Source organism: Candidatus Margulisiibacteriota bacterium (assembly GCA_041658645.1).
Lineage (GTDB): Bacteria > Margulisbacteria > WOR-1 > O2-12-FULL-45-9 > XYB2-FULL-48-7 > JBAZZV01.
In genome coordinates, this window is record JBAZZV010000005.1 from 115,344 (window position 1) to 170,605 (window position 55,262).

Here is a 55,262-nt window from a genome sequence, read left to right on the forward strand (position 1 = left end):
TCCTCACGACTTTCGATTACAATGGGTTCCATCAAGTCCCATTCAAGCGCTGCGCGGTATATGGAGTAATCGTTGGGGTTGGTGGCGCGCCTCAATGTTTTACTATGAAATTGTAAATTTGAAGTTGTCATAATAATTGATTTCAGCTATTTAATTATACGCCCTTTTTGGAAATAAGTAAGATATTTATCTAAATGTTTACTTTTTTTAGATTTAATAGCTAATAAATTGTGTTTATAAGCAGCGGGCGCGCATATATCTGAATGGGGCTGCAGGTGCGCGCCCGCAGTGAGAGGGAGGGAGGGAGGCAAACAGCATCCATGAATGCGTTGGGTATAATCAGTAAGATGGCCCGGCCCTGAATGGTTTGAGAACCAGAGGGTTGGGGTAGGGATAGGGAGAGGAATTAAGAATGAGGGATAAATTTTGCTGCGCCGCCTCATTCCTATCCCTCTTCCTCATTCCTTAAATTTTGCGCAGCAAAATTTATGCCCAGGAGAGGATTTGAACCTCCACGGTATTACCCGCTAGCTCCTGAAGCTAGTGCGTCTGCCAGTTCCGCCACCTGGGCACAGGTGCGATCAGAATCATTTTCTCACGAAATCAGTTTTGATTCAACCAGGTGAATCTGGATAAATTCTAATGCTCAAATTCCAATGACGAACTAAACATCAATGCTTGAATGGCCAAACGGCTAAAGATCGTTAAATCGGTTTGCGGATTGTTGGTTGAGATTTAATTCGTCATTGGGATTTGGTTGTTCGTCATTGCCGCTGGTCGTTCGTCAACCCTCGTTATAAATCCCCAGTTTCCGGTACTTATTGTACCGGTCGGCTATCAACTCGCGATGGGAGAGGGAGAGCAACGGGTCGAGATGCCTTATTATAGCCGATTTAATATTTCTGGCGGTCAATTCGGGGTCGTTGTGCGCTCCGCCGAGCGGTTCCCGGACGATATCGTCGATCACCCCGAGCTCGAGCAGGTCTTTAGCGGTGATCTTCATGGCGACCGCCGCCTCGTTTGACCGGGTGGCATCGCGGAAGAGGATCGAGGCGCACCCTTCGGGCGAAATAACCGAATAGACCGAGAACTCCATCATTAACACTCGGTTCCCCATAGCGATGCCCAGCGCGCCGCCGGAGCCCCCTTCGCCGGTAATGACGGTAATGAAGGGGACGGTCAATTCAGCCATCTCGCGCAGGTTCTTGGCGATCGCTTCCGCCTGGCCCCGTTCCTCCGCGCCCAAACCGCAGAAAGCCCCCGGCGTATCAACTAATGAAATGATTGGTTTGCCGTACCGTTCGGCCAGGCGCATGACGCGAAGCGCCTTGCGGTAACCTTCGGGGCTGGCCATGCCGAAATTACGGGCGATATTTTCTTTGGTCGAGTGTCCCTTTTGGTGGCCCAGAATGACCACCGAGCGGCCATCGAACTGGGCGACGCCGGTGACCAGGGCCGGGTCGTCTGCGAAATTGCGGTCGCCGTGCAGCTCGACAAAATCCTCGCAAAGCATACCAATATATTCCAGGGTAGTCGGCCGCTGGATATGCCGGGCGACCTGGACGATCTGGATCGGGTTGAGGTTAGCGAATATCTGCTGGCGGGAATTTTCGATCCGCTTGTGCATCAGCCGGATCTCTTCCGACAGGTCCATCTTGCCGGACTCCTGGATAGCGGCCAGCTTCTCCAGCTTTTCCAGCAGTTCGCCGAGCGGTTTTTCGAAAGCTAATAGTGTTTTTTTGCCGTTCTTGGCCATGTCAGTTCTTAAAGAAGCGCAAGAGCTTCTCGAGGGTCGCTTTCAGCTCTTTGCGGGGGCAAACGACATCGACCATGCCGTGCTCTAAAAGATATTCCGAGCGCTGGAAACCGGGCGGCAGTTTCTGGCGGATAGTCTGCTCAATGACCCGCGGGCCGGCGAAACCGATCAGGGCGTTCGGTTCGGCGATATTGACGTCGCCGAGCATGGCGTAACTGGCCGAGACGCCGCCGGTCGTCGGGTCGGTCAGGATCGAGAGATAGGGGAGGCCGTTCTCCCGCAGGCGGCCGAGCGCCGCCGAGGTTTTGGCCATTTGCATCAGTGACATAATGCTTTCCTGCATCCGGGCGCCCCCGGAGGTGGAGAAGATGAGGACCGGTATTTTTTTCTCGACCGCCGCTTCGATCAGGCGGGCGATCTTTTCACCGACGACCGAGCCCATGCTCCCCCCCATGAAGGAAAAATCCATGATGCCGAGGGCGACGCTGTGCGGGCCGATCTTGGCCAGGCCGGTGACGATGGCGTCTTTTAGGTCGCTTTTCAGGATCGATTCTTCGATCCGCCGGGCGTACAGCTTGACGTCCTTGAACTGGAGGAAATCGCGGGAAGTGAGGTTAGGGTTCAGTTCCTGGAAACTGCCCGGTTCGGCCAGCTGGCCGATCCGCTCGGCCGAGCGGAGCTTAAAATGATAGCCGCATTTGGAGCAGACCTTCAGGTTCTCTGCCAATTCCTTGGAATAGATCGCCTGTCCGCATTTGTAACACTTGACCCAAAGGTGCCCCGGGATATCAAGTCGTTCGCGGGTGTAGGCTGTCTCTTTTTGCAGCTTTTTGCGCTTGAACCAATCGTGGATACTCAAATCGCTTGATATCTTATTATATTTCATGTTATCATGTCAACCTGTCGGAGCAAGTTGGAGGTAGAAATGGCAGAGAAGAAAAAAGTTACCAAGCGTAAACACGTTAAAAATGTCCGGCAAACCAAACGGCGCCACGAACGCAATGTGGCCGAAAAGACCAAACTGAAGACCGTGCTGAAAGCGGCCCGCCAGGCGATCGCCGCCAAGGCGGCCGACATGATCGAACGGGTCCGGTTGGCTGTTTCGGTGCTGGACAAGGCCGCCGAACGCCAGATCATCCACAAGAACAAGGCGTCGCGGCTGAAATCGCGCCTGGCCCTGACCAGCAATCAAGCCAAGTAAGTGCTCCGGCTCAAAGCCTACGCCAAGATCAACCTCTCCCTCAAGATCTTCGGTCTCCGCCCTGATGGTTATCACTCGCTAGAATCGATCATGCAATCGGTCTCCTTACATGACGTTATTACGCTGGAGCCGATCTCGTCCGGCATCCAATTAGCCACCAATAACCTCAAACTGCCGGTGAATAACCGGAATCTAGCCTATCAGGCGGCGGAGCTTTTTATGAACACGGAACACAGAGCACGGAGCACGGAACTCAGGGGCGTGAAAATTTACATTGAAAAGAATATTCCTCTGGCCTCCGGGTTAGCTGGCGGGTCGGCGGACGCAGCGGCTGTACTTTACGGTTTAAATCAGCTCACGAACCCCGAATCACGATCCACGATCCACGACTTACAGGAACTTGGCTCCCAGATCGGCTCCGACGTCCCGTTCTGCCTGCTGGGAGGGAATTGCACGGTTCGGGGGCGGGGGGAAGTGGTCACCCGCAACCCGATCCATGTTTCCCGGTCATACGTGCTGGTCATTCCTGACGTTGAGGTTTCGACAAAATGGGCCTACGAAGCGTTCGATCTTTCGGCCAAGATGCCGACCAACAACGATCTGGAGCCGGTGGTCATTGCCAAGTACCCGGTGATCGGAGAAGTCAAACAGAAACTACTGGAACTTGGTTGCAGCTCGGCCCAGATGTCGGGGAGCGGCTCGAGCGTTTTTGGCGTCGTCGGGACCACGGCGCTGGGTGAAAAGATCGTGGCAGAGCTGAAAAAAGAATTCCCCCGCACCTATTTAGCCCGTTCGGTCGATCACGGCGTGGAAGCGAGCTAGAACTTCAATATGGGCGAAGGTTCACTGGCGGTCCTATATAAAAGACAACCCTTTCGTCTCCCACTGAAATTCCCGTCGGATCTTTTCGATATATACTTGTGAACCGCTGATGATTAGGATTAATCAGAGATCCTATCTTGAGCATTAAACGGGAGAAGTTAGGAAAAAATGAGAACAAATAACTATGGCCATACGATAGTAAACGACTCATATCACGGTTTGCGTATCAGACGCTATAAATCAAACGAAGGTGAAGGCTGGTGTTTCCGAGGACGGATCGAAAAAAAAGAAAATGGACAGACAGAATATGTCATCCGCGGCTCTTTCTCGGCGTTACTTCCTAGAGGGCTTAATGATATAGCTTGGAAAGTTGCCCACCAGTTAACAAAAGAGATTTCGCTGTATTTCGGAGCTAGATTTGAAAGGGCAGGATTTTTACTGCCTTTAGGGGCACAATGGTTTTCAGACGCGATAATGCATCTGCACTCTCTTCTTGCTCAGGACCAAGAAGTTATCTTATATTCTCAGTCTTTGCCTGTTAGATTTGTTTTAAGGAAGCAAAAGTTTGGGGTTCCTTGTGGAGACCTTAGAATGCGGCGGGTAGATTCGCCGGTTGAAAAAGGCTCGGATAGGGGGTATCCCTATATGGAATTGGCCGCGCAACTTACGGGAAAGCCCATAGAAGCAGCAGTTGAAGTATATGTGGAAGCATTAACTCAAATACTTTCGAATATGAAAAATCCTGAGGGCGAATATATTTTACGTTTTAATCAAAGCACCCATTATTTAGAAATCGAAACAACAAACACGCCCCTTGCTCCTGTTTTGAGTTTGCCTCAAATAAACAGACGCTGAATTAGTCCCGCATTATAAAAGATCCACTGGCGGTTCTTCCTTAAAAACAATCAGTTCGTTTCAAAATAGCAGTGATGTTATTTGTAATCAAAATAATAGGACCGTTTTTTTCTTAAGAAAGCATCGATGCCTTTAAGGCTCTTTGGCTTTTTGGTTTTCAAGACAGAAAAAAAATAGTTTGCTTCTTTGATCATAAATCGTTTGAGCTGACAATTTAACCTGTCCGGTTTCGCGCCCTGGCGAATATAAGTGTCGTAGGGGCATTCGCCGCCGCAATATTTTTTTGCCCAACATTTTTCGCATTCCTTGAACAAGCCGCTCGTATTTTCGGTTGATAGAAGAAAAGAAGGGTTAATCCCTTTGTTGACATTGCCAAGAGAGGTTCCCGGATGGCAACTGAAAGAAGGGCAGAGAAAAATGTCCCCCCGGTGATTGATATAAAACTGGGTGTCGCCTGCCGGACAGCGGCGCTCCTGTTTGGCGCCGAGATAGACCCGGAGCAGGAAACGGCCAAAAAAGTCTCCGGGATTAAAGATCGCAAAAAAGCAGGAATAATCCTTCTCCTTAATGATTTTTGACAAGAGGAAACCGGTCAGTTCCCGATACTGATGTTTGACGGTCTTGAGCCGAGCGGCGGTCAAGCGGTATTTTGGATCGAGGCCGCGGTACGGTTTCATGATGACTTCTTTAAAGCCCAAAAGAGCCAGCCCCATCAGACGATAAACCAGCAAGGGGCGGTCAAAGGTATAGGTGCAAACGGCGCTGTCCACCAGGTGGAATAGCCCGGCTTTTTTTAAGTCAATTATCGTTTTAAGCAGTCTATCGCCGGTCCCGTTGCCCAGCTTATCTTTTCTGGTAAGATCGTTGATCAAGAACGGGCCGTCGCAACTCAAGGAAAAACGGAAAAGCAATTTATTTTTTTTGTTATAAGCTCTCATTCTATTCATGATGCTCCGATTGAAAAGCAGCCCATTGGTGGTAAAGCGGAGGAGGATGAGGCTTTTGTCTTTTCTGGACAAGATGTAGCGAGCGGTTTTTTCCAATAGCCGAAAATTAAGCAAGGGTTCTCCGGTGCCGGTAAAATCAAGTTGGAATTCCATCAGCTGATTGGACCTGGAAAAATAATTATAAAAAAAATCTAACGACTTTTTGATCGTCTTAAATGATGATCTTTGGGCTTTTAAATGTTTTTTTGCGGCGTAACAATAGCTGCAGGCCAGATTACAACCGGTAGTGTTCTCGAGGCAGATTCCCCCTCTGATCTTTCTTTTCATTTTTGGTTAAAGCTAACAACGGGAAACCAAATAACGGGCATCCGGGTCTATAGGCAGACGAGAATTATCGCCGGTCTTATTCAGGGGAAGATAGGTGTCTGTTACGGCGTAACGGGGAGCTTTCGGGTCATTTGAATTATAAGGGGCAAGCGCTTTTTTATGCTTTATAGCTTCTTTGGCTTTTTCAATGATCCGGGGAGGCAGATTGTCCGGGCCATGGCCGACGGCGATCAGAGCAAGTATTAAAGACAATTGAGCAACGCTTTTTTCGCTTAACCTTTTTACGATCTCTTGCTGAATGTCAGTCGATTTGTTTAAATAAGCTATTATAAAATCATGATCAATTTCTTCCGGCTGGATACCGGCGATCTTATTTATATCATAATTTCTGATAAAATTGTTGGCCTCATTGGCGGGATTGATGTTTATTGGCATTTTAATCCACCTTATTTAAGCGACACTTTATTCTACATCTTGGGCTTAACATTTGCAATAATTTGCAATAACAAATGAAAATTTATGGATAAAACTACGCCGGGCCATGCTGGGCAAAGATCCACTGGCGGTTCTGGCTTAAAGATAATCCGTTCGTTTCAAAATAAGGGTTTATCGTCCGTTGCGACCCAGATTCCTGATCAGATAAAACTGAAGCAGAAAATCCGGCACGTACCTGAAGGTCTGTACCTCCAAGGCTGACAGCCAGATAGCCTTTTTCCTTTCCAATGTTGAGTCATGAAAAAGATCAACCCCGAAGTCACGGCAGGCTTCTTTCAGCTCCTCAAAGACATGAGCCGCCACGTTGTCTTGGCTAACGATTAGGTCGACGTCGGAAAAACCGCCGAAGTTGCCGGTCGCCAGGCTGCCCGCCAATCCGAGCCCGTTCGGCTGGGTGCGGATAAAGGAGAGGAACTGCGGCGAGCTCAACACCCGGGCCAGGTCGTCCCCGCATTTTTTCAGGCGGGCTTCGATCTCATCATTGTTGCAAGGCCGCGCCATGGTCTTGAACAGAGACGCCAGAACATCATTTCTGACGTTGTTAACTCTGCTCCACTCATCACGGGCCGTAATATATTGATCGGCGTAATTCCCGTTGTATTCGCCATGAACTTTGGCCCGGCTAATGCCGGTGGCTTTTTGGAACAGGGCCAATAGTTTGGCGATCTCCTCGGAAGAAGTTGAACTGAAGCGGGTGGCCGGGCTGCTCATCGCGCCGAGCCCGTTAGCCAGGCTCGAACGGAAATATGAATGATCGGGACCGGCACAACCCAGCCTCGAGGCGAGCGCCTTCGCGATCTCACGCGGAGTTCCCATTCTAACCGCCGGAACGGCGGTTAGATAGCCCGATCGATGGATCAATGGATAAGTTACGACCATAGCGGATATTTATCAGTCCGAATCGAGCGAGATTTCATATTAATCAGAACATAATTGATCGGAGGTTGGCCCGCTAGCCCTCTTAAAAACGCTCAAGCTGGCAGTCAATCTGGCGAGGGCGGTTGTAGCCTGGCCGGATTTCGGTTATAATTGCCAGGGTCAGCGATAATGACAAAAGCAATCCTCGCACTTGAAGACGGAACGATTTTCCAAGGATACTCTTTTGGCGCTGTCGGCGAAAAGAGCGGCGAAGTAGTTTTTAATACCTCAATGACCGGTTACCAGGAGATCTTGACCGACCCCTCGTATAAAGGCCAGATCGTCACCATGACCAATCCTCTTATCGGCAATTACGGGGTCAACGAAGAGGATGTCGAATCAAGCAAGCCGCAATGTGAAGCGTTCGTCGTCCGCGAAAATTCACAAATAGCCTCCAACTTCCGCTCCACAATGAAACTCGATGATTATCTGGCCGAACACAAAATCGTCGGGATCGAAGGGATCGATACCCGGATGCTGACCCGTCGGCTCCGGACCAAGGGTTCGCTGAAAGGGGTTATTTCGACCGTTGATCTGGATGAGCAGAGTCTGATCGAGAAAGCCAAGAAGTGCCAGGGGGTAGAGGGGGTAGACCTGGTTAAGGTGGTGACGTGCAAGACACCTTATGTTTGGAATGAAACCTCCTTTGCCAGAACTTCAAACATCCAACCTCAAACCTCAAAACAAATGGCAAATCCAAATTACCAATATAAAGTTGCTGCTTATGATTATGGGATCAAGTTCAATATTCTGCGCAATTTGCAGTTGATCGGAGCCGAAATAACGGTCTATCCGGCGGATTATCCGGCCGAGAAAATATTAAAGACCGACCCGGATGGGATATTCCTTTCCAACGGTCCGGCCGACCCGGCCGCGGTTACTTACGCCATCGAGAATATCAAGAAGTTGATCGGGAAGAAGCCGATTTTCGGCATCTGTCTTGGTCACCAATTGCTTGGTTTAGCTCTGGGGGGCAAGACTTACAAGCTCAAGTTCGGCCACCACGGCGGCAACCAACCGGTCATGGACCTCAAGACCCGCAAAGTTGATATCACTGCCCAAAACCATGGCTTTGCCGTTGACGTCGACTCTATTCCGAAGGGGACGGTCGAACTAACCCATATTAATTTAAATGACCAGACGGTCGAGGGGATGCGGCATTTAACCTTGCCGATTTTTTCCATCCAGCACCATCCGGAAGCGGGCCCTGGACCGCACGATGCCCACGACCTCTTCAAACGATTCGCGGAGATGATGGATAATGCCTAAACGAACTGACATTAAGAAGATAATGATCATCGGGGCCGGGCCAATTATTATTGGCCAGGCGTGCGAGTTTGATTACTCGGGTTCGCAGGCGTGTAAGGCGCTGCGCGAGGAAGGGTACGAAGTTGTCCTGATCAATTCCAACCCGGCGACGATCATGACCGACCCGGAGATGGCCAACCGGACCTACATTGAGCCGATCACGGTCGAGGTCTGCTGTCAGATCATTGAAAAAGAGCGGCCCGACGCGATCCTGCCGACGATCGGCGGGCAGACGGCGTTGAACATGGCGGTCGGCATTGCCGAGACCGGGATACTCGAAAAATACGGGATCGAGATGATCGGGGCCGATATTAAAGCGATCAAAACGGCGGAAGACCGCGAACTGTTCAAGAAAGCGATGGCCAAGGCGGGCCTTGACCTGCCGAATAGCTTTTTTGCCCACACTTTGGAAGAAGCGCAAAAAGGGTTAAAGAAGATCGGCCTGCCGGTTATTATCCGCCCGAGCTTTACGCTCGGCGGGACCGGCTCCGGCGTTGCCCATACCGATGAAGATTACGCGGAGATAGTTAGTAAAGGATTGGAATTGTCGCCAATCTCCGAGATCCTGATCGAAGAGGACCTGACCGGCTGGAAAGAGTTCGAGCTGGAAGTGATGCGCGACAAGAAAGACAATGTCGTCATTATCTGCTCGATCGAGAATTTTGACGCCATGGGGGTCCACACCGGTGATTCGATCACGGTTGCCCCGGCCCAGACGCTGACCGACCGCGAGTACCAAAAGATGCGCGACCAGTCGATCGCCGCCATCCGCGCCATCGGGGTCGAAACCGGCGGTTCGAACATCCAGTTCGCTGTCCATCCAGAAACCGGACGGATGGTCATCATTGAGATGAACCCGCGGGTTTCCCGCTCCTCCGCTTTGGCTTCCAAAGCGACCGGTTTCCCGATCGCCAAGATCGCCGCCAAGTTAGCGGTCGGTTACACGCTGGACGAGATCCGAAACGATATCACTAAAGAGACGCCGGCTTCATTCGAGCCGTCGATCGACTACTGCGTCGTTAAGATCCCGCGCTTCACTTTTGAAAAGTTCCCCGATACGCCGCCGGTGATCGGCACTTCGATGAAATCGGTCGGGGAGACAATGGCGATCGGCCGGACATTTAAAGAGGCCTTGCAGAAAGGTTTGCGCTCTCTCGAGGTTGGCCGGGCAGGGTTAGGGGCGGACGGCAAGGAGATGGTCAACGAAAAAGAGCTCTTGACCAAACTTAAAGTTCCCAACGACCGGCGGATCTTCTACATCAAATACGCTTTAGCGCACGGGCTCTCGGTCCAGGAGGTCAGCCATCTGACCGGGGTCGACCCTTGGTTCCTGGAGAATATCTTAGAGATCATTAAAGAGGAAGAGCGGATCAATGAGGCCGGGGCGAGGATCTTGGACGACAAAGCTTCACTCTACCAGGCCAAGCAATTTGGTTTTTCCGATAAGCAGATCGCTTACCTGACCGGGGCGACCGAAAAAGAGGTTTGGGCGAAGCGTCGCGAGCACGGCGTAACCGCGGTCTATAAGTCGGTCGATACCTGCGCCGCCGAGTTTGAAGCGTACACGCCGTACTATTACTCGACTTATGAAGTCGAAGACGAAGCGCAGCGAACGAAGAAGAAAAAAGTGATGATCTTAGGGGGTGGGCCGAACCGGATCGGGCAGGGGATCGAATTCGATTATTGCTGCTGCCATGCTTCCTACGCTTTGCGTGAAGCCGGGTATGAATCGATCATGGTCAACTCCAATCCTGAAACTGTCTCGACCGATTACGACACTTCCGACCGGCTTTATTTTGAGCCGCTGACCCGGGAAGATGTCTTGAATATCATTGATAAAGAAAAGCCGGACGGGATCATCGTCCAATTTGGCGGGCAGACGCCGCTTAACCTCGCTTTGCCGTTGGCCGAGGCCGGCGCGAAGATCATTGGGACATCGCCGGAAGAGATCGACCGGGCGGAAGACCGCAAACTTTTCTCTGAACTTTTAACCAAGCTCAAGCTTGACCAGGCCCCCAACGGGACCGCCTTCTCGCCGGAAGAAGCGCTGAAGATCGCCAAAAAGATCGGTTTCCCCTGCCTGGTCCGGCCGTCCTACGTCCTGGGCGGGCGGGCGATGCGTTTGGTCTATGACGAAGGGGACTTGGTCGACTTCATGAACACAGCAGTGATGGTCTCGCCCGAACATCCGGTCCTGGTCGACAAGTTTCTGGAAGACGCGATCGAAGTTGATGTTGACGCTGTTTCCGACGGCCAGCAGACGGTAGTTTGCGGCATCATGGAGCATATTGAAGAGGCGGGGATCCATTCCGGTGATTCCGCCTGTTCCCTGCCACCGTTCTCCCTCTCCGACAAGATCATCGCCGAGATCAAGACCAGCACCTACGCGCTGGCCAGGGAATTGAAAGTGATCGGTTTGATGAACATCCAGTTCGCGGTCAAGAATGATAAAGTCTTTGTCCTCGAAGTCAATCCGCGCGCCTCACGCACCGTTCCTTTTGTTTCCAAAGCGACCGGCGTCCCCTGGGCGAAGATCGCGACCAAGTGCATGATCGGCCAGAGCTTAAAAGAGCAGGGGGTCAAAGAAGTTGAAATTGAGCACATTGCGGTGAAAGAAGCTGTCTTTCCTTTTAACCGGTTCCCGGGGTCGGACGCCGTTCTCGGCCCCGAGATGCGCTCGACCGGCGAAGTGATGGGGATCGATGCTGATTTTGGCGTCGCGTTCATGAAGTCGCAGATCGCCGCCGGGCAGAACCTCCCTTTAAAAGGAAAAGTCTTTGTTTCGGTCAACAACCGGGACAAGCGGTCGATCGTTTACGTGGTCAAGAAACTGGCCGATCTCGGTTTTTCGATCGTGGCGACGGCGGGAACGGGAAAAGTACTGAAGAAGAACGGGGTTGATTGCCAGCTGGTCGGCAAGCTAAGCGAGGACGGCAAGAATATTCTCGAGCCGATCAATAAAGGGGCGATCGCCCTGGTGATCAACACGCCGGGCGATAAATCGACCAAAGCGGACGAATCAAAGATCCGTTCCGCGGCGGTGGCCCATAATATCCCTCTGGTCACCACCATTTCCGGCGCCCAGGCGACCGTTAACGGGATCGAAGCCTTCAAGAAGAAGGGCTTTGATGTCAAAGCGCTGCAGGATTACTTCCAGGCCTGAACTACTTCTTTTTCTTGGTCTTTTTGACCCGTTCCACCGAAATGTTACATTCCGTGACCAGCGCCGCTACCGCGCCGACCGCGGCCAGGACAGGAGCGAGGACCGCGCCGATCACCCCGAGCGTTAGCGGAAAACTGATCAGCTCTTTCCCCTTCTTGTCTTGGATCGAGATCTTGCGGACGTTCCCTTCCTTGATCAACCCTTTTACTTTCTTGATCAACTGTTCCCCGGTCACCTTGAACTCCTCGATGATCTTTTCGTTGTCTGCCATTTGATCGCCTCCTTGTTCTGGAGGATATTCTATCATATAATACCTGCCTGGAGGTAAACATCATGTCATTACTGCTGATCATCCTGGCTGTCGTTCTGGTCGCCGCCGTTTTTCTCTGGTCGCTCTACAACGCTCTGGTCATGCTCCGCTTGCGGGTCAGGGAAGCTTTTAGCGGGATAGATGTGCAGTTAAAACGCCGGGCTGATCTCATCCCGAACATCGTCGAAGCGGTCAAGGGTTACGCCACGCACGAAAAGACGGTTTTTGAGAACGTGACCAACGCCCGCTCGGCCCTGATGGGGGCCAAGACCCCGGGAGAGAAAGCCGCGGCTGATAATATGCTGACCGGAACGCTGAAGACCCTTTTTGCCGTAGCCGAGAATTATCCGGTCTTAAAGGCGTCCGATAATTTCCAGCAATTACAAAAAGACTTGACCGATACCGAGGATAAAGTTGCCTACTCGCGGCAGTATTACAACGCGGAAGTGAAGGAATATAATACTAAGCTTGCTCTTTTTCCCAACAACCTGATCGCCGGCTCGTTTGGCTTTGCCCCGGAGGAGTTCTTCGCGGCCGCTGCCGGAGACCGGGAAAAAGTCCAGGTTAAGTTCTAACTACCAGCTCCCGCCGCCGCCCCCGCCGCCACCGCCGCCGGAGCCGCCCCCTCCGCCGAAGCCGCTGGAGGAGCTTGGCGCGCTGGTGTGGACACTACTTTGCATGTTGCTCATCATGGAGTTGACTGAAGCGTAGAAGATGATATCCCCTGAATACCAGCCCGGCTGATAAGCCGGCATTCCCGCCTTGACCGCTGCCATGAACTTTTCAATATAACCGAGCGCGATGGCATAGGGGATCATCTTTTCAACCAAGGCGAGTTGGTCCGCCTGCCAGGCGTAATTGCGCGACATTCTACTCAAGAAAACTTTCAAGCAATCGATCCGGAAGTCGGCCTCGTCGCCGGACGGGGTCCGGCCGGTGGTCCGCCAGGAGAGGATAAGCAATGGGAGGCCGACCAAGAAGAACAGTCCGGTCGACATCAAAAAGAGGCCGGAAAAGAGTAAGATCGCTTTCTGGTTCCGCGGATTCTGCTTGAAGAGCTTTTTGGCGACCAAGCCCTGGAAGATCTTTTCCTCCATGGTGTTGAAGGTGGTATAAAAATCGGTACCCAGGTCTTTAAGTTTGAGCCGCTCCCCCGTCTGGAACAAGCGCTCCATCAGGATAGACTCGTGGCCGGCCAAGAGTTCGTCTTTGGCTGGTTGGATGCGCTGCAGATAGAATTCCTTCTCTTTCTGTCCCCCGATCCCGAAGAAACCGGGGGTCTTTTCCAGCACCTGCTCGATCTTGAGAAAGCCACGGATTGCCAGGTCGAAGATCGTAGCGATAATATCGTTCTGGTCGAGCGCGGTCAGGTCGATCGTGCCGGCTTCCGCCGGGCTTAAGCGGTTCCCCGCGGTATCCTTGGGGAGATCGAAGATGGGGAACGGTTTGCCGAGGCGGCTCTTATGGTTATCTAGATACCAGCGATAGGCGAGGAGCGGGGCGAGGAGATTGCTAAGCAGTATTAACAGGACGATGAATTGGCCGAATAACGTCTCCAGGAACGGCCGGTGGCCTGAGGCGTCGCTCTCGGAAAAAACCGTCTTGGAAAAAGTATTGGGCGGGAAGGCGAGAACGACCGTCAGGCCTTCATTAGGGTTGAGTTCCTGCGTGGTCTGGAAAGAACCTTGGCGGCTGGCGCGGTAATTTTGCTCCCGGCTGCCGGCGAGGCCGGTGTAAGCGGTTCTTTTGGTTATAGGGACACCGGCAGGAGGGATGGCCGCGAACGACGCCGCATAGATCGGCAGTTCCCATTCATTGCCGGTGACATTCCAGTAGAGCTCATCGTGATCGGCGTAGTCGGTCAGAGCGTTATCGACCAGGTAAGTGATGGTAAAGTTGTGGCTGCCGCTCATAGTCGTTTCCGCCCGGCCGATCTTCAGATTTATCCGGGCGTCACTCGTCTCGGAGACGAAGCGCTCCGGCTGGCCGTCGCGCAAAACCGAGAGCGGCTTGATGGCCAGGTTCTGGTAACGTTTGCCGACCCGGCGCGAGAGTGGGATGAAACGGAAAATACCATGCCGTTCCAGTTCGCCAAAATCATAACGGATCTTCTCGCTGACCACGAGGCGTCCGTCGCGCCTGATCTCCGCCTGGACGTCAAACGAGCGGATCACCTCGGCCAGGCCGGCGCCGGCCAGGATGAGGCAGGCTAGGACCAATAATAATACTTTTTTCATGACGACTCCTTGCCTAAGCTGAACCAGGCGATGATAAAACCGGCCAGATAGACCAGGTCGAAACCGGCAAAGGCGATCCAGAGCGGGGACATTCGGCCATAGTAATAATTGTAGAGGACGACCCCGATGAAGGCGGCCTTGAAAAGAGACGGGTATATGATCAAGTCGCGATTCCTGGCCGGGTCGCGGGCGACCCGGAACATGATCAGGCCAAAGACCATGATCAGGTAAGCCGGGAGCTGGATGTACTCGGGGCTAACCGGGGCGATCCCGGAGAGCCGGAAAACCAGGTCTGGCCAGAAGATAAAGGCCAAGCCGACGGCCAGCTCGACGCAACCGACCAAGGCGAAAAGATATTTTATCCACCAATGGGCCTTCATTTACCGTCCATTATACTACTTGCTTATCAGCTTGGCTAATAATACAATGACCACCGTGATCATAAAGACCGGACGAACTTGGTTCCTGCTCGCGCTGCTGGTCGGCGGGCTGTTGCAACCGCTCGGGGCGGAGACATACGAAAGCCTCTCGATCATTAACTCCAAGAACTGGGCTGACTATATTGGCAACCATCTTGGGTTCCTCTACGATAGCCATGGCTGTCTCCACTTTACCCCGTCCGATATCTATCTTTTGACCAAAACTGTCCCCAAAGGGTCTAAGCTGGCGATCAAAGAGTACCGCGACCGGCAGCTGCCGGACAACTATCGTTCGGTGCCGTTCTTCCGGGCTCAAGTCAATACGGCAGACGATGTCAGGAAATATGCCGGAACCTTCCAGGCGGGAGACACCAGGCTGGTCGTCTATCCGGGGCTCGGGCAACTCTTTATCCTGGTGGACGATAAACCGCTGGTCAAGGTCAAGACGATGCCGGGTCCGGCCGAGAATTACCGCCTGGTCTTTGCCGCGAACAACAAAAACGGGATCAGCTGGGACTCGTCGCTGTCCACCCCGACCGACGCGGGTAATTATTCGATCCTCGGTTCGACCGCCCACTATCTCAGCTATACTTACCGCGACATCACCATTGTCCCCTGGGGCGGGTGGCTGCTTAAACAGAAGGGCCACTGGGTTTTCCAGGACGATAATAATAAGTGGTATCAGGCGCCGGCCTTTATTGGCAGTGACCTGGAACAACCTTACGGCCGGCAGGATAATAATTATTTTGATATCAATGTGGATAAGAGCGGGCGGATCACGGCTGCCCGTTGGGGCTCGAATGATTTCGGCAAGTATGCCCTCATGTGGACGACTGACGGCCGGAATAGATATCCGGAACTTGGTTATGCCGAAGGCCAGCTTCTTTTTGAACAGACCATCCTGGTCAAGGACCTGGCTGACCTCCTGACCATGCCCGGCGCCGATTCCTTAAAGGACTGCATTGATCGTAATGAGAATTTTGGGGTCTACCGGGATGTCTATAATTTTCTTCTTTCGAGAGGAGAGAGGGCCTTTGATCAGCTTGATCCGGTCTCCTGCAGTTATGTCCGCTTATTCAATGGTTTCCGGTTGAGCGAGGCCGATCAGGCCAATATTGACAAACAAGCCTGGCAGGCCTTTAATGATTACCGGGCGGGTAAGTTGCCGGCCAGGCCGGCTGATCGGCAAAGGACCATCGGTCTCTACGCTTTTATCCGCGATTACGACCTGGTCTTTGACAAAAATGCCGGCTGGTACGCCATGGTCAAGGACGATTGGGACTTCTTTAGCGATCTCCGGGCAAAATTACGGCGCGATTATAATAAGTACGGGCTTTATTCGCCGGCTAACCGGATGTTGGCCGTGGAAAAGTTCCTGAGTGACCGTCTCGAGTTCCGGCAGGTCAGCCCGCCGGCGCCGCCAAAAGAGCGGTTGTCAGTCGCGGACTTTTACCGGACGGAAGACGAGCCTTCGCTTTATACCCTGCGGGAAAAAAACGCGCTGCGCGCGCTTATCCGCTCGGCGGCCGCGGGAGAAAAGACCGGGGTCGCGCTCGCCTCGGTCAAGGCGCTGAACAATTATAACTTCGGGCTCCTCCTCAACGAGATGTTGGGGGACCTGTACAAGAGCCATGGTTGTTTCCACGTTTCGCCGCTCAACGTCTATATCCTGAACAAGACCTTGCCGGTCGGGACCCGGATCACGGTCCGGCCCTTCGCCGACCAGGCCGACCCGGCGCTTTCTAAACTGCCGCTCTTGGCGAGCCTGGTCAATTTTACCGACGACTTTTCCCGCCTGGCTGAACAGTTCGCCGATCCCGCGGCGACCAAAGTGGTCATCTTCCCCGGTTCCCGTCTCTGGGTCATATACCTGAAAGAGGTGCCGTTCGCCCGGATGAAGATCGAATCGGGCTTCCGGGCCAAGGTCAATATTTTGCAAGGCCGGGATAAGCAGGGGCGGCCGCTCTTCGAAAAAGAGATCGCTTATCCCAGCCCGCCCGGGACCTTTTATGTTTTAAAGAAATTGACCAACTATGTTTCCAATCTTTATTATGACACGACCATAGTGCCGCAAGGGGCGCAGCTAAAAAGAGCGGGAGATAAGTGGGTTTTCCAGGATGAGAACGGCCGCTGGCGGAACGCGCCCGACGTGATCCAAGACGATCTTAACGCGTCCCTGGAAAAGCGGGCCTACGAATATTATGACCTGGCCCGGGACGGCAGTGGCCGGCTCCTCCGGGCTAAATGGGGGAGTAACACTTTTGGTAAATATCAGCTCCTCCTTTCCGCCGATCAGCGGACCCCGTCGCCTGAACTTGTCCATACGACCGGAGATCTAATGATGGAACAGCGCCGGCTGATCGGTAACCTGATCAAGGTCATGACCGCGACCCGGGAGAGTTTTGACGACTGCGTCAAGGCGAGCGGGAGTTTTGACCTTTATACTACTTGTTACCAGTTCATCCAAAACCCTAACCGGACCGACCTGATCGAACCGCTGGAGAGCGGCTGTTATAAGCTCTACTTGGAATTGCCGCTGAACGACGACGAAAAGGCGGCTCTGCCGCCTGAAATCTTTGCTTGCTACAAAGTCGATAAAGGGCAAGCCGCGTTGACGGCGGAAGAGACCGACCTGCTGACTAAAGAAGGGTTAGCCAAATGGCAGGGGGGCAAACTGCAGATCGACGAGGCCAAGGTTTACGGCGTTCTCTACGATCTCTACCAATACGTTGTTGCCATCAGGAAGAATGCCAATATTTACTCCACTTTCAAAGATCACTGGGGGGAATTGTCCGAACTACGGCAAGCGCTGCTGCAGGACTTCAACAAGTTCATGATCAAAGATCCGGTCGTCCTGCGTGAGTTCATCCGGGAGTTGATCCTGGAGCGGGCGGAGCTAAAAAAACTTACCCGGAGCGAAGCCTACCAGACCCTGGACCAACTGCTCGAAGATGACAAGTAAAAACAGTTTATTCGTGGTTGATCTCTTGGGCGGTGAGGCGGCGGGCTGATTTTTTAGCGGAGACGATCTTCTTGGCTTCGAGCATCTTGTTCTTGGCCCGCCGGGACCTTTTACGTTTCTGCCTTCTTATTTTCTCGGCCGCTTGCCGTTTCCGGCTTTTTTCTCCCAGGACCCGGCCGGCGATTTTATCTAACAGCAGCCGCCAGGCCAGGAACCGGTTCAGGGCCTGGGAGCGCTCTTGCTGCATTTTAACTTCTAGGCCGGTCGGGAGATGTTTCAGATAGACCGTGGTTGCGACCTTGTTGACGTTTTGCCCGCCGGCGCCCGACGAGCGGAGGAACTTTTCCACGACATCTTCCTTTTTGATGCCGTAAGCCTTTAGCCTGTTTTCAAGGTCAGCCAATTTATTCGGACTGATAAAAGTCATATCTTCCTGATAATTGTCCCACCGGCGCCGGGCCAAGTCAAACCCGCTTGCTTTTTCCCGGGCGGACGAATAGAATTACCGCAGAGCGCAGTTAACCAAGTATCTCGTTGATCAAATCGCTGATGCCGACTTTCTCTTCCGAGGAGTAGGGAATGACCGGGTGGGGGCTGACCAGGTCACGGATCTTTTGCAGTTGTCCGGCTAGCGCTGACCGCTTGATCTTATCCACTTTGTTGGCGACAATGATGACATTCTTTTTGTGTTCGGTCAGGGCGCGGAGCATCAAAAGGTCGCTCTCCGTCACCCCGACCTTCGCGTCAATGATCAGGACGACCTTTTTTTGTTCGTAAGCGGAGCCGAATAAATACCAGTCGATCAGCTCGCGCAGCTGCGCCCGCACCGACCACGGCGCCTGGGCAAAGCCGTAACCCGGCAGATCGAGCAGGTACAAGGACCTATTTATCAAGAATAGATTTATTTCCTGGGTCCGGCCCGGCGTTGAGCTGGTCCGGGCCAGTGATCTCTGGTTGGTCAGGGAGTTGATGACGCTCGATTTGCCAACATTGGAGCGGCCGATCAGGACGACCTGCGGAGTACCGTCCGCTAAGGCCGCGTCCGGGCCCACCAGCCCCTTAACAAATTCGGCGGAGGTTATATCCATGCGTACATAAACCGCTAGATCGTCAGGTCGAGGTCGGGGACGTTGATATAGTTAAGCGCCGGGTTGGTGGCGCTGGACGGGGCAATGTTGGCGTTTGGGACCTGGCTTGTCCCGGTAGTTGAGTTCGAGCTGGTAGTAGCCGCTCCGGTGGCCTGGTTATACGACTCAAGAGCCGAGAAAGGATCGTATTTATCCTCGCTCTTTTTCTTGTCGTCCGCCGAGTACATCAGATTGTCGAGGAGCGCGCTGAAACCTTTCTCAATATCAAGAAGAGAGGCGTTGATATCGGCTTGAGTGGTCCCCGCGGCCGCGCCAGAGGCGCGGCCGGTAGTTTGGCCGCTCTCTTTGAGCTGGTTGATCTGCGTGGTCAGCGCGGAAACGTTGGCTATGCCATCACTAAAGTCCGACATGCGTGTATTTTCCCACCGGACCTGGCGGCTGTCAAGGCATTATTGGTTGCGCTGAACGCGGTCGAAGGGTATAATGTCTGAACTAAAAGGAAAGGGGTAAAACAATGTTATTTGAAAGATCAGAGTTCAAGGGTAAGCCGATGTTGGTCATTAAACGGAGCGAGGACGAGAAATTCCCGTTTTCCTTCGGGCTGACCAAGGCGAAGATGATCCTCGAGTCGATCGAAGAGATCAAGCAGTTCGTCAAAGATAACGAAAAGTCGGCCTAGCGCTAGCGCCGATAGCTCCCATAACGCCGCGGCTTGCCGAAACTGCGCGTGACCGGAGCGGCGAATTCCGCGGTCTGCATCTCCGGGTGTTTAACGACCGGCAGGCTTTTGCGCATGACGCCTTCAATGCTCCTGACCTCGCCGCGCTGTTCGGGCGTGGCGAAGGAGATCGCTCTCCCCTCATGGCCGGCCCGGCCGGTCCGCCCGATCCGATGGACATAATTTTCCGCGTCGTCCGGCAGGTCGTAGTTGAGCACCAGCTCGATCCCTTTTACGTCGATCCCCCGGGCGGCGATATCGGTCGCCACCAGGATCCGGTATTTACCGGACTTAAAACCTTCCAGCGCTTCCCGGCGTTGGGAGAGGGAGCGGTCGGCGTGGATCTCGGCGGCCGAATAGTTCAGCGACCGGAGCCCCTTGGTGATGCGGGCGGCCCCGCGCTTGGTCCGGCTGAAGAGGAGGACGGTCCCGCGGTATTGCTCCAATATCTTGATCAGCAGCGCGCTCTTCTCTTCTTTTTTCACGATAAAGAGTTCCTGGGTGAGGTTCTTGGCGATCGTCCCGGAGGGGGCGATCTCAACGCTGATCGGCAGTTTCATGTGCCGGGCGGCGATCTGGACGATCTTTTCCGGCATGGTCGCCGAGAAGAGCATGGTCTGCCTATCTTTCGGCACCCGTTGCAGGATCTTCTCGATCTGCGGGGCAAAGCCCATGTCGAGCATCCGGTCGGCTTCGTCAAGGACCAGGATACTGATGTCGTTCAAGTGGACGGTCCCCTGGCCGAGATGGTCGAGCAGGCGGCCGGGGGTGGCGATAATGATACGGGGCTGGCGGCGGAGGTTCTGGACCTGGTTATACATCGAGGCGCCGCCGATCAGGACGACTGAACGGATGTTGAGCGGCAGGCCGATCTTGCTGATCATCTCTTCCGCCTGGAGGGCGAGTTCGCGGGTCGGGACGAGGATCAAACCACGGGTCGGCCCCTGGGCGAGGCGCTGGACCATCGGGATGCCGAAGGCGAGCGTTTTACCGGTGCCGGTCTGGGCGATGCCGATGATATCTTGCCCTTCGATCCCGACCGGGATCGCCTTGAATTGGATCGGGGTGGGGGTTTTGAACTTCATCCGGTCTAGGATCTCGATTATTTTGGGGGCGATACTGAGGCCGTAGAAAGTCGGGCTATTTGGTTGCATTTGTGTATTCATGTTATTATTATAGCACCTTTATGGGTGAACAGCTCAAACGACGCTCCAAAAAACGCGGCTTAGCCCCGGGGACATTGGTCCACATCGGGGAGCAGAAGACCGAGGCGGCCACTTTTGATCTTTTCCATTTTACCGAAACAGATATCCACGAGATCAAACTGAAGTCGGTCGAGGAGTGCGCCGCTTACAAAGATAAACCGGGGGTGCTGTGGATAAACCTTGATGGCCTCCACCGGACCGATCTGGTCGAACAAATTGGTAAGCTCTTCTCGCTCCATCCCCTGGTCCTGGAAGATATCGTCAACACCGACCAGCGCCCTAAACTGGAAGAGTATGACCATTACTTATTCATCACTCTGCGGATGATCTATCTCCAGCCGCAGGAGCCGGCCCCGGTCATTGAGCAGATCAGCCTGGTCCTGGGAAAGAACTATATCCTGACCTTCCAGGAGAAGCCGGGCGACATGTTCGACGCGCTGCGCGAGCGGTTGCGGGGGAATAAAGGGCGGATCAGGAAGTTAGGGGCCGATTACCTTGCTTACTCCCTGCTGGATGCCGTCATCGACAGTTATTTTGGGGTGATGGAAAAAAGCGGGGGGGAACTGGAAACGCTGGAAGAAGAGGTGGTGAGCAACCCCGCGCCGAAAACGCTCAAACATATTCATCACCTCAAACAGGAGATGATCTTTTTGCGCAAGGCGATCTGGCCGTTGCGTGAAGTGGTCAGCGGGTTGCAGCGGATCGGCGCCCCGCTGATCCAGCCGTCGATCGGCCTCTATTTGCGCGACATCTACGACCACACTATCCAGTTGATGGATACGGTCGAGACTTATCGCGACATGCTCTCGAGCCTGCTGGATATTTATCTCTCCAGTATCAGCAATCGCCTGAACGAAGTGATGAAAGTCCTGACGATCATTGCCACGATCTTTATCCCCTTGACCTTCATCACCAGCCTGTACGGGATGAACTTCAAGCATATGCCGGAGCTGGACAGTGTCTGGGGTTACCCGGCGGCCTTAAGCGCGATGGCCTGCGTGGCGGCCGGCATGCTTCTTTATTTTAAGCGGAAAAAGTGGTTCTAATCTAGCACAGGCGGAAATTCCAAAGACTATTTTTCCAGCAGTTCAATGACCTTGGTGAAGTTTTTTCTTTTAGCGATAGCAAGGGCGGTCTCGCCTATGACGTTTTTAACGGTCTTATCCGCCCCCTGCAGGAGGAGATATTCAACCACCGCTGCCTGGTCTTTAAACGCGGCCTGCATTAAAGCGGTGTGTTGTTGGCTGGTTTGGTAATTTACGTCGACCCTTTTTGCCACTAAAAGTTTGACGACCGAAAATATTCCGCGGTTAGCCGCCCAAAGCATCGGGGTAGTCCCGTCTAACGACGCCAGGTTGGGGTCGGCGCCGCTTTTGATCAAAAGCAGGGCGGTCTTCTCGTCACCTTGGTCGCAGGCTTCCAATAAAGCGGTCCAATTCTTGTTCTCAAAATATTCGCCTTGGGCGTTGAGGTCGATCTTGGCTTTGATCAGTTGAGCGGCAATAGCCGTGTTTTTTTTGGCGACCGCGTAGAGCAGGGCGTTGTTGCCGGAAACGTCCTTGAGGTTGACCTTGGCCTTGGCTTTGAGCAATAACGGAACGACCTTGAGCCGCTCTTTATCAGCCGCGTACATTAACGCCGTCCAGCCAGCCTTATTTTGCAGATCAGGGTTGGCCCCTTGCTTAAGCAGGTATGAAACGACCTGGTCATTGCCGCCCACTGCCGCTTCCATCAAGGGGGTCCAGTCATTGTCAAAAAGGGTATTTACGTCCACCCCCGAGCTAATAATGCTTTTCACCTCATCCAGCCGGCCTTCGCGCGCGGCGACGCGCAATTCCGGGTGCGCCTCGGCGCACGCCAGGGTAACTATCAAGGTCAGCAGAAAGAACGAAGCGGCTATTTTTTTGATCATTTTATTTCTCCCTTTGATCTCAGTTTTTTCAGTATGACCTTTGACCCTAGCCATGTCAATTCAATATTAATTAAACCAGACCAATCTTGTCGGCTTGACAAAAAACGCAGGTTTTGCTAACATATAAACAAGCATTTATATGATGAAACGTTGTCTGCTATTCTTTAAGGCGATATCCGATGCCACCCGGCAGAGGATCTTCGAGCTGTTGGAGGGCGGTGAGCTTTCGGTGGGGGAGATCGCGGCCAAGATGAAGCTGACCCAGCCTAACGTCTCGCACCATTTGAGCGTCCTGAAGCAATGCGGCTGTGTCCGTTCCTGCCGGAAGGGGAAGAATGTGATCTATTCGGTCGACAAGGAAGGGATGGTCAGCTGTTGCGGCAATTTCTTCGGCCAATTCAAGATCAAGGTCGAAAAGGAATAATTTTTTTTGCCTGACATATAAACATCTGTTTATATGAGGGGTGGGATCCCTCGACAGGCTCGGAATAAAGGAGGTGAACAAAATGGCTAAAGAAAAGGAATGCTGCGACATCAAGGTCAAGAAGGTCAAGGACGGCTTTGAGATCAAGGTCAACGGCCGGGAGATGAATAAATGCCTGGAGATGTGCCTGAAGAACTGCTGCGGGGAGAAACAGGGCAAATAATAACCCGGTTTTGACCCGGCCGAAAAGCCCTTCGGCGCCGGAGGGCTGATTAGGCAGGCAGGATTTTCAGATTGCGCTTACTCGTAGCGGAGCGCTTCGATCGGCTGGAGTTGGGCCGCCCGCCAGGCCGGCCAGAGGCCAAAGACGAGGCCGGTCAGGGCGGAGAAAGTGAAGGCGAGGACGATCGACCAGAGCGAGATCAAGACGTTCCAGCCGGCGAAGGTCGAGATCGCCCAGGAAATAAGTATGCCCAGCAGAGAGCCGACCGCCCCGCCTAGCACGCAGATCAAGACCGCTTCGACCATGAATTGCATCAGGATATCCCCGTTTTCCGCGCCTAAAGCTTTTCTTAAGCCGATCTCGTGCGTCCGCTCCATGACCATGACCAGCATGATGTTCATGATCCCGATCCCGCCGACCAGGAGGCTGACCGCGGCGACCCCGCCGAGGAGGAGGGCAAAGGTTGAGGCCATTTCGCCGGCCGCTTTCTGGATATCGGCCATGTTGCGGACATCGATCTGGTCAACTTGGGTCGGCTGCAGGCGATGCAGGGCGATCAGCAACGGCGGGATCTCTTTCTGAACGCTCTCCAGTTGCTCGGTCGAGTTGACCTTGATATCAAAAGAATTGACGTATTCGGTCCCGACCAGGCGGGACATGGCGGTCGCGACCGGGATGATCACCCGGTCATCCTGGTTCTGGAACCCGGACGACCCTTTGACCGGAAGCTGGCCGATGACCAGGAAATTTATCCGGTTGATCCGGACCCACTTGCCGAGCGGGTTGCTCTCGCCGAAGAGCTGGTCGACGACCTGCTGGCCGAGGACGGCGACCTTGGCTTTGGTCCTGATCTCCGCTTCGGTGAAAAAGCGTCCCTGGGCGGGGACGGAATCGCGGACCGACTGAAAATCAGGGCTCGTGCCGACGACCTGGGTGTTCCAGTTGCGGCCGCCAAAAACGATCTGGGCCCGGCCGTTGACGTAAGGAACGGCCCGCTCAACCCCTTCGACTTTCTTGATCGCCTCCAGGTCGGCCAGGGTAAAGCGGACACCGGAGTCGCCTCCCTGGGAGATGCCGCGCTGGGGGGACGAACCGCGGACCGATAATAGGTTGGTGCCGAGGGCGGCCAGGTTTTGTTCCACCTGCTTTTGAGCGCCGCTCCCCATGGCTAGCATAGCAATGACCGCCGCCACGCCGATCAGGACGCCGAGGATCGAGAGGAGGGAGCGGAGCTTGTTGTTGGCCAGGGAGACGAGCGCTTCGAAAATATAATTCTTCAGCCGGCGCCAGGAAAGGAGATTGCTCTGGGCGTTATGCAGGGAGAACACCGCTCCGCCGGCCGCCGCCGGGTTCGGAGCCGACTTTTTCAAGTCCTCGACCACCTCGCCGTCTTTCAGGCGAATGATCCGCGTGGCCGCTTCCGCGAAATTTGGCTCATGGGTGACCATGATGATCGTCTTCCCTTCGGCGTTCAAATCTTTTAATAGAGTGATGATCTCGGCCGACGACTTAGAATCAAGGTTGCCGGTCGGTTCGTCGGCCAAAATGACGAGCGGCTGGTTGACCAGCGCCCGGACGACGGCGACCCGCTGCTGCTGGCCGCCGGAGAGCTGGTTCGGCTGGTGACGGAGACGATCACCCAGGCCGACCTTCTGCAGCAGTTCGTTGACGCGGGCTTGGTCTTCCTTCCCGGTCTGTCCGCTGTAGATGAGCGGCAACTGGGCGTTGGCCACAATGTTGAGGCGGGGGAGGAGATTGAAAGACTGGAAAATAAAACCGAAGAACTTATTGCGCAGATGAGCGTAGTCATTGTCGCTTAACCGGCCGATCTCCCGCCCGAGGAGCCGGATCTCGCCGCTGTCGGCCTTATCGAGCAAACCTAGAATGGCCAGCAGGGTCGATTTCCCGGAGCCGGACGCTCCCATGATCGCCACAAACTCGCCCGCGTCGATATTGAGCGTGGCGTTCTTCAGGGCGGGGACGACGATCTCCCCGCCGATCAGGTAATTCTTGCAGACATTCTTTAGCTCAAGCAGGGCCAACTGTTTTTACCTCGCGGCCGGCTGGCGGCCGAAAGGATTAAAATTCGGGCCGCGCTGGTTCCGGCTAAGGAGTTGCTGGGCCAGCTCGTTGGTCGGAATGATCACTTCAGCTCCTTCTTTTAAGCCGGAGATCAGCTCAATGTGCTCGGTATTCTCTATCCCGGTCTGCACTTGCAGGGCTTTGATCTGGCTGTCGCTCCCTTTCATGAAAACATAACTGTTACTGCCGCGCTTGCGCAGGGCATTGAGCGGCAGGAGGAGAACATCGCTCCGGCTCTCCTGCTCAAAATTGACCGTGGCGCTCATCCCGGAGCGGAAGTAGGCGGGGACGCTGTTGGGAAGGACATCAACTTCGTAAATGACGACATTGTTGATAACGGTCGATTCGTAGGCGATATGGCTGACGTGTCCGGGGAGCGGCGATTGCGGATAAGCGTCCAGGACGATCTTGACCGGCTGGCCGAGGCGGATGCTGCCGATGTCGGTCTCGTCGACTTGCGCCTTAACGATCAGTTTGTCGGCCATGACCAGGACGGCGTCACTGACCCCGACCGACTGGCCCGGTTCGACCCCGCGCTGAATGATAAAACCGTTGAGCGGCGCGACGATCGGCGCTGGTTTGTAGACTTCCAGCCATTTTTGATATTCCGCTTCCCCCTGGGCGCGGGCGGCATCGAGCAGGGTAGCCCGATCGTTCGAACTTAGCCAGAGGAGGATCTGGCCCTGGGAAACATTGTCACCTTCGTTGACCAGGACCTGTTCGATCCGGCCGGAGATCGGCGGCTTGATCTCGAGGCGGTTGCGCGGCATAACGGTCCCGCTGGTCGGGATCCCGGCCAGGATACTGCCGCGGGTGATCTTGCCCGTTTTATATTCTTCCTGTTTTTTCTTCCCCGCGCATGATGTTAGTATAAAAAGCCCTAATAGCAAAATTCCTAACGTTTGAAGTTTGATGTTGGATGTTTGATGTTTCATTCTATGATTCCTCCATAAGATTTATAGTAATTCGCTTCCGCCAGGAGCGCCGCTCTTTGCTGGTTGAGCAGAGAGCGCTGGGCGCTGATATACGTATTTTCGACCCGGTCCCATTCGTCATAATTGGTCAGGCCGTTAATATATTTTACCCGGGTGATCTTTGACCGTTCTGCCGCCGCCTGGAGGAGCTCTTTCCTGACCCCGACCGCTTCCACGGCGTTGGTCAGTTCGAGATAGGCCGCTTCCAGGTTGTAGCGCAAATCTTTGAGGCTGCTGGAAAAATCTTTGGCCGCCTTGGCCAACTGCGAGCCGGCGATCAAGGCGTCGGCGATATTGCTCCCGCCGGGGAAGAGGCTATAGGAGAGGTTCAAGCTCCAGGAGTTGGAGCTGGTCGTGGGGGGCCAGTCATTCCCACTGTTGCGTATGCTTCCGCTTAGGGAGAGCGAAGGGAGGAATTCACTGATCGTTCCCCGCTGGTCGGCTTGGGCTCCTTCCAGCTGATATTTGGCCATCAGATAAGCGGGAGAAGTTTGCGTTAAAGCGTCCAGATCGGTCTTGGCCGCCAGGGTCGCTTCGGTCGTTCCGATCGGGTCGTCAACCGTGGCCCCGAGCATTTGGCTCAACTTGAGCTTGACCAGCGCGAGGTCGCGCTGCGCGGTGCGCAGATTATAAGCGGCGTCGGAGACGTCGGCCTTGGCCTGCAAATGGTTCCCCCGGTCTTCCTTGCCGCTGTCGTAGAGGAGGCGGATCAACGCTTCGTTGTCCTGGCGCAATTTCAGGATCTGTTCCTGCAGGACGACGGTCTGCCGGGCGATCAGCAAGTCGATAAAAGCGCCGCGCAGGTCATAATAAACGCTGGCGGTCGTGTTTTTCAACGCGGCCTCATTGTAGCGGTAGTTGGCGAAGGCCGCCTGGAGAGAATAATAGTTGCTAAAGCCCTGGAAAAGGGATTGGCTGGCGCTGAAGCCGTAAGAGTAGGAGCGGCTGGTGGCGCCGAGCGTGCCGGAACTGCTCTCGCTTAGAGCGGCCGAGGCCGAAAGTTGCGGCAGGAAAGGGGAGTAGGCCCGCCGGTATTGCCAGCTGGCTGTCTCTAATTGTTTTTGCGCCGCGGCGAGCTGGTCATTGTTTTTCGCCGCCAACTCTTTGGCTTGCGGCCAGGTCAACGCGGCCGCAGGCAAGATCAGCAGGCAAACGAAAATACCTATGGAAAATGAACGCATTAATTACTGTGTCCGCGAAATGAGGAGCCGCCACTCGGTACCGTAGAGGGTGATGGTCGTCCACTGGGCGGCCTTCCTTACCGGTGCTCCGACGGAGCCGGACGGGAAAGAGTAACTGCCGGTGCCGCTCGGTTCTTTTACTATCCGCGCCGCCAAAGAGAGCAGTTCGGTGTAGGTTTGATAGGCGGGATCGGTAAAGGTCATCTTGCCAATCTGGAGGAGATCGCGGCTGTAGATGACGCGTCCGTCGGTTTGGAGGGCGAGCACTTCAATAGTCGCGCCGCCGGTCGTATAATCTTTAATGATATTGCCCAGGAGAGCGTCGGGCTTGAAAACGCAGCTGATAAAGCCGATGACCCGTTTATCCAGGGAAAACACAGGATAGATCAGGGAGGTGGCGTAAAAGCCTTCGACCGTCTTGAACATCCCGCCCAGGACCGGCTGTTCGCTCTTCATCGCCCGGATGACGTGCTCCTGGTCGCCGATGTATTGGCCGACCGCCCGCTCGTAGGTCGACGGGATGACCGACTCGATATAACCGGCCTGATTGACCGTGACGATGTCGACGATCGAGCGATGCCCTGCGTAGATCGCTTTCAAGCGTTGAATGGTCTCGTCCGAATTGACATCGAGTTCGCGCTTTGCGGTAACCAGAGCCAGTTCGTCGGCCAGGCTGGTCAGTTCAGCCTGCGCTTTGGTCTGGACCTCGGCGACCCCGGGGAGCGGGGGAGGGTTCCCCATGGCGAAGGCGGCACAACCGAGCAGGGCGACAGCCAGGAACGTAATAATATATTTCATATGGATGATTTTACCGCACTCGCGGGATAAATACCATGGTAGAATAATACTAGGGGGTGTTGAGATGTTCGAAATGCTCAATTATGTTGTTTACGGGATAAGCGCTTTGGGGGCAATGGTGATCTTGTGGGGGATAGTGCTGGTCTTGAAGGACTTTCTGCTCGACTTGTTCAACGATGACCTGGGGCCCAAGCGCCGGATGCGCCAGAAACTCGGTTCCTACCTGATCCTAGGTCTCGAATTCTTTATCGCGGCGGATATAATTAGAACGATCACCCGGCCGGATTGGAACGACATCGGCATGCTGGCGGCGATCGTCGCCCTGCGGACCGTTTTAAGTTATTTCCTGGGGCTGGAGCTCAAGGAGAGCGCTTAAACGTTGAACTTTTCCCTGCCCTCATCCGATAGGCTAAACTTCCGCACCTTCTCCCAGGGGGAGAAGGTGTTACGCCAGGAGAAAAGAAGTTGAAGCGAAATACCCTCTCCCTTTGGGAGAGGGTGAGAGTCTTAAGGGAATCGGGTGAGGGCTGAAAAACCGCTTAAACGTTGAAGCGAAAGCTAAGCAGGTCGCCGTCCTCGACCAGGTAATCTTTTCCCTTGAGGGAGAACTTGCCGAGCTCTTTCAGTTTAGCCTCGGAGCCGGCGGCGATAAAGTCGTCGTATTTCATCAGTTCCGCCCGGACAAACCCTTTGGCGATATCGGAATGGATGATACTGCCGGCCTCCTGGGCGGTCGCCCCTTTGCGGACCGGCCAGGCGCGGACCTCATCCTCGCCGACCGTGAAATAGGAGATCAGGCCTAAACCTTCAAAAGCGAGCCGGCTGATCTTGTTCAGTGCCGGTTCGTCGATCCCCAGCTCTTTCATGAATTCCGCCTGGTCGGCCGGCTCGAGGCGGCTGATCTCCGCTTCGGTCTCGGCGCAAAGCTGGACCGCCGGGAGCTTGAACTTGGCCCTGATCTGCTCGGCCAGCGGCTCCTTCAGCTTATCTTCCGGCACATTGAGGGCGATGACGACCGCCTTTAGCGTCAGGAACTGGTAAGCGCGGAGGAGTTTCAGCTGTTCCGGGTCAAAAGGGAGGCCGATCAGCGGCTTTTCCTGGTCGAGAGCAGTCTTGCACTTCTGGATCAGCTCTTTCTCCTTCTCGTTCTGCGGGGAGACTTTGCGGCGCTGTTCCTTCTCGATATTCTCCAGTCTTTTTTCCGCCAGCATCAGGTCGTAGATCAGCAGTTCGGAGAGGAAAGAGGCGACCTCTTTATCGGCATTTTCGGAACGGACGACAAAACAGAGCTCATCGGCGTTCTTGAGCTGGGCGACCAGGAAATCTTTCTGCGGTCCTTGCAGATCGAAGTCGGGGAGGAGGAGAAACTCGATCTTGGTATAGGTCGTCTTTTTTGGCTTGAACATGGAGCTCAACTTGGCGATGCGCGGGTCACGCACATCGCAAACTCCCGGGTGGGCGTCGAGCGGCTTCTGGATAATATTATCCAGCGGGATCCCGGTCAGCAGGGAGAAGAGCTGTTGTTGTCCGGCCTGCGGCAACCCGAGTAAAGTAACCTTCATAATAACTTTATTTTAGCACTTGCCCGCCTCAATTAACATTGCTAAAATGAGGCACGATAGAAATGAGCGATATGGACAAAAGGACCTGGTTATTTTTTTTAATATTGTTGCTAAGCGCGGCCGGCTCTTTTGCCGCCTTGAGCTGCGGGCAGGGAAAAGCCCCGGTGGCCAGCTATGCCGTGGCCGGTAAAATCGTTGACCCAATCACCGGTTACGGACTGCCTGGCGTGACCATCCTCATCAGCAGCGAAGGCCAGGCCCGCGTCCTTGCCAGCGCCGCCAACGGCGAGTGGGGGGAGGGCGGGGTCACCGGACGGGTGACCGTTTCCGCGGTTAAGACCGGCTGGAGCTTTACGCCCGAGAGCTGTGCCCTCGATGCGGCGCGGCCCACGGCCGATTTCCTGGCCCAGCCGGCGGCCGCCAAATGAAGCCAGACGACATCCTTTTGCTCCTCGGTATTTTAGCCGGGACCCTGACTACGGCCTCTTTTTTGCCTCAAGTTATTAAGGCGCACACCAGCCACCATACCAAGGACCTCTCGCTCTTGATGTTCGTGGTTTTATTCCTTGGTGTTGTGTTGTGGATAGTTTACGGGGCGCTGGCCGGCTCATTGCCAGTCATATTAGCTAACTCGGTCACGCTCTGTCTGGTCGTCTACTTGCTCTATTTAAAGATTAAGTACGGGTAGATGAGCAACTGCCCTTTATGTTCTGCCGCGGCTGACCTATTCTACGACGACCGCGGAACCTTATTCTTCAAATGCTCCGGTTGCCGCTCTATCTTTCGCGATCCGGCTGACGAGCTCTCACCGGAAACAGAAAAAAAGCGTTACGAGGCGCATAACAATAGCCCGGCTGACCCGGGTTATCGGTCGTTCGTCGACCCGATCATTAAAGAAGTCACCCGACGCTTCACGCCCGCCCACCATGGCCTTGATTTTGGGGCAGGGCCGGTGCCGGTCATTACCGAACTTTTGCGGGAAGAGGGATATAAGATCGAGCCGTATGATCCGTTCTTCCATAATGACCCGGAGCTACTAAAGAAAACCTATGACTATATTGCGGCTTGCGAGGTGATCGAGCATTTCCGTTCGCCGGCCAAAGAGTTTAAACTCCTCCGCTCGCTCCTTAAGCCGGGTGGGGCGCTCCTTTGTATGACTGAACTTTATGAAGAGGGAAATGATTTCTCAAAATGGCATTACAAGAACGACGAGACCCACCGCTTCTTCTATAGCCGGCCGGCGCTGGAGTGGATACGGGATAACTTTGGTTTCGCTTCGCTGGAGGTTGAGGGGAGGCTGGTTAGCTGGGGGATCAGTTAGGCATTTCCGCCCTCATCTAGTGGCGTTAAGGTTTGTGACCTTCTCCCAAAGGGAGAAGGGTTTTAAATCCCCCAGGCTTCGCCGCCCTCATCCGATACGCGAAAGTTTCGTACCTTCTCCCAGCGGGAGAAGGTGTTATGCCAGGCAACATACCCTCTCCCTCTGGGAGAGGGTGAGAGTGTTAAGCGTATCGGGTGAGGGAAATTGAGAAGGGCTAGTCTGGTCAGTTTTAATAGTAAATAACTTTTAAGCCGACTGTCTCGGCCAGTTCGATATCCTGGCGATCATTCTTTTAAATATCATAGCTCGACCGACTTTAACTGGTAATCTTTCCCCAGATACTTCTCCATTAAAATCCCGATGACGAAAAAGACAGGGAGGGTGATCACTGTCCGGAGGAGGGAGAACTTGAGCCCGAGAAAGCCGATCTCGAACGAGAGAAGAGGTATTTTCAGGCAACTGAAGGCGCCAAGGTAAATAAAGATGTTCCGGACGCTCGCCCCTTTTTTCCTCAAGATGTAGGCGACCGGAAAAGCGCCATAGAGAGGGCCGGCTTGCAGGGTGGCCAGGAGGATGACCCAGAAAGAACCGAGCCAGCTGCTATTCTGCCCGACATGCCGCTCGATCCGCTCTTTCGGTATCCAAACATCAAACAGGCCGACCAGCAGGAACATCAGCGGGAGAAAAGAGATCAGCTCCAGGAGGAACTGGCTGAAGTTGGCGTAGATCGCCGCGCCGGGCCGGAAGCCGACGAACGAAGAGCCGAGCAGGAAGAGGGCGAAGATGATCACCCAGAAATAGTCTTTGAGCAACACTCTGGTTTTCAATATAGTATCCCCACCAACAGGCCGATCACCAGGGCGCCAACGAAGCTAAAAAAGTTGCGCAGCAGGGCCGCTTTTTTGCCGAGGAACTTGATCTCGAGCGGCAGGGTCAAAATGCCGACCATGACCAGGGTGGTGATAAAGACCGCGACGGTCGTGGCCGGGATCCCCTGGTCGAGGAGGATCCGGCCGAGCGGGAAGGCGATGAACGGCGGGATCAGGGCGATCGAGCCGAGGAGGGCGGCGATCAGGACGCCGAGCCAGCCGCTTTTGGCCCCGAGAGTTGAAGCCAAAACCTCTTTCGGGAAAAGATAGAGGAAAATGCTGACCAGCGCCAGGACCAGCAGGAGGGTTGGGAGGAGGTTCAAGAACATTGCCAATCCGCGCTGACAGCCGAGATAGGTTTTTCTTTTGTCGACGATGAAGGAAAGACCGAGACAGAGCAAAACTATGTAGGAAAGAAATAACAAAAGCGGTTATTTCCCCACGGCCTGGAGCCAGGCCGTGATCTGTTCAACTTTTAACTCGGCGAGCGCTTGCTTGACCCGCCGCTCGAGATCCTGGCAATTCGCGCATCCGGGGCCCAATACTTTAATTTCCATTTGTTTTCTCCTTTTTCCTCTCCCCCTCTCTTTCTAAGAGAGGGGGATTAAGGGGGTGAGTTAAAACACCAGGTTAAACAGATACCCAATCGCTATTATACCTAAAGCGACCGTGCCGAAAAAGGTCAACAGCAGTTTTGGCTTCAGGACCCGGCGTAAGATAATAAATTCCGGAAGCGAGAGTGCCGTCACGGCCATCATGAAGGCGAGGGTGGTGCCGAGTTGTAATCCTTTGCCGATTAGCGCCTGGACGACGGGGATGGTTCCTGCCGCGTTGGAGTAGAGCGGCACCCCGATCACGACCGCGATCAGGACCGCGAACGGGTTTCCCCGGCCGGCGTATTGGGTGACAAAATCGACCGGAACATAACCATGGATCAGCGCTCCCAAACCAACGCCGAGCATGACGTACAACCAGACCTGGGCAAAGATCTCTTTGACGTATTCCACGGCGTAGTCGAGGCGATCCTTCCAGGTCATTTTTTGGCCGCCATCCATTTTGGTCGGTTTGACCTGGAAAACGAATGCTTCGACCTCTTTTTCCAGCTTAAGACGCCCAATAATGAGGCCGCTGACCACGGCAATGGTGAGCCCGCTAACTATATATGTAAGAGCGACCTGCCAGCCAAATAAACCCCAAAGGAGGATCAGGGCGACTTCGTTGACCGTGGGGGAGGCGACGAGAAAAGACATGGTCACTCCCAGCGGCACCCCCGATTCCAGCATGCCGATAAAGAGCGGAATGGCCGAGCAGGTGCAGAAGGGGGTGAAGATCCCGAGCCCGGCCGCCAGGATATTGCCGACGAACTCTTTTTTGTGGCTAAGCATTTTCCTGATCCGCTCTGGGGGGAGAAAGGTCCGAATAATAGCCACAAAGAAGACAATGATGATCAGGAGAAAATAGATCTTCGGGACGTCGTAGAGGAAGAAGTTCAGGCTATCCGCCAGATGGGTTCCTTTGGGGAGTCTGAGCAGGTCATAGGTGACCAAGTCGGCAAACCATTGGAACATTTAATTGCCCCCTTCAATTACTAACAACAGGCAGAGTATTTGAGCGGCTTTCTGCCAGCCTCTTTGAGGATGGCATTGACCATACCATAGAATACCTGAAAACAACAATTGCCGGTCGGATTTAATTTATCACATTTGGCGATCGGTTTTTTCCGATACGCGCTCACGATCTCTTTCCAGGTAAGCTTATTGTTCTTAATTACCTGTGCTTTGACCTGGTCATAAGTGATGTTGTTGCAGTAGCAGGCGACCTTTTTCTTGGCGTTTTCCTTATACCACAGTTCAACTTTTAGGTTCCCCCGCTTGAGGACGGTGGCGCCTGACTTATCAAAATACGAAGTAGGGCATTTACTGTTCAGGCATAAATAATATTTCTGGCGAGCCGTTATTAAATGCTTCTTGTCCGGCTTTACTAAATTGCTGACTGCCGTCAGCGGCACCGCGACACCGTTCTTGGCACAAAGCGGACATTTCGCCGTCCCCACCGTCTTTTGCTCTCCGCAACCGCAGCTGCAATTACATCCCATGATCGATTTTCCTCCTTGATCGTTCTTATTTTCTAAATGGGACCAACAAAAGTGAAGTATTTGAATTCCTGATCACGGCATGCGCGATATCTCCGAGGAAGACCTCCTCGATCCAGCCGCGGCCCTGCGTTCCCATCACGACCAGATCGTAATGGCCGTTGTTGATCTCATCAATAATTGCCTGTTTCCCGTGGCCCGTTTCGATCTTGACCTTCACGCTGCTAGCCCCTGCCTTCAGCAAGGTTTCTTTCAGTTTGTTTAACCTGTCGGTATCAATAAGATTGAACTCTTCTATTTTATAGCCAAGATCGGCGGGTATAGTATCTTTGTTTTGGACATGATAAAGGGTCACGGTGGGGTTATAATTGCCGGCCAGGTCGGCTAAGGTTTCAAAAGCGGCTTTGGCATTATCTGAAAAATCTGTTGGGAAAAGTATCTTGCCGGAAAAGACGAGCGGGCAGGCGGCCTGCCGGCCTCCCTGGCATTTGATAAGCAAGGCGGGTACGGAAAGATTGCTGATCAGGCTGTCGGCCACGCTCCCCAAGAGCATTTCTTCAACCAAGCTTTTGCTGTGCGAGCCCAAAACTAAGAACTGATATTTATCCTCGCTGATCAGGCGGTTGATCTCCGTGGAAGGAATGCCATAGGCGAACGAGTAAGAGGCCTCTATTCCCGCGTTCTTCAGCATATCGACCTGGAGTTCCATGGCCGGCTTGTGCAATTCTTCGATCGCCTCATCAAGGCCCCCGGCAGTTTCTACCGAGATCACATGCACAATATTTGCCTTTTGGGCAAAGTCCGGGCCTTCTTTGGCGACACACGCTACAACCTCGTTAGAGTTAGCTGATAGATCAGTGGCGATCAGCGCTTTTTTCCAGAGAACTCTTTTCTTTCTTGGCATGATCGTCGCCTCCTTGGTCTGGGTTATTTCTTCCTTAGGGAACCAATGTCTGGTCCGGTTTGAGAAAGCGACCAGACTAAGCATGATCGGGACCTCGGTCAATACTCCTACCACGGTAGCCAACGCCGCCCCGCTCTTCAATCCGAAGAGAGTTATCGCTACCGCGACCGACAGCTCAAAAAAGTTGCTGGCGCCGATCATGGCGGCCGGAGAAGCGATAGGATGCTCGATCCGCCACTTCTTGGCCCAGAAATAACCAATGGCAAAGATAAAATATGTCTGGATGGTCAAGGGGATGGCGATCAAAAAGATGTGCAGCGGATTTTCAATGATAATGTTCCCTTGAAAGGCGAAAAGCAGGACAAGTGTCGAAAGAAGACCCATGATCGTGACCGGCTTCAATATCCGTAAAAAGACATTTTCAAACCAGGGCATCCCCATATTCTTGATAAGCAGTTGCCGCGAAATGTATCCGCCGGTCAAAGGGACGACCACAAAGAGGATCGTCGAATAGATCAAAGTGTCATAAGGGACAATTATCTGGTTCACCCCCAACAGGAACTTGACGATCGGGACAAAGGCGATCAGGATCACCAGGTCGTTGACCGCGACCTGGACCAGGGTGTGGGCGGGGTTTCCCTTGGTCAAATAACTCCAGACAAAGACCATCGCCGTGCAAGGGGCGGCACCCAGCAGGATCGCCCCGGCAATGTATTCAGTCGCCAGAGTGGGGCTGATCAATGAGGCAAACACATATTTAAAGAAGATCACGGCAAAGAGCGCCATGGTAAACGGTTTGATGAGCCAGTTGACGACGAGGGTGACGATCAGCCCTTTTGGTTTCTTGCCGACCCGGACGATGCTCGAAAAATCGATCTGCACCATCATCGGATAGATCATCAGCCAGATCAGGATGGCGATCGGAATATTGACCTGGGCGACTTCCAGACGGCTTAAACCGGCAATTATTTGGGGGAATACTTTGCCCATAATGATCCCGGCCACAATGCAGAGGATCACCCAGAGCGAAAGATATCGTTCAAAGAGCGGCAGCTTGGCGCTAATGCTTTTATCCGTCATTTCAACCTCCTAAAACTTTGTTGATACCGGTCAGCAAAGCCCGGTAGGCCTTCTTATCTAAACTGTAAAAGGTGAAGTTCCCCCGGCTTTTTGAGCGGAGGAGCCCCAGCCGGTCCAGGGCTTTAAGGTGATGGCAGATCAGGTTGTGCTTTATCTGGAGCGCTTCTTCCAGTTGGCAGACGCAGCGTTCGCCGCGCCGGAGGAGGCAGAGGAGCTTCAGCCGGTTCGGTTCAGAAATGGTCTGGAGCGCTTTGGCCATTGCGGTGAGGTCGAGCTGGCAGCAATTCTTGGCTGGTGGCATGGATAGATAATATCATCCTCTCAATGTCATGTCAATGCGCATTGACATACGGCAAGGGGCGTCGCATTTTTGGTTTCGGGGTGATAGAATTACAGCCATGACATACCCCCAAAGGACCCGCTGGATCGCCCTGGCTGTTTTGCTGGTGATCATTTTCTTTTTCTGGAAGGCGCTCTGGCCGGTCCTGATCGCCATCATTCTTTTTTATTTGTTAAATCCGGTCGTTAATTTTCTGACGGCCCAGCTGAAGCTGCGCCGCGAGATCTCGACCGCCTTGGCCCTGGTCCTCTTTTGTCTGGCCGCTTACCTGGTGGCGGCTTTTGTCTTTCCGCCGTTCTACCTCGAATTTAACCAGCTCATCAAGCAATTGCCCGATCTGATCGCCCGGGCGCAAAACTCGCTCAATTCGCTGCAAAGCTGGTATATCGCCAATCGGCTGCCGGGTGGGGTGGAAAAGATGCTCCCCCGGGCGATCGAGAATGTTTTCAGTTATCTGGTCTTGATGATCGAGGGGACGGCCCAGTCCTTGCTTGGCCTGATGAGCCAGCTGGTGATGGTCATTGTCATCCCGATCATGACCGTCTACATGCTCATCGACGAGAAAAAACTGGCCAAAGGGATCGCCCAGTACGTGCCGGAAGCTCACCGGAGTAAATTCAGCGCTATCCTGAAGCGGCTGGACCAGATCATGAAGAATTATATCGTCGGGCAGGCGATCCTCTGTTCGATCGTCGCGGCGGTCACGCTGGCCGGCCTCTGGTTGCTCGGGGTCGATTATTTCATCATGCTGGCCGGGGTCGCGGCGGTGGCCCAGTTGATCCCAAACGTTGGACCGGTCATCGGGATGGTCCCGGCGGTGGCGGTCGCCTTGCTGGAAAGCCCCATTATGGCCTTGAACGTTATCCTCTTTTACGCGGTCGTGCAGACCATCCTGGCTTACTATCTGGGGCCGAAGATTTTGGGCGATAAACTCGACCTTCATCCGCTGACGATCATTGTCGCGGTAGTGGTCTTGGGCGGGGTGATGGGGTTCTGGGGAATGTTACTCGCCGCGCCGCTGGTGGCTGTCGCTAAAGCCCTCTATCTCGAACTTAGCGCCGACTAGCGGTTCAAGAACCAGACACTGAAATTCAGGATCGACGCGAAACTTACCCAGCAGAGATACGGCACGAGCAGCCAGCTGGCTAATGGAGAGAGCGGTCGGAATTTGATAATGGTCAGCAAGATCATTGCCCAGAGAATGATTATTTCCACAAAGGCGAGCAGTAGCTGGTGTTGGCCGAAAAAGATGATCGACCAGAGACTGTTCAGGACCAATTGAATGGCAAAACAGCCGACGGCGATCTCAACCGCGGGAGTGAAGAATCCCCGCCGCACCACCAGGTAGACCGCTATCCCCATCATGATGTAAAGCAGTGTCCAGACCGGGCCAAAGATCCAGTTGGGCGGGTTGAAGAACGGTTTGGCCAATCCGGCATACCAGGTCGTTATCTCCGGGAAGGTGAAGAGCTGCCCGATCACTCCGGCCAGAGCGCAGACGACGATCGCGATCAGAACCCCAATAATGTTTTTCATAGTAGGCGAATTGTAACAGCTGACTGGGGGCGAAGCAAGCTTCTTTCATGTTATAATCAATCCAATGGCGAAAATGCCTTATCTCTCGAAGAGCAAATACCTCGCTGGACTGCAATGTCCCAAACTCCTCTGGTATAACTATAACCGCAAAGCTGACCTTCCCGGGATCGGCCCGCTGACCCAGGCGGTCTTTGACGAAGGCCATCGGGTCGGGGTCCTGGCCCAGAAACTTTTCCCGAACGGGGTGACGATCGAGCGGGACCGGTCACCGGAAAAACATAGTGAGCGTTCCCTGGCCGCTCTCAAGCTGCGGCAACCGCTGTTCGAGGCTGGTTTTCTCTTTGGTCAGGCGTACGCTCTGGCCGATATCCTGGTCCCGGTCGAGGACGATGCCTGGGATATTGTCGAAGTGAAGAGCAGTACGGGGATCAAAGATGAGCATTACCGGGATGCCGCTTTCCAGCGCTATACTTATGCCGGTGCCGGGCTCAAGATCAGGCGGAGCTACCTGATGCATATCAACAAGGAGTTCGTCAAAAAAGGGGAGATCGATCCCAAGCGCTTCTTTACCAAGGAAGATGTAACGGACGAGACCTTAGAGCTTCTCCCCGGGATCGCCGGCCAGATCGCCACTATGGCGGCGACGATCGGGGCCGAGACCGAGCCGGAGGCCAAAGTCGGTCCGCACTGCACCAGCCCGCGCGAGTGCCCGCTCTATGACCTCTGCTGGGACTTTTTGCCGGACGAAGGCCATGTTTTTATCCTCTATCGCGGGGGGAAGAAGAAATTTGACCTGATGGAGCGGGGGATCTTGAACGTGACCGAGATACCTGATGATTTTGAGCTTGATGAGAAACAGCTTATCCAGGTCAAGAGCCACCGTGATAAAGCGGCGCATGTTGATAAAGAAGCGCTGAAAGAATTTCTCGGCCAGCTTGTCTACCCGTTATATTTCCTCGATTTCGAGACGATCGGTCCGGCGCTCCCGGTCTACGACAACACCGGTCCGTATAAGGAGATCCCTTTCCTCTTCTCCCTTTTCGTGCAGGATAAGCCGGGTGGAAAGCCTCAGCATTTTTCCTACCTGGCGCCGGGTGACATTGATCCCCGGCCGGAGATGTTGCGGCGGTTAAAAGAGCTGCTCGGCGAGAGTGGTTCGATCGTCGCCTACAACGCCCGTTTTGAGATGACCTGCATTGAGAAGGCGAGCGAGGTCTATCGCGATTACAACGACTGGGCGGTCTTCCTGAAGGATCGTTTTGTCGACTTGCTGGTCCCTTTCCAGCAGTTCCTCTTCTACCATCCCGACCAGGCGGGGAGCGCTTCGCTGAAAAAGGTCCTGCCGGCGCTCACCCACAGCAACTATGAAAACTTGGAGATCGGAGAGGGGCGGACTGCCGGAGTGGAGTATTATCGGGTAACTTTTGGGGAGAATATCCCGCCGGCAGAGAAAGAGCGGGTCCATACCGCCCTGGAAAAGTATTGCGACATCGATACCCGGGGGATGCTGGAGATAATCGAAGCGTTAAATGAGGCTGTCGCGGCTTAGGATGAAAACCCATACTGAATATTTGACCGTTAACACCAAAGCGTCCCGCGAGATAGTTAATATCACGAGTGACGTGGCCGAGGCGGTCAAAAAGTCGGGGGTTAAAGAGGGGATGGTCCTCGTCTCTGCCATGCATATCACCGCTTCGATCTTTATTAATGATGAAGAATCCGGAATCAAGCAAGACTTTATGGAATGGGCCGAAAAATTGGCTCCCTTTAATCTCAAATATAATCATCACCGGACCGGCGAAACGAACGGCGATGCCCACATGAAGTCGATCCTTTTTAATCACGAAGTCATCATCCCGATCACCAAGGGGGAGCTCGATTTTGGCCCCTGGCAGCAGGTCTTTTATGGCGAATGGGACGGCCAGCGGAGGAAGAGGATAGTCATTAAAGTAATGGGAGAATAGGTCTAGATATAAGTTGCTAAAGGATGATCCTGTGTCGGGAATTGGCGTGATAATTTAAGGGAGGGGCGATGGTGTTTTACGGGCTTAGTAAGAAAGAAGAAATTGCATTGCAATATGAGGTGATTCCAAAGCCAACAAGATTAAAACTTACGAGATTGATTCGGAGCGCGGTCAAATCTGATGACCAGGATAGGGAAATAGAAAATCAAAATAAGTTATTAAATATAGCAAATAACGTTTTAGGATTGCCAATATATGTTTTGGAATCAGATGGTTGGGGAATGTATCATCCAGCTGAAAATGCCTATCACATGGGTGAGATGGAATTGCTCATGCTAAAACCAAATACTAGACAATTGATCGAAATAATTGCTGATTATGTTGAAAATGATATTTTGCCAATTAAGGAGATCAATGAAATATTGGTCGAAGGAAATTGCTCAGTACAATATCAGAAGGGCAATAACGATAAGTTAACAATTAAAATTGCTGCGGCGCAAGGAATTGAAGGGGCAGATATGTCGGCAGAGCACCCTAATATACGGCAGCTAGTAGAAAGAATGGACAGGGAATTAAAGGACGATGACTATACGGCAGTTCTTCATTCGAGCGCCTCAATATTTGAAACATTGGCAAAAGATGTATTAAACGACGAAGCAATTAATGAGAAATCCTTGGGGTCTTTCTTTGAAAAATATCGTAATGAGTCTAAATTGCCAGGGCCTATTTTGGACCATATATTAGCGATATTTAATCAAAGAAGTACTGAGCCATTGGCTGGGCATGGCAACACTAAGCTTCCTTCTGTTAAAAAAGAACAAGCGATAATTCTTTCTGAAATGACAAAGGCATTTGTCAGGATTGAGCGAGAATTCCAGTTAATAAGTGTAAAAATGGATAAAGAAACAAACAAGAAAGTAAAGGCCGATTAAACAGATTCTCTAGTTGCTGCCACGGCTAGGCCCCACACCAACAAATCTTTTATCACCATATCCCCAACTTTAACCGGATAGGTGAGGCGGGTGCGGGAGATGAGGGCCATTGGCTCCGAATTATTTTGTGTTAATGAGCTTTCGCAGTAATATTCTTTGTTGATCATCGTTTGATTCGTTGATTACTCCTGCCCGCATGGCAAATGTTTGCATTTCTTTTCTTTGTGGATTGTCCAAAGCAGCTAACGTCTTCTTTGCGTACTCGATTGCGTTAGCAGTGTCTTCTTTTAAAAGATATATGGTCATAATTGCGCCATATATTTCGGCGTCGAAGCCGCTGATTTCTTTGCCAGATATGCTGGTTGCGTGAGGTGCTTTAAGCAAAGCTAATAAGGCTTTATCTAGTAATCCTTTTTCCCGATAAGCAATGCCCAAAGAAACATGGGCCATTACTTGATCGGGTTTTAAGGAAATAGCTTCGTTAAAATCAGAGATTGCGAGGTCGAAGTTCCCAGATATTCCATAATTGTTGCCTCTAGAAGTAAGCCATATTGCTTTAGATGTGGCGATCATTTCATCGTCACCTTCAAAGCTTTTATCGATTTCTCTGAACTTATTTTCCTTGTCTACCGTCGGGTTGAAATTGCCGAGAAACATACGCCAAATATTCATAAATAGTCCTCCTTGATATATTAGGTTGAATCGCGAGTAGCTAATAAATCTGTCTCTAGCCCCAACAAATCCTTTATTACCACATCCCCAACCTTAACCGGGTGGGTGAGGCGGGTTTTAGCGATCACGGCCATAGCTTCCATTAGCTTCGCTTTGGGAATAGGCCGACTGGTCCGGACTGGGACCAGTTTCGGCTCAAGCCCCACGGCCAGGACGGTCGTTGTCAGGACGCGCATAGGGTTCTCGATCTCCTGCTGGGCGTAAACCGGGCCTTTATCGCATTTATTACCAGTCACGCTGATGACGTGGCCGCCTTCTTCGTTGACCTCGAGTTGGCAACCAATGGGACATTCTATGCAGGTGATCTTTCTAAACATTCTTTAAATACTCCGCGGCTGCGATGCCGGCTTTTTCACTGTCGCGCGTGACCGAATCGACCAGGTCATAAACTTTAAATGAGTTGCCGCAGACAAATAATCCAGGAATTGCGATCTTCGTCACATCGGTCACTCCGGCCATCTCGATCAGCTCGTTTTCGGGAATTAGGCCGACCGAAACGAGGACGGTATCGCAGGTGAGCTCAAACGTCTCTTTATTCTCGGTGTTTTCAACCGTTACTTTCTCCACCCGGTTTTGCCCATGGATCTTGGCGACCCGGTGCTTGAGATAAAGCGGGATCTGAAAATCCTCGAGACACTGGACGACGTTGCGGACCAGACCGCGTGATTCCGGTTGTATTTCGATCACTGCTTTGACCTTGGCCCCTTCCAGTGTGAAACGGCGGGCCATGATCAGGCCGATATCGCCCGAACCAATAATGACGACCTCTTTCCCCGGCAGCCAACCCTCGATATTGATCATCTTTTGAGCGAGGCCGGCCGGGTAGATGCCGGCGGGGCGGGTACCGGCAACATGGACCATCTCGCGGGTCCGCTCGCGACAGCCGGTCGCCATTATTAACGCTTTAGCCTTGACCTCAACTAATTCTCCCGGCTTGATGTAGGTAATAAGGAATGGAAATGTAGAGGCGACCTTTAGGTCGCCATTTTGTGGCGGTCTAAAGACCGCCGCTACATGGCATAGTTTGACAACAAACGACTTTAAACTGACCTCGATCTCTTTGGCTGGAATGACTTGCTTAATAAAACGATCGGCATATTCTGGCCCGGTTAAATCGGCCTTGAAATGATGCAGACCGAAGCCGGGGTGGATGCACTGGTTGAGAATGCCGCCAAGATACTGATCGCGCTCCAGCAGGAGAATATCTTTAACGCCGGCTTGTTGCGCGGCCAAGGCTGCGGCCATCCCGGCGGGACCACCGCCGACAACTACCAACTCACGCTCGAGCATCTTTGATTACCTCCGAGCCGGGGCCGCGTTTGGATATCGCTTTAGGGTTAAGTTTCAACTCTTCCGCCATGATCTTCATGATCCGGGTGGTGCAGAAGCCGCCGTGACAGCGGCCGGCTTGCGCCCTGGTCCGGAACTTGATCCCGTCGAGCGTCCTCGCTCCGCGCCGGATCGCCTCGCGGATTTCCTGGGCCGAGATCATTTCACAGCGGCAGACGATCTCGCCGTAAGCCTTGTTCTTTTTGATCAGTTCCCTCGTCTTCGCGAACGAGATGGCGAAGAGGTGGATCGTTGCCTGCCGGAAACGGTGGAAAAAGAACTTGCGGCGGAGTTTTAGGCCGTTCATTTTTAATAAGTCCGTTACCATTAAGGCGATCGCCGGGGCGGCGGTCAACCCGGGGGACTGGATGCCGGCGACGGTGATCATTCCCGGGACTTCGGCTTCGTGCCGGATAATAAAGTCGTGGCCAGCAATAGGACGTAGCCCGGCAAAGTAAGCGATGATGTCGTTCTCGTTGAGGGAAGGGACGAGCTGGCGTGTTGCTGTTAAGACTTGTTGCAGACCGGCATCAGAAGTTGTCCGATCTTCCTTATCATCAATATCCTGGGCAGTCGGTCCGATCATCGGGTTACCGTCCGAAGTCTTAATGACCAGGATCCCTTTGGTGGTCGGGGTAGGGAGGGGGAAGATAATATGATTGACGAGGTGCTCGCGCTTTTTATCGAGGAGAAACTCTTCTCCCTTGCGCGGTTTGATCACGATGTCGTTGATCCCGGCCAATTTGGCGATCTCGTCGGCGTAAAGGCCGGCGGCGTTGATGACGTATTTGGCCTCGAAAGTTCGCTCGGAGCCGGAAACCGCGACGTTTAGTCGCTGGTTTCCAGGTTCTCTACTAATACCGGTTACTTTATGCAAAGTGAAAAACTCGACCCCGTTCCGGGCGGCGTTCTCGGCCAGGTCGTAGACCCAGCGGTAGGGGGAGATAATGCCGGCGGTCGGCGCGTAGAGAGCGGCGAGGGCCTCCGGATTAAGATTTGGTTCATATTTCCGCAGCCATTCCCGCTCGACGATCTGCAGGCCGGGGACGCCGAGCGTTTCTCCCTCTTTTTTGATCTCCAGTAACTTAGCCCGATCCGCTTCCTTGAAAATAACGATCAATTCCCCGACCTCTTTAAAGTCGACCCCCAACTCTTTGGCTATTTCCCTGGTCAGTTTATTTCCCTGGACGCAAAGCTTCCCTTTTAATGAATCAGGCGGGTTTTGTGTCCCGGGGTGGATAATGCCGGAGTTGGACTTGGAGACGCCAAAAGCGAGTTCGGCCTCTTTTTCCAGCAGAGCGATCTTGAGGTGGTAACGGGAGAGCTCGCGGGCGATCGCGGTCCCGGTGACGCCGCCGCCGAGGATGATGACGTCATAGGTCTGCAACCGGCAGCTCCTTTAGTTTTCTCTTCGAGACTTTCGCCACTGGCGCATTAGTTTGCCGCCATCGATCGAAGCGATAAAACTATTTGCTTCTTCCAGCCACTGCAGACGCCCGGCTGGAGAGATCTTAGACATTTCCAGCAGGCGGGTGCGATCAATTATAAAAGAGCAGCGGTTCGTTCCGTCCTTGGTGGTTTTCACTATTTTTTGAGCTCCCGGAGCATTTCAACGTCCTTTTTATCCTGCTCCCTCCCGGCCATGGTTTTCAGAGCGATCAGGTCATCAAAGGAGATCACCGAAATGTTCAATTTTCCGGCAGTGATCTTCTGCCGGTCACCATAAGCTTTGGAGAATGGGATCGGGTTTTCCGGGAAAACGTCAATGATCTTGTAGTCGTCTTTTTCGTGGATAAAAGGAAAAACTTTCATCGCTTTTTCTGCGATCCAGGAGGCTCTTTTTTGCGGATCGGCAAATTCTGCCGCTTTAACGGGAAGTTTTGGCTTATATCCGATAAGCGTCATTGTTTTCAGGAAAAGTTCGACATTGGCTGTTTCGAGGTCGATCATCAGGTCAAGGTCGCCGGTGAGTCGGACAACGCCGTGCAAAACGAGCGCTACGCCGCCAACGACCAGGTAACGGACCTTGTTTTCTTCCAGGGCCTTAAAGACTTCCTCGTAATACATGAGGTAATTATAGCATTTTACTGCTGTCTTAATTCGAGAGAGTCTTTGCGACCGCCTTCTTCCAGCCCGCATAATAATCTTCTTTTAACGTTTTAGGGGTAAACTTCCGATCGATCGCCCAATGCTGCTTGATCTCGGCGGTGTTCTTCCAGAAACCGACCGCCAGGCCGGCGAGATAGGCGGCACCGAGGGAAGTGGTCTCGATGATCTTGGGCCGGAGGATCTTCGCGTCCAGAATATCGGCTTGGAATTGGCAGAGGAAGTTATTCGCAACCGCTCCGCCGTCAACTTTCAGCTCATTTATCTTTAAACTGGACTCTTTTTTCATCGTATCCAGGACATCTTTAGTCGAATAACACATTGCTTCCAAAGCTGCTCGTACCAGATGGTTGCGGTTGGCGCCGCGGGTTAAACCGACGATCGTCCCCCGGGCGTTTTGGTCCCAATAGGGGGCGCCGAGCCCGACCAAAGCGGGGACGAAATAAACGCCGCCATTATCTTTGACGCTTAAGGCCATCTTTTCTGAGTCAGCGGACTTCTTCAATAGCCCCAACTGGTCCCGGAGCCACTGGATAGCGGCGCCGGCGATGAAAACCGACCCTTCCAGGGCGTAAGCGACCTTGCCTTCCGGTCCGCAGGCTAGGGTAGTGATCAACCCGTGCCTGGAGGTGACTTTTTTCTGTCCGGTGTTAAGAAGCATGAAACAGCCTGTCCCGTAGGTATTCTTGATCGTCCCTGGCTCAAAGCAGGTCTGGCCGAAGAGGGCGGCTTGCTGGTCACCGGCGATCCCGGTGATCGGAATTCCGGCCGGCAGTTTGCCGATCTTGACCGTTTGCCCGAACTCGCCTGACGAAGGGAGGACTTTAGGCAACATATTGGCCGGAATATTGAATAGCTTTAACAGATCTTTGTCCCATTGCAGTTTTTCAATATTATAAAGCATCGTCCTGGAAGCATTGGTGAAGTCTGTGGCGTGACTTCTTCCGCCGGTCAGTTTCCAAAGTACCCAGGTGTCGGTCGTGCCAAAAGCTAATTCCTGGTACCTGGTCCCTGGTACCTGGCACCTATTTTTCAGTATCCACTCGATTTTAGTAGCCGAAAAATACGCATCAATTGGCAGGCCGGTCTTTTTTCTGATCGATCCCGCCAAGCCCCACTTCTTTTTCAGCTGGTCGCAGCGCTCCGCTGTCCGCCGGCATTGCCAGACGATCGCGTTATGGACCGGTTTGCCTGTTTTTCTATCCCAGACGACCGTTGTTTCTCTCTGATTGGTGATACCGATCGCCGCGATGGAGGAGGGGGGAACTTTGGTCAGGACTTTCTGGACCGTGGAGTAAACGCTTTGCCAGATCTCTTCCGGCTTGTGCTCTACCCAGCCCGGTTTGGGGAAATATTGCGGGAATTCCTGGTAAGCCGAGGCGACCTGGCGCCCTTTTTTGTCATAGACGATCGCCCGGCTCCCCGTCGTCCCCTGGTCGATGGATAAGATATATTTCATGGTTGTTTAAGAGCCCTCACCCTAACTTAGATCAAACTAAGACCCCTCTCCCAGGGGGAGAGGGGTCAGCGTAAAGCAGCTTAACAAAATACCCTCTCCCTCTGGGAGAGGGTGCAAAGCTTCAACGTTAGTGGGTGAGGGCTGCATTATCCCAGTCTCCCCTGCAGCCACTCCCAGATATCGGCGAAGACCTTTTCTCGCCCGAGGTCGATGGAGAGGGCGTGGAGCATGTCGGGGTATTCGATCAGCTTCTTGTCGCTTAACTTTAGCTTGGCAAAGAGTTTCCGCCCGGCCGATTCGTCGACCAAATAGTCTTTTCCGGAGATCAGAAAGAGGATCGGGGTGCGGGGGGTGAGGCGCTGGGCGCGCAGCTGCTCCAGCAGAATAACGATCAACAGGCGGGAGCTGGCGACGCGGATCTCGCGCGGGTCCGCGTTCATCACCGCCTGGTAGGCGGTGTCGCGCGTGCACATCGCGGCCGTGAACGGCAGCGGCAGTTGTTTCTTCTGGTTGTAGAGGAGGGCGGTGAAAGCGTCAAGATAGGCGAAGAGCGGGAACTTCATCCCATTGGCAAAAGCGGGTGAGATCAGGATATTGCCGGCGAACAAACCGGGGTTGTCGGCCGCCAGGTTGTACGAGATCAGCCCTCCCATACTTTCACTTAGGAGGAAGATCTTCAGGCCGGGGTGGGCGGCGGCCGCGAACTGCCGCAGTTGTTTGATGTCGTTATGGTAGGTCGCGAAACTATCGATATGTCCTTGGGGACGGTCGGGGGTCTCGCCGAAACCTTTCAGTTCAATCGCGTAAAGGGAAAGGCCCTTGGCCGTAAAATAGTCGGCCAGGAAATTCCAGCGGCCGGTGTGGGCCCCCAGCCCGTGGACGAGGAGGAGGACAGCCTTGGGGGTAGGTGCTTGCCAGGCGCGGTAGAGAACGTCTCCGCCCGCCAGACGCTTTAGTTCAGGCATGGTTGTATGATACCAGATTAAAGTGAAATTTTCACGGGAAGCGCCCGATAATGGAGTGTAGGGTTTGACAGACGTGTCAGGTTACTATATAATATAAATGTCGAAATTAATGGTTAGGATCTTTGAGTCTGCAAGCGAGATCGTGACGAGCCCCTCAGTTAGGCTTCTTCATACCATTGATCGCAGAGAAAATATCAAACAAGGAGTACGCATAACATGAAAAGCATTTTCGTAGGTAATTTGGCCTGGTCAGTTAACGATGGTGAGTTGGCAGCGAAGTTCGCCGAATTCGGCAACGTCGTTTCCGCTCGCGTTGTGAACGACAAGTTCACAGGCAAGTCCCGCGGTTTTGGTTTCGTTGACATGGAAAATTCGGACGCCGATAAAGCCATTGCGGCCATGAGCGGCCAAAAGTGGAACGAGCGCGAGCTGACCGTTAACGAAGCGAAGCCGAAGACCGACCGCTTCTAAGCGATCGATAGGACACTTAAACAGAAGGCCCCGGGTAAAACCGGGGCCTTTTTGTTGTTATAAGCGGGCAGGCCTATAAGCCGGATTCTGTCTTGTCCGCCTTGCGGTGGACATGTGCGATAATCTGTCTGGGGCCGCCATTACTGGCGACCTCATTGCGACCTACTCGAGCTCATAACGAGGCGAGCAGCCTCTCACTCTTTTTGGTCTTGCTCCGCGTGGGGTTTAGCACGTGACCGTCGCCGGTCTGTTACGTCGGGAGCTCTTACCTCCCGTTTTCACCTTTGCCACCAAACCTTTAGGGTTTAGTTCGGCCGTGTAATTTCTGTGCCACTTTCCTTCAGGTTTTAACCTGACTGGACGTTATCCAGCACGCTGCTCTCTGGAGTCCGGACTTTCCTCCCCGATGCGCTATTCGCGATCGGGGTAACCGCCCGGCCTGCCCAAGCTATATCTTACCAAAAAGCGGGCCGTGGGTCGAGCCTTGATGGTCGTCGATCCCCTGGTTGGAGAGCCGGTCGGCGTGTTCGTTCGCTTCCCGCGGTACGTGAGTGATCGTAAAATGATTGAATTTTCTGATCAATGATTTGACGTTATAAAAGAGCGGCGCCAACCCTTCGTTCTTGACCTTATATTCGCCTTTGATCTGCTTGACGATCAGTTCCGAATCGGCAAAAACCTCCACACTTCGTTCGCCCAGGTCGATCGCCTCTTCCAGCCCGCGGATCAGCGCCATATATTCGGCGACGTTGTTGGTGGTTTTGCCGATGTAATCGGCGACTTCGAGCAGGACTTCCTTCTCATTCCTGATAACCACGCCGATCCCGGCCGGGCCGGGATTGCCGCGAGCGGCGCCATCGGTAAAAATTTGGACTTTCATAAGCGGATCGGCTTTCGTACGGCAAAGAAAAGCCCCTCGGCCGCGTGCGTCCGGCCGGAGCGATCGGTTTCGTAGCCGGCGGCGACTTCCGCCCGGCCAAGCCCGAAGGCGAGGTCCATTGCCGCGCCGCCGAATAGCCGCCAGCCCAGGCCGCCGGATGAATTGTCGGTGCCGGAAAGATTGAGCATGAACGCGGCTCCGATGAACGGGTCGAGCCCGAACAGGCTTCCTTCTTTCAGGTAAACGGTTGTTTCTCCGACCCCTTGCAGGAGGCTGAAAAAGACTTTACCCGGCGTGTTGCCGAAACCAAAGGTGAGGCCGGCTTTATAAACGATCGAGTCCTCGGCCAGCCCGAACTTCTCTCCCAGCCGCCACGGATCTTCAAAGGCGAGGGCCGACCCGGCGGTCAGATACCAACCGTTGCCGAGCATGGCGGCGCTATTTATTTCCCCATTCCTCCCCCAGTTGAACAAACCTTTGGGTTGGGCTAGAGGGTCGGCTTCGTTACTAATTGGGGCTGGGGGGAGAGGGGCGGGGGAAAAAGTCGTCCCGTCAGCGGGCTGCAGCGGTTCCAGGGGAGCGATCGGCGGCTGGACCACTTTTTTGGCCGGATCAATTGCTTGTGGATAAAGAGCCTTCGCCGGGGCGATAACTAACAGCAAAAGACAGACGAGCAACAGAAAGCGTAAAAGGTACATGATGTCGCAGTATAGCAATAGATAATTGTCTGTCAATAGCAGATGGTGTAAAATGCGGACATGAAGCGTTGGCCGGCTATCTTTTTTCTCTGTTCACTGCTGTTCCTGCCGGCGGCGGCCGAATATGCCAGTCTAGGCTTGTTCGACGCGACCGATTGGGCCGCTTATTATGACGATATAGCCGGTTACCTCTATGAAGAGCCGGGATGCGTCACCCTCTCTCCCCATGATAATTATCTCTTGTATAAAACTCTGCCTGACGGGACGAACCTCAAGATCAAACGCTCCAAGGTGGGAGAGATGTTGATCGACATTAAACTTGATAAGGTACCGGCCTTGGCTTCATTATTTAAGACAGAAGAGGATGTCAGCCGTTACGCGGCCGCTTTCAAGGCCACTCTGCCGGAACTGGCGGTCTATCCTATGCTCGGTAAAGGGGTTCTACTCCAGAACGGAGCGCCGGTGGCGCAATTTCCGGTCGAAGCCGGACCGGCTGAAGAGTACGTCATGCCCCAACCGGTCAGCCGCGGCGAACCGGTCAGATGGGAGAAAGAGCTGGTCGTTCCGGTCGCGGCCGGCCAGTATAAGTTGAGCGGCCGGACAGAGTATTATCCGAGTGCCGCGGCGCCGGTCGCCTCGCTGGTCCCGTTTGGCGCCTGGCTGGTCGTCCGGCCGGAAGGGTGGAAATACGAGTACTACGGGCGCTGGTTTGGCGTGCCGGAGCCGGTTGTCGCTGACTTACTTGCTTCACCGGACAAAAGACGTTTCCGTTATCTTGATGAGAATCGTGACGCGAGCGGCCAACTGGTCGCCGCCCGATTTGCCGGCCAGCCGTTTGGCCGGGAGAGCCTGGTCTTTGACGGGGCCGGCGGCCGACTTCTTTTATGCGCGGCCGGCGAAACGCTTTTTGAGCGGGCGCTCTTCATCAAGGATATTGTCCAACTGTTGACCGTCCCTGGTCCTGATGATCTGGACAGCTGCGTCGATTGGGACCCGAATATTTCTTTCTATCGGCAGCTGGCGCTGTTCCGCCGTTCCAAGGGGAAAAATGTTCCGGCGAGCCTGCCGGCCGAGGTGGTGTCTTATTACAAACTTTATAACAATATCGCTTTAAGCACGGGAGAACAAACGGCCCTTGATCCTTGCGTCCGCAAGGCTTTTAAAGAAATGCGCGAGGAGCGGCTGCCGCGCGATCCGGTCAACCGGCGTCAAGCGGTCGGGCTCTACCAACTGGTGCGGCAGACGGCGCTGGTCGTAGAGAAACAAGCCGGCTGGTATAACCAGGTCAGGCGAAGTTGGAAAGAGTTGGCCGGTTTGCGCGCCGCGCTCCGCCAGGATTTTGACGCGATGGGGGTCCTTTCGCAAGAGAACCGCCAGAACCTGGTCGAAGGGTGGCTCGAGACCAGATTGAACCTCGCGCGGACCGCTCCGCCGGACGAAGCCAAATACGTTGGAGAACTTAGTTTTTCCTCGTTCTTTAAGCCGGCGGAAAAGTTGAACCGGTTCAACGCCCGGGAACAGGCGATCATGCTGGAGAAGGTCAAGACAGCGGTCAAAGGTGAGACGGTTGGCTTGAACTTAAATATCGTGCCGGCCCTGAACGATTATAATTTCGGCGTCCTGCTCAACGAGATCCTCGGTAATCTTTACCGGAGCCACGGCTGTCTCCACGCTTCGCCGCGCAATATTTTATTTCTCTACGAGTTGCTGCCGCTTAAGACGAAAATGAACATCAAGCCTTACTCGGAACGGGTCAGCGCGGAAGCCGGTCTGCCGTTCCTGACCGACCTGGTCAACTATCGCGAAGACCTGGACGCGTTGAAGGTAAAATTGGCCGATCCACGGCAGGTCGCCATTACCGTCTATCCCGCGACCGGCCTCTGGGTCATCAACCTGAATGGGGTTCCCTTGGCTAAACTTAGCGTCCTGGGGGGGCCGAAGGAAAAGATGTATCTGGTCGAGGAGCGGGATAAACGGGGCCGGCCGGTCTTCCAGGACAGTTTAATGTATCCGACCACGCCGGGGACCTATTACTTTTTCCGTAAGACGAAGAACTATCTGTCCAACCTTTACCGGAGCACCACGACCATTCCGCAGGGCGGGGCGCTTTCGAACCGGGAAGGAGAATGGTCTTACCAGACGGTCAAAGGCGATTGGCGCCCTGTCCCTTCCGACCTCCAGCTCGATCTCGAGCTTTCAGGCGACAAACAAAATTACACTTATTATGACCAGGTGAGCGACGCCAGCGGTGAAGTAGTCTCGGCCAAGTGGGGGAGCCAGCCGTTCGGTACTTACGCTATCCAGACGACCCGGGACGGCCGGAGCGCCTGGCCGGAGCTGATCCACTCTTCCGGCGATCTGATGATGGAAGAGCGGTCGCTGGTCAACGACCTCCTCCTCGTCCTGACCGCCCCCTACGACTCATTGACCGACTGCGTGACCGCCAGCCCGGGCTTCTCGCTTTATGAGGATTGCGCCGCGTTCGTTGCCGACCCGGCCCGGACCGGCCTGATCGGGACCGATGAGGCGGCCGCCTATAAGCTTTATTACGGCCTTCCTTTAAGCCCGGCCGAAACGGTGACGCTTCCGCCGGACTCGGTCGCGGCGATCAAATTGTCGCGGAACGAAAAACTTTCGGCTGAAGACGAACAGGCCCTGATCAGCGCCGGCGTGGCGACGCGGGTCAAGGGAAAGTTAAGCTTCAACCGGCAGAAAATACTCGGCCTCCAGTTTGAGATCTACCAATTCGTGGTGACGATCGAGAAGTACGCTCATCACTATGAGACGCTACAACGGCGGTGGGGGGAATTGTCCGGACTCCGGCGGGCACTGCTGCAAGACTTTAACGAGTTCGTCTTGAAAGACCCGGAACTCTTCCGCGGTTTTATGCGCGAGCTGATGTTACGGCGCAATAACTTGGAGAAACTTAGCCAGTCCGAAGCGGTCAAGGTCCTTTCCGGGTTGTTGGCCGACCAAGGGGTTAAGTAAACAGTTGTTTGAGCGGCCGGGTATTAATGATATCTTTTTTCTCCAGCCAGCCCCGGCGCGCGGTGATCACGCCGTACTTCATCAGTTCGAGCTGATCGGTCGCGTGGGCGTCGGTATTGATCGCCAGTTTTACCCCCAATTCCTTGGCCCGCCGGCAATAGATATCGGTCAGGTCGAGCCGTTTGGGATGGGCGTTGATCTCAACGGCCACGTCATTTTGTTTGGCCGCTTTCAAGACCGCTTCGAGATCGATCTCATACGGTTCCCGCTCATTGATCAGGCGGCCGGTCGGGTGGGCGAGAATATGGACATATTTATTTTGCAGCGCCCTGACCACCCGGGCGGTCATCTTCTCCCGCGGCATTTTGAAACTGGAATGGACCGAGACGAGGACGATATCGAGTTCCCGCAAAACTTCGTCCGGCAGGTCGAGCCGGCCGTCCGGCAAGATATCCACTTCCGCCCCGGCCAACAACTTGATCCCGCTGGTCTTGCGGTCTAATTCCCTGATCTTTCTCGCCTCGGCCAGCGTTTCCCGGCCGGTCAAACCGTGGGCGATCCGGGTCGACTGGGTATGGTCGGTCAGGGCGATATATTCATAACCGAGCTTTTTGGCCGCGCGCGCCATCTCCTCAAGGGAATTAACGCCGTCGGAGGCGGTGGTATGCATATGGAGGTCGCCTTTAAGGTCTCCCAGTTCGACCAGGTGGGGGAGCTGGTGTTTGGCCGCCGCCTCGAGTTCTCCCCGGTTCTCGCGCAGTTCCGGCGGGATGTATTGCAGGCCGAACTTGTGAAACACTTCTTCTTCCGTCCGCCCGCCGATCTGTTTTGTCCCTCTGAATATCCCGTATTCCGAAACCTTCCAGCCTTTCTTTTGCGCCATCTGGCGCAGGATGATGTTGTGCTGTTTACAGCCGGTAAAATAATGGGCGGCGGTGCCAAATGACCTGGCCGGAACGACGCGGAGGTCGGCCTGCATCCCGTTGCGCAGGATAACCGACGATTTGGTCGATCCCTTAGCCAGGACGTCGCGCACGGCGCGGAGGTTAACGAACCGCTCCATGATCTTCTCCGGCCGGTTGGAGACAACGAGGATATCGATGTCGCCGATCGTCTCTTGGCCCCGGCGGAGACTGCCGCAAGGCAAGATCCTTACGACCTCTTTTAGCTTACGCAATTCCTCAACGATCAGTTCAGCGTGGGCGGTGGCATCATCGAGCAGGAAGCGCCCGTGGCTCTCTTTTTTTAAGTTGATCCCCCGGAGAATATTCTCGACCTTCTTTTTCCCCATCCCCGGGAGTTTCTCCAGTTGGCCGGAGCGGGCGAGCTTTTCCAATTTAGCCGGCGTGTCCGCTCTGAACTTCTTATGGAGGAGGAGGGCGGTCTTTGGCCCGAGTCCCGGGATATTAATGATCTCCAGGAAACCTTTGGGGAATTCCTTAGCGAGTTTCTGGTAGGCGGCAATGCGGCCGGTCTTGATCGCTTCTTCGATCTTCTCGGCGATATGCTGGCCGATCCCCGGGATCTCCCGCAGGGCTTTCGTCCCTCCCTGGGCGTAGATCTCTTCGAGGTCGTGGTTGAGGGACTCGATCAGCTGGGCCGCTTTGCGGTAAGCGCGGACCTTGAAAGGATTGTCCGCCTTCAGCTCCAGAAAATCGGCCATCTCCCAGAAGATCCGGGCGAACTCGTTATTTTCCATTGTTCACTTGGCTCTTCAGCTCGAACAACTTCATGACGTCGCGGCGGGTCAAGATGCCGACCAGGCGGCCCGCTTCGACCACGAGGAGGCGGCCGGAGGTCATCCGGGGGAGGGTCGAGGTCAAGTCGGCGTCAGGACTGATGACCAGCTGGCTGTTGATCGGCTGGAGGGCGTCGCGCACGGTCAACTGCGGCCATTTGGCCCGCTCGATCTCCTTGATGGCGTGGAAGGTGATCAGGCCGAGCAGGACGTCGTATTCCACCACCGGGAAGGCGGCGAAACGGAAACGGAAAAAATAATCATCCAATAACCGGTCGAGCGTCAGGCCGGCCGGGACGGTAATGACGTCGCGGGTCATCAGCGATTTGACCCGGACGCCGGAGAGGAGCTTTTTCATCACCACCTGGCGGTAGCTCGTCTCGGCCGCCTCCAGGACAAAAAGGCCGATAAAGATGAACCAGAGCCCGGAGAGATAGAGTCCGGAGAAGAAATAAAGGAAACCGGCCCCCATCATGGCCAGGGCCAGGATCTTGCCGCAAGTAGCAGCGACGGCGGTCGCCCGGCGGAGATCTTTGGTCAACTGCCAGAGGAGGGCGCGCAAGATCCGGCCGCCGTCGAGCGGGAAGCCGGGGAGAAGGTTGAAAAAGGCGACCCCCAGATTGATGAGAAAGAGATAATTGGTGATCGCCAGCAAATAGCTGGGGAGGCGGAAACCATACAGGACCTGGGTCAGGGCGAAAAAGAAGAGGCCGAGAAATAAGCTCATGGCCGGCCCGGCCGCGGCCATTTTAAGTTCCACCGCCGGTGATTCCGGTTCTCCCTCGAGCTGGGCGACGCCGCCGAAGATAAAGAGGGTGATCCCGTGGATCGGGAGATTGTTGCGGATGGCGACCAGGGAGTGGGAGAGCTCATGGGCCAGGAGCGAAGCAAAAAGGAGGAGGGTGGCGATGATCGCCATCAGCCAGTAGGCGGGGGCGGTCAACTCCGGGTTAGTTTCCGGGAAATAGCCG

The 55,262-nt window shown here is 54.0% G+C and carries 60 protein-coding genes, 1 tRNA gene, 1 other RNA gene and 1 pseudogene (1 of these 63 only partly in view); 21 read left to right on the forward strand and 42 right to left on the reverse strand.

Annotated features, from left to right (window positions below; genetic code table 11):
• From WC903_05460 to accD, 4 genes are all read right to left on the reverse strand, one after another.
• A protein-coding gene (locus WC903_05460; protein MFA5893390.1) for an SNF2-related protein crosses the window boundary here: on the reverse strand, window positions 1-131 show its 5' end (the start). Its footprint begins 3,571 nt before the window's first position; the window shows 131 of its 3,702 coding nt (coding positions 1-131); it begins with the start codon at window positions 129-131; the stop codon falls past the left edge of the window.
• Window positions 132-489: 358 nt separating this feature from the next.
• Window positions 490-571 (reverse strand) — tRNA-Leu (locus WC903_05465).
• A 213-nt stretch (window positions 572-784) separates the two neighbouring features.
• Complete coding sequence (locus WC903_05470; GenBank protein MFA5893391.1) at window positions 785-1,756, reverse strand: acetyl-CoA carboxylase carboxyltransferase subunit alpha; 972 nt, start codon at window positions 1,754-1,756, stop codon at window positions 785-787.
• A 1-nt stretch (window position 1,757) separates the two neighbouring features.
• Window positions 1,758-2,642: an acetyl-CoA carboxylase, carboxyltransferase subunit beta gene (gene accD, locus WC903_05475; protein MFA5893392.1), complete on the reverse strand. Its 885-nt coding sequence runs from the start codon at window positions 2,640-2,642 to the stop codon at window positions 1,758-1,760.
• Window positions 2,643-2,681: 39 nt separating this feature from the next.
• On the opposite strand from accD, the gene rpsT reads away from it, so the two are divergent.
• The 3 genes from rpsT (at window position 2,682) to WC903_05490 (ending at window position 4,634) form a co-directional block, all read left to right on the forward strand.
• Window positions 2,682-2,957, forward strand: a complete 276-nt coding sequence (gene rpsT, locus WC903_05480; protein MFA5893393.1) for a 30S ribosomal protein S20 — start codon at window positions 2,682-2,684, stop codon at window positions 2,955-2,957.
• Window positions 2,958-3,779 (forward strand): 4-(cytidine 5'-diphospho)-2-C-methyl-D-erythritol kinase, encoded by an 822-nt coding sequence (gene ispE, locus WC903_05485; protein MFA5893394.1) that lies wholly within the window; start codon window positions 2,958-2,960, stop codon window positions 3,777-3,779.
• A 168-nt stretch (window positions 3,780-3,947) separates the two neighbouring features.
• Window positions 3,948-4,634 (forward strand): hypothetical protein, encoded by a 687-nt coding sequence (locus tag WC903_05490; protein MFA5893395.1) that lies wholly within the window; start codon window positions 3,948-3,950, stop codon window positions 4,632-4,634.
• Window positions 4,635-4,711: 77 nt separating this feature from the next.
• Here WC903_05490 and WC903_05495 read toward each other — a convergent pair whose 3' ends face one another.
• From WC903_05495 to WC903_05505, 3 genes are all read right to left on the reverse strand, one after another.
• Window positions 4,712-5,908, reverse strand: coding sequence for a radical SAM protein (locus WC903_05495; protein ID MFA5893396.1), 1,197 nt, complete (start codon window positions 5,906-5,908; stop codon window positions 4,712-4,714).
• A gap of 12 nt (window positions 5,909-5,920) precedes the next feature.
• The gene (locus WC903_05500; protein MFA5893397.1) at window positions 5,921-6,343 is read right to left on the reverse strand and encodes a hypothetical protein; all 423 of its coding nucleotides are present in this window, start codon (window positions 6,341-6,343) and stop codon (window positions 5,921-5,923) included.
• Window positions 6,344-6,514: 171 nt separating this feature from the next.
• Window positions 6,515-7,282, reverse strand: coding sequence for a nucleotidyltransferase domain-containing protein (locus tag WC903_05505; protein MFA5893398.1), 768 nt, complete (start codon window positions 7,280-7,282; stop codon window positions 6,515-6,517).
• Between the two features lie 168 nt (window positions 7,283-7,450).
• Between WC903_05505 and carA the strand changes: the two genes are divergently transcribed.
• Together carA and carB are read left to right on the forward strand one after the other, a co-directional pair.
• Window positions 7,451-8,590 (forward strand): glutamine-hydrolyzing carbamoyl-phosphate synthase small subunit, encoded by a 1,140-nt coding sequence (gene carA / locus WC903_05510; protein MFA5893399.1) that lies wholly within the window; start codon window positions 7,451-7,453, stop codon window positions 8,588-8,590.
• On the forward strand, window positions 8,583-11,792 hold the full coding sequence (gene carB / locus WC903_05515) for a carbamoyl-phosphate synthase large subunit (protein ID MFA5893400.1): 3,210 nt from the start codon (window positions 8,583-8,585) through the stop codon (window positions 11,790-11,792). The genes carA and carB overlap by 8 nt, the downstream gene beginning before the upstream one ends.
• Before the next feature lies 1 nt (window position 11,793).
• On the opposite strand, the gene WC903_05520 is transcribed toward carB, so the two are convergent.
• A complete protein-coding gene (locus tag WC903_05520; GenBank protein ID MFA5893401.1) occupies window positions 11,794-12,063 on the reverse strand; it encodes a DUF4342 domain-containing protein in 270 nt (89 codons plus the stop codon).
• A gap of 62 nt (window positions 12,064-12,125) precedes the next feature.
• Between WC903_05520 and WC903_05525 the strand changes: the two genes are divergently transcribed.
• Entirely contained in the window at window positions 12,126-12,677 is a 552-nt protein-coding gene (locus WC903_05525; protein ID MFA5893402.1) for a LemA family protein, read from the forward strand.
• On the opposite strand, the gene WC903_05530 is transcribed toward WC903_05525, so the two are convergent.
• Complete coding sequence (locus tag WC903_05530; protein MFA5893403.1) at window positions 12,678-14,339, reverse strand: DUF2207 domain-containing protein; 1,662 nt, start codon at window positions 14,337-14,339, stop codon at window positions 12,678-12,680. It abuts the gene before it with no gap.
• A complete protein-coding gene (locus tag WC903_05535) occupies window positions 14,336-14,719 on the reverse strand; it encodes a hypothetical protein (GenBank protein ID MFA5893404.1) in 384 nt (127 codons plus the stop codon). The genes WC903_05530 and WC903_05535 overlap by 4 nt, the downstream gene beginning before the upstream one ends.
• Window positions 14,720-14,765: 46 nt before the next feature.
• Between WC903_05535 and WC903_05540 the strand changes: the two genes are divergently transcribed.
• Complete coding sequence (locus WC903_05540; protein MFA5893405.1) at window positions 14,766-17,720, forward strand: hypothetical protein; 2,955 nt, start codon at window positions 14,766-14,768, stop codon at window positions 17,718-17,720.
• A gap of 7 nt (window positions 17,721-17,727) precedes the next feature.
• Here WC903_05540 and WC903_05545 read toward each other — a convergent pair whose 3' ends face one another.
• The 3 genes from WC903_05545 to WC903_05555 form a co-directional block, all read right to left on the reverse strand.
• Window positions 17,728-18,147 (reverse strand): peptide chain release factor-like protein, encoded by a 420-nt coding sequence (locus WC903_05545; GenBank protein MFA5893406.1) that lies wholly within the window; start codon window positions 18,145-18,147, stop codon window positions 17,728-17,730.
• Window positions 18,148-18,238: 91 nt separating this feature from the next.
• Window positions 18,239-18,808, reverse strand: a complete 570-nt coding sequence (gene yihA / locus WC903_05550; protein ID MFA5893407.1) for a ribosome biogenesis GTP-binding protein YihA/YsxC — start codon at window positions 18,806-18,808, stop codon at window positions 18,239-18,241.
• Between the two features lie 14 nt (window positions 18,809-18,822).
• Window positions 18,823-19,218 carry a hypothetical protein gene (locus tag WC903_05555; GenBank protein MFA5893408.1) on the reverse strand — a complete coding sequence of 132 codons (396 nt, stop codon included), beginning with the start codon at window positions 19,216-19,218 and terminating at the stop codon, window positions 18,823-18,825.
• Window positions 19,219-19,322: 104 nt separating this feature from the next.
• On the opposite strand from WC903_05555, the gene WC903_05560 reads away from it, so the two are divergent.
• Window positions 19,323-19,487: a hypothetical protein gene (locus WC903_05560; protein MFA5893409.1), complete on the forward strand. Its 165-nt coding sequence runs from the start codon at window positions 19,323-19,325 to the stop codon at window positions 19,485-19,487.
• Between the two features lie 2 nt (window positions 19,488-19,489).
• Here the strand turns inward: WC903_05560 and WC903_05565 are convergent, their stop codons facing one another.
• On the reverse strand, window positions 19,490-20,692 hold the full coding sequence (locus tag WC903_05565; GenBank protein ID MFA5893410.1) for a DEAD/DEAH box helicase: 1,203 nt from the start codon (window positions 20,690-20,692) through the stop codon (window positions 19,490-19,492).
• A gap of 20 nt (window positions 20,693-20,712) precedes the next feature.
• Between WC903_05565 and corA the strand changes: the two genes are divergently transcribed.
• Complete coding sequence (corA, locus tag WC903_05570; GenBank protein MFA5893411.1) at window positions 20,713-21,777, forward strand: magnesium/cobalt transporter CorA; 1,065 nt, start codon at window positions 20,713-20,715, stop codon at window positions 21,775-21,777.
• A 26-nt stretch (window positions 21,778-21,803) separates the two neighbouring features.
• Here corA and WC903_05575 read toward each other — a convergent pair whose 3' ends face one another.
• Window positions 21,804-22,643 carry an ankyrin repeat domain-containing protein gene (locus WC903_05575; GenBank protein MFA5893412.1) on the reverse strand — a complete coding sequence of 280 codons (840 nt, stop codon included), beginning with the start codon at window positions 22,641-22,643 and terminating at the stop codon, window positions 21,804-21,806.
• A gap of 139 nt (window positions 22,644-22,782) precedes the next feature.
• Here WC903_05575 and WC903_05580 point away from each other — a divergent pair, with 139 nt between their 5' ends.
• Together WC903_05580 and WC903_05585 are read left to right on the forward strand one after the other, a co-directional pair.
• Window positions 22,783-23,067, forward strand: coding sequence for a metalloregulator ArsR/SmtB family transcription factor (locus WC903_05580; protein MFA5893413.1), 285 nt, complete (start codon window positions 22,783-22,785; stop codon window positions 23,065-23,067).
• Window positions 23,068-23,149: 82 nt separating this feature from the next.
• Window positions 23,150-23,290, forward strand: coding sequence for a hypothetical protein (locus tag WC903_05585; GenBank protein ID MFA5893414.1), 141 nt, complete (start codon window positions 23,150-23,152; stop codon window positions 23,288-23,290).
• A 77-nt stretch (window positions 23,291-23,367) separates the two neighbouring features.
• Here WC903_05585 and WC903_05590 read toward each other — a convergent pair whose 3' ends face one another.
• The 4 genes from WC903_05590 to WC903_05605 are packed head-to-tail and all read right to left on the reverse strand — an operon-like array spanning window position 23,368 to window position 28,325.
• Window positions 23,368-25,332 (reverse strand): ABC transporter permease, encoded by a 1,965-nt coding sequence (locus WC903_05590; GenBank protein ID MFA5893415.1) that lies wholly within the window; start codon window positions 25,330-25,332, stop codon window positions 23,368-23,370.
• A gap of 6 nt (window positions 25,333-25,338) precedes the next feature.
• Window positions 25,339-26,307, reverse strand: a complete 969-nt coding sequence (locus WC903_05595) for an HlyD family efflux transporter periplasmic adaptor subunit (GenBank protein MFA5893416.1) — start codon at window positions 26,305-26,307, stop codon at window positions 25,339-25,341.
• Window positions 26,304-27,527 carry a TolC family protein gene (locus WC903_05600; GenBank protein MFA5893417.1) on the reverse strand — a complete coding sequence of 408 codons (1,224 nt, stop codon included), beginning with the start codon at window positions 27,525-27,527 and terminating at the stop codon, window positions 26,304-26,306. The genes WC903_05595 and WC903_05600 overlap by 4 nt, the downstream gene beginning before the upstream one ends.
• 3 nt (window positions 27,528-27,530) lie before the next feature.
• Window positions 27,531-28,325, reverse strand: a complete 795-nt coding sequence (locus WC903_05605; protein MFA5893418.1) for a hypothetical protein — start codon at window positions 28,323-28,325, stop codon at window positions 27,531-27,533.
• Window positions 28,326-28,389: 64 nt separating this feature from the next.
• Here WC903_05605 and WC903_05610 point away from each other — a divergent pair, with 64 nt between their 5' ends.
• Complete coding sequence (locus WC903_05610) at window positions 28,390-28,701, forward strand: DUF1622 domain-containing protein (GenBank protein ID MFA5893419.1); 312 nt, start codon at window positions 28,390-28,392, stop codon at window positions 28,699-28,701.
• A 163-nt stretch (window positions 28,702-28,864) separates the two neighbouring features.
• Here WC903_05610 and WC903_05615 read toward each other — a convergent pair whose 3' ends face one another.
• The gene (locus WC903_05615; GenBank protein ID MFA5893420.1) at window positions 28,865-29,887 is read right to left on the reverse strand and encodes a DUF933 domain-containing protein; all 1,023 of its coding nucleotides are present in this window, start codon (window positions 29,885-29,887) and stop codon (window positions 28,865-28,867) included.
• A 62-nt stretch (window positions 29,888-29,949) separates the two neighbouring features.
• Here WC903_05615 and WC903_05620 point away from each other — a divergent pair, with 62 nt between their 5' ends.
• From WC903_05620 to WC903_05630, 3 genes are read left to right on the forward strand one after another with little or no spacing between them, the layout of a single operon-like run.
• Window positions 29,950-30,315, forward strand: a complete 366-nt coding sequence (locus WC903_05620; protein MFA5893421.1) for a hypothetical protein — start codon at window positions 29,950-29,952, stop codon at window positions 30,313-30,315.
• Window positions 30,312-30,575, forward strand: a complete 264-nt coding sequence (locus WC903_05625; GenBank protein MFA5893422.1) for a SemiSWEET transporter — start codon at window positions 30,312-30,314, stop codon at window positions 30,573-30,575. Before WC903_05620 ends, WC903_05625 begins: the two co-directional genes overlap by 4 nt.
• Window positions 30,576-31,208 (forward strand): class I SAM-dependent methyltransferase, encoded by a 633-nt coding sequence (locus WC903_05630; GenBank protein ID MFA5893423.1) that lies wholly within the window; start codon window positions 30,576-30,578, stop codon window positions 31,206-31,208.
• 299 nt (window positions 31,209-31,507) lie between these two features.
• On the opposite strand, the gene WC903_05635 is transcribed toward WC903_05630, so the two are convergent.
• The 8 genes and pseudogenes from WC903_05635 to WC903_05670 all read right to left on the reverse strand — a co-directional run bounded on the left by WC903_05635 (window position 31,508) and on the right by WC903_05670 (window position 36,454).
• Window positions 31,508-32,035: a permease gene (locus WC903_05635; GenBank protein MFA5893424.1), complete on the reverse strand. Its 528-nt coding sequence runs from the start codon at window positions 32,033-32,035 to the stop codon at window positions 31,508-31,510.
• Complete coding sequence (locus tag WC903_05640) at window positions 32,032-32,502, reverse strand: permease (GenBank protein ID MFA5893425.1); 471 nt, start codon at window positions 32,500-32,502, stop codon at window positions 32,032-32,034. The genes WC903_05635 and WC903_05640 overlap by 4 nt, the downstream gene beginning before the upstream one ends.
• Window positions 32,503-32,508: 6 nt before the next feature.
• Window positions 32,509-32,634, reverse strand: coding sequence for a thioredoxin family protein (locus tag WC903_05645; protein MFA5893426.1), 126 nt, complete (start codon window positions 32,632-32,634; stop codon window positions 32,509-32,511).
• A gap of 60 nt (window positions 32,635-32,694) precedes the next feature.
• On the reverse strand, window positions 32,695-33,645 hold the full coding sequence (locus WC903_05650; protein MFA5893427.1) for a permease: 951 nt from the start codon (window positions 33,643-33,645) through the stop codon (window positions 32,695-32,697).
• Window positions 33,646-33,665: 20 nt separating this feature from the next.
• A complete protein-coding gene (locus WC903_05655; protein MFA5893428.1) occupies window positions 33,666-34,172 on the reverse strand; it encodes a hypothetical protein in 507 nt (168 codons plus the stop codon).
• 25 nt (window positions 34,173-34,197) lie between these two features.
• Window positions 34,198-35,073, reverse strand: a complete 876-nt coding sequence (locus WC903_05660) for a universal stress protein (GenBank protein ID MFA5893429.1) — start codon at window positions 35,071-35,073, stop codon at window positions 34,198-34,200.
• 39 nt (window positions 35,074-35,112) lie between these two features.
• Window positions 35,113-36,153: pseudogene (gene arsB / locus WC903_05665) on the reverse strand (ACR3 family arsenite efflux transporter).
• Window position 36,154: 1 nt separating this feature from the next.
• Window positions 36,155-36,454, reverse strand: coding sequence for a helix-turn-helix domain-containing protein (locus WC903_05670; GenBank protein MFA5893430.1), 300 nt, complete (start codon window positions 36,452-36,454; stop codon window positions 36,155-36,157).
• A 97-nt stretch (window positions 36,455-36,551) separates the two neighbouring features.
• Between WC903_05670 and WC903_05675 the strand changes: the two genes are divergently transcribed.
• Complete coding sequence (locus tag WC903_05675) at window positions 36,552-37,559, forward strand: AI-2E family transporter (protein ID MFA5893431.1); 1,008 nt, start codon at window positions 36,552-36,554, stop codon at window positions 37,557-37,559.
• Here WC903_05675 and WC903_05680 read toward each other — a convergent pair.
• Window positions 37,556-38,029, reverse strand: coding sequence for a TspO/MBR family protein (locus WC903_05680; GenBank protein MFA5893432.1), 474 nt, complete (start codon window positions 38,027-38,029; stop codon window positions 37,556-37,558). The genes WC903_05675 and WC903_05680 overlap by 4 nt on opposite strands.
• Before the next feature lie 64 nt (window positions 38,030-38,093).
• Here WC903_05680 and WC903_05685 point away from each other — a divergent pair, with 64 nt between their 5' ends.
• From WC903_05685 to WC903_05695, 3 genes are all read left to right on the forward strand, one after another.
• Window positions 38,094-39,578 carry a DUF2779 domain-containing protein gene (locus WC903_05685; GenBank protein ID MFA5893433.1) on the forward strand — a complete coding sequence of 495 codons (1,485 nt, stop codon included), beginning with the start codon at window positions 38,094-38,096 and terminating at the stop codon, window positions 39,576-39,578.
• A gap of 1 nt (window position 39,579) precedes the next feature.
• The gene (locus WC903_05690; GenBank protein ID MFA5893434.1) at window positions 39,580-39,993 is read left to right on the forward strand and encodes a secondary thiamine-phosphate synthase enzyme YjbQ; all 414 of its coding nucleotides are present in this window, start codon (window positions 39,580-39,582) and stop codon (window positions 39,991-39,993) included.
• 68 nt (window positions 39,994-40,061) lie between these two features.
• Entirely contained in the window at window positions 40,062-40,925 is an 864-nt protein-coding gene (locus WC903_05695; protein ID MFA5893435.1) for a hypothetical protein, read from the forward strand.
• Window positions 40,926-41,045: 120 nt separating this feature from the next.
• Here WC903_05695 and WC903_05700 read toward each other — a convergent pair whose 3' ends face one another.
• The 8 genes from WC903_05700 to WC903_05735 all read right to left on the reverse strand — a co-directional run bounded on the left by WC903_05700 (window position 41,046) and on the right by WC903_05735 (window position 47,516).
• A complete protein-coding gene (locus WC903_05700; GenBank protein ID MFA5893436.1) occupies window positions 41,046-41,597 on the reverse strand; it encodes a tetratricopeptide repeat protein in 552 nt (183 codons plus the stop codon).
• Window positions 41,598-41,617: 20 nt separating this feature from the next.
• On the reverse strand, window positions 41,618-41,974 hold the full coding sequence (locus WC903_05705) for a DUF1667 domain-containing protein (protein MFA5893437.1): 357 nt from the start codon (window positions 41,972-41,974) through the stop codon (window positions 41,618-41,620).
• Complete coding sequence (locus WC903_05710; GenBank protein ID MFA5893438.1) at window positions 41,967-42,947, reverse strand: FAD/NAD(P)-binding oxidoreductase; 981 nt, start codon at window positions 42,945-42,947, stop codon at window positions 41,967-41,969. Before WC903_05710 ends, WC903_05705 begins: the two co-directional genes overlap by 8 nt.
• A complete protein-coding gene (locus WC903_05715; protein MFA5893439.1) occupies window positions 42,934-44,373 on the reverse strand; it encodes an NAD(P)/FAD-dependent oxidoreductase in 1,440 nt (479 codons plus the stop codon). The genes WC903_05710 and WC903_05715 overlap by 14 nt, the downstream gene beginning before the upstream one ends.
• A 12-nt stretch (window positions 44,374-44,385) precedes the next feature.
• A complete protein-coding gene (locus WC903_05720; protein ID MFA5893440.1) occupies window positions 44,386-44,571 on the reverse strand; it encodes a hypothetical protein in 186 nt (61 codons plus the stop codon).
• On the reverse strand, window positions 44,571-45,053 hold the full coding sequence (locus WC903_05725; protein MFA5893441.1) for a DUF6036 family nucleotidyltransferase: 483 nt from the start codon (window positions 45,051-45,053) through the stop codon (window positions 44,571-44,573). Before WC903_05725 ends, WC903_05720 begins: the two co-directional genes overlap by 1 nt.
• Window positions 45,054-45,081: 28 nt before the next feature.
• Window positions 45,082-46,551, reverse strand: coding sequence for a glycerol kinase GlpK (gene glpK / locus WC903_05730; GenBank protein ID MFA5893442.1), 1,470 nt, complete (start codon window positions 46,549-46,551; stop codon window positions 45,082-45,084).
• Window positions 46,552-46,697: 146 nt separating this feature from the next.
• On the reverse strand, window positions 46,698-47,516 hold the full coding sequence (locus WC903_05735) for an alpha/beta fold hydrolase (protein ID MFA5893443.1): 819 nt from the start codon (window positions 47,514-47,516) through the stop codon (window positions 46,698-46,700).
• Between the two features lie 216 nt (window positions 47,517-47,732).
• On the opposite strand from WC903_05735, the gene WC903_05740 reads away from it, so the two are divergent.
• Window positions 47,733-47,987 carry an RNA-binding protein gene (locus WC903_05740; GenBank protein ID MFA5893444.1) on the forward strand — a complete coding sequence of 85 codons (255 nt, stop codon included), beginning with the start codon at window positions 47,733-47,735 and terminating at the stop codon, window positions 47,985-47,987.
• A 60-nt stretch (window positions 47,988-48,047) separates the two neighbouring features.
• On the opposite strand, the gene rnpB is transcribed toward WC903_05740, so the two are convergent.
• The 3 genes from rnpB to WC903_05755 form a co-directional block, all read right to left on the reverse strand.
• Window positions 48,048-48,433, reverse strand: an RNA gene (rnpB, locus tag WC903_05745) — RNase P RNA component class A.
• Window positions 48,434-48,435: 2 nt separating this feature from the next.
• Window positions 48,436-48,867 (reverse strand): ribonuclease HI family protein, encoded by a 432-nt coding sequence (locus WC903_05750; protein MFA5893445.1) that lies wholly within the window; start codon window positions 48,865-48,867, stop codon window positions 48,436-48,438.
• On the reverse strand, window positions 48,864-49,565 hold the full coding sequence (locus tag WC903_05755; GenBank protein MFA5893446.1) for a hypothetical protein: 702 nt from the start codon (window positions 49,563-49,565) through the stop codon (window positions 48,864-48,866). Before WC903_05755 ends, WC903_05750 begins: the two co-directional genes overlap by 4 nt.
• A gap of 60 nt (window positions 49,566-49,625) precedes the next feature.
• Between WC903_05755 and WC903_05760 the strand changes: the two genes are divergently transcribed.
• Window positions 49,626-52,553 (forward strand): hypothetical protein, encoded by a 2,928-nt coding sequence (locus WC903_05760; protein ID MFA5893447.1) that lies wholly within the window; start codon window positions 49,626-49,628, stop codon window positions 52,551-52,553.
• Here the strand turns inward: WC903_05760 and polX are convergent.
• Together polX and WC903_05770 are read right to left on the reverse strand one after the other, a co-directional pair.
• Window positions 52,546-54,252, reverse strand: a complete 1,707-nt coding sequence (gene polX / locus WC903_05765) for a DNA polymerase/3'-5' exonuclease PolX (GenBank protein ID MFA5893448.1) — start codon at window positions 54,250-54,252, stop codon at window positions 52,546-52,548. The two genes, WC903_05760 and polX, sit on opposite strands and share 8 nt — an antisense overlap.
• Window positions 54,242-55,262, reverse strand: a 1,021-nt coding sequence (locus tag WC903_05770; GenBank protein MFA5893449.1) for a site-2 protease family protein, incomplete at its 5' end; no start/stop codon positions are given. The genes polX and WC903_05770, both read right to left, overlap by 11 nt.

Bases quoted from the DNA above. Each gene is read 5' to 3' on its own strand.
- polX (MFA5893448.1), bottom strand. From the start codon at position 54,252: ATGGAAAATAACGAGTTCGCCCGGATCTTCTGGGAGATGGCCGATTTT.
- WC903_05545 (MFA5893406.1), bottom strand. From the start codon at position 18,147: ATGACTTTTATCAGTCCGAATAAATTGGCTGACCTTGAAAACAGGCTA.
- WC903_05500 (MFA5893397.1), bottom strand. From the start codon at position 6,343: ATGCCAATAAACATCAATCCCGCCAATGAGGCCAACAATTTTATCAGA.
- WC903_05495 (MFA5893396.1), bottom strand. From the start codon at position 5,908: ATGAAAAGAAAGATCAGAGGGGGAATCTGCCTCGAGAACACTACCGGT.
- WC903_05600 (MFA5893417.1), bottom strand. From the start codon at position 27,527: ATGCGTTCATTTTCCATAGGTATTTTCGTTTGCCTGCTGATCTTGCCT.
- WC903_05710 (MFA5893438.1), bottom strand. From the start codon at position 42,947: ATGCTCGAGCGTGAGTTGGTAGTTGTCGGCGGTGGTCCCGCCGGGATG.
- WC903_05680 (MFA5893432.1), bottom strand. From the start codon at position 38,029: ATGAAAAACATTATTGGGGTTCTGATCGCGATCGTCGTCTGCGCTCTG.
- WC903_05520 (MFA5893401.1), bottom strand. From the start codon at position 12,063: ATGGCAGACAACGAAAAGATCATCGAGGAGTTCAAGGTGACCGGGGAA.
- WC903_05575 (MFA5893412.1), bottom strand. From the start codon at position 22,643: ATGATCAAAAAAATAGCCGCTTCGTTCTTTCTGCTGACCTTGATAGTT.
- carB (MFA5893400.1), top strand. From the start codon at position 8,583: ATGCCTAAACGAACTGACATTAAGAAGATAATGATCATCGGGGCCGGG.
- WC903_05505 (MFA5893398.1), bottom strand. From the start codon at position 7,282: ATGGTCGTAACTTATCCATTGATCCATCGATCGGGCTATCTAACCGCC.
- WC903_05565 (MFA5893410.1), bottom strand. From the start codon at position 20,692: ATGAATACACAAATGCAACCAAATAGCCCGACTTTCTACGGCCTCAGT.
- WC903_05755 (MFA5893446.1), bottom strand. From the start codon at position 49,565: ATGTACCTTTTACGCTTTCTGTTGCTCGTCTGTCTTTTGCTGTTAGTT.
- WC903_05595 (MFA5893416.1), bottom strand. From the start codon at position 26,307: ATGAAACATCAAACATCCAACATCAAACTTCAAACGTTAGGAATTTTG.
- WC903_05620 (MFA5893421.1), top strand. From the start codon at position 29,950: ATGAGCGATATGGACAAAAGGACCTGGTTATTTTTTTTAATATTGTTG.
- WC903_05750 (MFA5893445.1), bottom strand. From the start codon at position 48,867: ATGAAAGTCCAAATTTTTACCGATGGCGCCGCTCGCGGCAATCCCGGC.
- WC903_05470 (MFA5893391.1), bottom strand. From the start codon at position 1,756: ATGGCCAAGAACGGCAAAAAAACACTATTAGCTTTCGAAAAACCGCTC.
- WC903_05610 (MFA5893419.1), top strand. From the start codon at position 28,390: ATGTTCGAAATGCTCAATTATGTTGTTTACGGGATAAGCGCTTTGGGG.
- WC903_05685 (MFA5893433.1), top strand. From the start codon at position 38,094: ATGGCGAAAATGCCTTATCTCTCGAAGAGCAAATACCTCGCTGGACTG.
- WC903_05540 (MFA5893405.1), top strand. From the start codon at position 14,766: ATGACCACCGTGATCATAAAGACCGGACGAACTTGGTTCCTGCTCGCG.
- rpsT (MFA5893393.1), top strand. From the start codon at position 2,682: ATGGCAGAGAAGAAAAAAGTTACCAAGCGTAAACACGTTAAAAATGTC.
- carA (MFA5893399.1), top strand. From the start codon at position 7,451: ATGACAAAAGCAATCCTCGCACTTGAAGACGGAACGATTTTCCAAGGA.
- WC903_05630 (MFA5893423.1), top strand. From the start codon at position 30,576: ATGAGCAACTGCCCTTTATGTTCTGCCGCGGCTGACCTATTCTACGAC.
- WC903_05660 (MFA5893429.1), bottom strand. From the start codon at position 35,073: ATGCCAAGAAAGAAAAGAGTTCTCTGGAAAAAAGCGCTGATCGCCACT.
- WC903_05605 (MFA5893418.1), bottom strand. From the start codon at position 28,325: ATGAAATATATTATTACGTTCCTGGCTGTCGCCCTGCTCGGTTGTGCC.
- WC903_05740 (MFA5893444.1), top strand. From the start codon at position 47,733: ATGAAAAGCATTTTCGTAGGTAATTTGGCCTGGTCAGTTAACGATGGT.
- WC903_05705 (MFA5893437.1), bottom strand. From the start codon at position 41,974: ATGTTTAGAAAGATCACCTGCATAGAATGTCCCATTGGTTGCCAACTC.
- WC903_05695 (MFA5893435.1), top strand. From the start codon at position 40,062: ATGGTGTTTTACGGGCTTAGTAAGAAAGAAGAAATTGCATTGCAATAT.
- WC903_05580 (MFA5893413.1), top strand. From the start codon at position 22,783: ATGATGAAACGTTGTCTGCTATTCTTTAAGGCGATATCCGATGCCACC.
- WC903_05760 (MFA5893447.1), top strand. From the start codon at position 49,626: ATGAAGCGTTGGCCGGCTATCTTTTTTCTCTGTTCACTGCTGTTCCTG.
- WC903_05585 (MFA5893414.1), top strand. From the start codon at position 23,150: ATGGCTAAAGAAAAGGAATGCTGCGACATCAAGGTCAAGAAGGTCAAG.
- WC903_05655 (MFA5893428.1), bottom strand. From the start codon at position 34,172: ATGGGATGTAATTGCAGCTGCGGTTGCGGAGAGCAAAAGACGGTGGGG.
- WC903_05530 (MFA5893403.1), bottom strand. From the start codon at position 14,339: ATGAAAAAAGTATTATTATTGGTCCTAGCCTGCCTCATCCTGGCCGGC.
- WC903_05535 (MFA5893404.1), bottom strand. From the start codon at position 14,719: ATGAAGGCCCATTGGTGGATAAAATATCTTTTCGCCTTGGTCGGTTGC.
- WC903_05735 (MFA5893443.1), bottom strand. From the start codon at position 47,516: ATGCCTGAACTAAAGCGTCTGGCGGGCGGAGACGTTCTCTACCGCGCC.
- WC903_05725 (MFA5893441.1), bottom strand. From the start codon at position 45,053: ATGTATTACGAGGAAGTCTTTAAGGCCCTGGAAGAAAACAAGGTCCGT.
- WC903_05645 (MFA5893426.1), bottom strand. From the start codon at position 32,634: ATGGAAATTAAAGTATTGGGCCCCGGATGCGCGAATTGCCAGGATCTC.
- WC903_05490 (MFA5893395.1), top strand. From the start codon at position 3,948: ATGAGAACAAATAACTATGGCCATACGATAGTAAACGACTCATATCAC.
- corA (MFA5893411.1), top strand. From the start codon at position 20,713: ATGGGTGAACAGCTCAAACGACGCTCCAAAAAACGCGGCTTAGCCCCG.
- WC903_05675 (MFA5893431.1), top strand. From the start codon at position 36,552: ATGACATACCCCCAAAGGACCCGCTGGATCGCCCTGGCTGTTTTGCTG.
- WC903_05615 (MFA5893420.1), bottom strand. From the start codon at position 29,887: ATGAAGGTTACTTTACTCGGGTTGCCGCAGGCCGGACAACAACAGCTC.
- accD (MFA5893392.1), bottom strand. From the start codon at position 2,642: ATGAAATATAATAAGATATCAAGCGATTTGAGTATCCACGATTGGTTC.
- yihA (MFA5893407.1), bottom strand. From the start codon at position 18,808: ATGGATATAACCTCCGCCGAATTTGTTAAGGGGCTGGTGGGCCCGGAC.
- glpK (MFA5893442.1), bottom strand. From the start codon at position 46,551: ATGAAATATATCTTATCCATCGACCAGGGGACGACGGGGAGCCGGGCG.
- WC903_05690 (MFA5893434.1), top strand. From the start codon at position 39,580: ATGAAAACCCATACTGAATATTTGACCGTTAACACCAAAGCGTCCCGC.
- WC903_05625 (MFA5893422.1), top strand. From the start codon at position 30,312: ATGAAGCCAGACGACATCCTTTTGCTCCTCGGTATTTTAGCCGGGACC.
- WC903_05555 (MFA5893408.1), bottom strand. From the start codon at position 19,218: ATGTCGGACTTTAGTGATGGCATAGCCAACGTTTCCGCGCTGACCACG.
- WC903_05700 (MFA5893436.1), bottom strand. From the start codon at position 41,597: ATGAATATTTGGCGTATGTTTCTCGGCAATTTCAACCCGACGGTAGAC.
- WC903_05670 (MFA5893430.1), bottom strand. From the start codon at position 36,454: ATGCCACCAGCCAAGAATTGCTGCCAGCTCGACCTCACCGCAATGGCC.
- WC903_05560 (MFA5893409.1), top strand. From the start codon at position 19,323: ATGTTATTTGAAAGATCAGAGTTCAAGGGTAAGCCGATGTTGGTCATT.
- WC903_05650 (MFA5893427.1), bottom strand. From the start codon at position 33,645: ATGTTCCAATGGTTTGCCGACTTGGTCACCTATGACCTGCTCAGACTC.
- WC903_05525 (MFA5893402.1), top strand. From the start codon at position 12,126: ATGTCATTACTGCTGATCATCCTGGCTGTCGTTCTGGTCGCCGCCGTT.